This window comes from Bartonella raoultii (genome assembly GCF_019659805.1).
Lineage (GTDB): Bacteria > Pseudomonadota > Alphaproteobacteria > Rhizobiales > Rhizobiaceae > Bartonella > Bartonella raoultii.
Genome location: NZ_JAIFRO010000005.1, coordinates 127,885 through 179,926 on the forward strand (window position 1 = coordinate 127,885; position 52,042 = coordinate 179,926).

At 36.1% G+C, this 52,042-nt stretch carries 45 protein-coding genes (1 of these 45 cut by a window edge); 13 read left to right on the top strand and 32 right to left on the bottom strand.

Features of this window, described 5'->3' with window-relative positions; all coding sequences use genetic code 11:
* Nucleotides 1-854, top strand: the 3' portion of a protein-coding gene (locus tag K3248_RS05945) for a protein-disulfide reductase DsbD domain-containing protein (RefSeq protein WP_220717466.1). Its footprint begins 4 nt before the window's first position; only the last 854 of its 858 coding nucleotides appear in the window; the start codon falls outside the window, past its left edge; its stop codon occupies nucleotides 852-854.
* 50 nt (nucleotides 855-904) lie between these two features.
* On the opposite strand, the gene rnhA is transcribed toward K3248_RS05945, so the two are convergent.
* From rnhA to cyoE, 4 genes are all read right to left on the bottom strand, one after another.
* A complete protein-coding gene (rnhA, locus tag K3248_RS05950) occupies nucleotides 905-1,372 on the bottom strand; it encodes a ribonuclease HI (RefSeq protein WP_220717467.1) in 468 nt (155 codons plus the stop codon).
* A 5-nt stretch (nucleotides 1,373-1,377) separates the two neighbouring features.
* Entirely contained in the window at nucleotides 1,378-2,337 is a 960-nt protein-coding gene (locus K3248_RS05955; protein ID WP_220717468.1) for a homoserine kinase, read from the bottom strand.
* Nucleotides 2,338-2,360: 23 nt separating this feature from the next.
* Complete coding sequence (gene ispH / locus K3248_RS05960) at nucleotides 2,361-3,392, bottom strand: 4-hydroxy-3-methylbut-2-enyl diphosphate reductase (protein WP_220717469.1); 1,032 nt, start codon at nucleotides 3,390-3,392, stop codon at nucleotides 2,361-2,363.
* 170 nt (nucleotides 3,393-3,562) lie between these two features.
* On the bottom strand, nucleotides 3,563-4,498 hold the full coding sequence (gene cyoE, locus K3248_RS05965; RefSeq protein ID WP_220717470.1) for a heme o synthase: 936 nt from the start codon (nucleotides 4,496-4,498) through the stop codon (nucleotides 3,563-3,565).
* Nucleotides 4,499-4,913: 415 nt separating this feature from the next.
* Here cyoE and K3248_RS05970 point away from each other — a divergent pair, with 415 nt between their 5' ends.
* A complete protein-coding gene (locus K3248_RS05970) occupies nucleotides 4,914-5,453 on the top strand; it encodes an invasion associated locus B family protein (protein ID WP_220717471.1) in 540 nt (179 codons plus the stop codon).
* A gap of 110 nt (nucleotides 5,454-5,563) precedes the next feature.
* The gene (gene tldD / locus K3248_RS05975; RefSeq protein ID WP_220717472.1) at nucleotides 5,564-6,985 is read left to right on the top strand and encodes a metalloprotease TldD; all 1,422 of its coding nucleotides are present in this window, start codon (nucleotides 5,564-5,566) and stop codon (nucleotides 6,983-6,985) included.
* A gap of 290 nt (nucleotides 6,986-7,275) precedes the next feature.
* On the opposite strand, the gene K3248_RS05980 is transcribed toward tldD, so the two are convergent.
* The 8 genes from K3248_RS05980 to K3248_RS06015 form a co-directional block, all read right to left on the bottom strand.
* Entirely contained in the window at nucleotides 7,276-8,529 is a 1,254-nt protein-coding gene (locus K3248_RS05980) for a class I SAM-dependent RNA methyltransferase (RefSeq protein WP_220717473.1), read from the bottom strand.
* A complete protein-coding gene (locus K3248_RS05985) occupies nucleotides 8,526-9,272 on the bottom strand; it encodes a TlyA family RNA methyltransferase (protein ID WP_220717474.1) in 747 nt (248 codons plus the stop codon). The genes K3248_RS05980 and K3248_RS05985 overlap by 4 nt, the downstream gene beginning before the upstream one ends.
* Nucleotide 9,273: 1 nt before the next feature.
* Nucleotides 9,274-11,196 carry a 1-deoxy-D-xylulose-5-phosphate synthase gene (gene dxs, locus K3248_RS05990; protein WP_220717475.1) on the bottom strand — a complete coding sequence of 641 codons (1,923 nt, stop codon included), beginning with the start codon at nucleotides 11,194-11,196 and terminating at the stop codon, nucleotides 9,274-9,276.
* Between the two features lie 221 nt (nucleotides 11,197-11,417).
* A complete protein-coding gene (locus K3248_RS05995) occupies nucleotides 11,418-11,672 on the bottom strand; it encodes an exodeoxyribonuclease VII small subunit (RefSeq protein WP_220717476.1) in 255 nt (84 codons plus the stop codon).
* Nucleotides 11,673-11,687: 15 nt separating this feature from the next.
* Nucleotides 11,688-12,800, bottom strand: a complete 1,113-nt coding sequence (ribB, locus tag K3248_RS06000; RefSeq protein ID WP_220717477.1) for a 3,4-dihydroxy-2-butanone-4-phosphate synthase — start codon at nucleotides 12,798-12,800, stop codon at nucleotides 11,688-11,690.
* A gap of 15 nt (nucleotides 12,801-12,815) precedes the next feature.
* The gene (gene aroC, locus K3248_RS06005; RefSeq protein WP_220717478.1) at nucleotides 12,816-13,904 is read right to left on the bottom strand and encodes a chorismate synthase; all 1,089 of its coding nucleotides are present in this window, start codon (nucleotides 13,902-13,904) and stop codon (nucleotides 12,816-12,818) included.
* 131 nt (nucleotides 13,905-14,035) lie between these two features.
* Nucleotides 14,036-14,854 (bottom strand): enoyl-ACP reductase FabI, encoded by an 819-nt coding sequence (fabI, locus tag K3248_RS06010; RefSeq protein ID WP_220717479.1) that lies wholly within the window; start codon nucleotides 14,852-14,854, stop codon nucleotides 14,036-14,038.
* 121 nt (nucleotides 14,855-14,975) lie between these two features.
* A complete protein-coding gene (locus K3248_RS06015; RefSeq protein ID WP_220717480.1) occupies nucleotides 14,976-15,878 on the bottom strand; it encodes a DnaJ C-terminal domain-containing protein in 903 nt (300 codons plus the stop codon).
* 311 nt (nucleotides 15,879-16,189) lie between these two features.
* Between K3248_RS06015 and pdxH the strand changes: the two genes are divergently transcribed.
* A complete protein-coding gene (gene pdxH / locus K3248_RS06020) occupies nucleotides 16,190-16,813 on the top strand; it encodes a pyridoxamine 5'-phosphate oxidase (RefSeq protein WP_220717481.1) in 624 nt (207 codons plus the stop codon).
* A gap of 94 nt (nucleotides 16,814-16,907) precedes the next feature.
* Here the strand turns inward: pdxH and ubiA are convergent, their stop codons facing one another.
* Entirely contained in the window at nucleotides 16,908-17,912 is a 1,005-nt protein-coding gene (gene ubiA / locus K3248_RS06025; RefSeq protein ID WP_220717482.1) for a 4-hydroxybenzoate octaprenyltransferase, read from the bottom strand.
* Between the two features lie 89 nt (nucleotides 17,913-18,001).
* Here ubiA and purD point away from each other — a divergent pair, with 89 nt between their 5' ends.
* Nucleotides 18,002-19,294, top strand: coding sequence for a phosphoribosylamine--glycine ligase (gene purD, locus K3248_RS06030; protein ID WP_220717483.1), 1,293 nt, complete (start codon nucleotides 18,002-18,004; stop codon nucleotides 19,292-19,294).
* A gap of 473 nt (nucleotides 19,295-19,767) precedes the next feature.
* Here the strand turns inward: purD and K3248_RS06035 are convergent, their stop codons facing one another.
* The 7 genes from K3248_RS06035 to K3248_RS06065 form a co-directional block, all read right to left on the bottom strand.
* Nucleotides 19,768-20,295 carry a DUF6101 family protein gene (locus K3248_RS06035; protein WP_220717484.1) on the bottom strand — a complete coding sequence of 176 codons (528 nt, stop codon included), beginning with the start codon at nucleotides 20,293-20,295 and terminating at the stop codon, nucleotides 19,768-19,770.
* A gap of 149 nt (nucleotides 20,296-20,444) precedes the next feature.
* Nucleotides 20,445-21,854 (bottom strand): FAD-binding oxidoreductase, encoded by a 1,410-nt coding sequence (locus K3248_RS06040; protein ID WP_220717516.1) that lies wholly within the window; start codon nucleotides 21,852-21,854, stop codon nucleotides 20,445-20,447.
* 2 nt (nucleotides 21,855-21,856) lie between these two features.
* Entirely contained in the window at nucleotides 21,857-22,819 is a 963-nt protein-coding gene (locus K3248_RS06045; RefSeq protein WP_220717485.1) for an L-threonylcarbamoyladenylate synthase, read from the bottom strand.
* Nucleotides 22,819-23,457, bottom strand: a complete 639-nt coding sequence (gene rnhB / locus K3248_RS06050; RefSeq protein ID WP_220717486.1) for a ribonuclease HII — start codon at nucleotides 23,455-23,457, stop codon at nucleotides 22,819-22,821. Before rnhB ends, K3248_RS06045 begins: the two co-directional genes overlap by 1 nt.
* Before the next feature lie 158 nt (nucleotides 23,458-23,615).
* Nucleotides 23,616-24,524, bottom strand: coding sequence for a 4-(cytidine 5'-diphospho)-2-C-methyl-D-erythritol kinase (locus K3248_RS06055; protein WP_220717487.1), 909 nt, complete (start codon nucleotides 24,522-24,524; stop codon nucleotides 23,616-23,618).
* Nucleotides 24,525-24,745: 221 nt separating this feature from the next.
* Nucleotides 24,746-25,594 carry a S49 family peptidase gene (locus K3248_RS06060; RefSeq protein WP_220717488.1) on the bottom strand — a complete coding sequence of 283 codons (849 nt, stop codon included), beginning with the start codon at nucleotides 25,592-25,594 and terminating at the stop codon, nucleotides 24,746-24,748.
* Nucleotides 25,595-25,787: 193 nt separating this feature from the next.
* Nucleotides 25,788-26,576, bottom strand: a complete 789-nt coding sequence (locus K3248_RS06065) for a tRNA1(Val) (adenine(37)-N6)-methyltransferase (protein WP_220717489.1) — start codon at nucleotides 26,574-26,576, stop codon at nucleotides 25,788-25,790.
* Between the two features lie 265 nt (nucleotides 26,577-26,841).
* Between K3248_RS06065 and K3248_RS06070 the strand changes: the two genes are divergently transcribed.
* The 4 genes from K3248_RS06070 (at nucleotide 26,842) to glyS (ending at nucleotide 32,882) form a co-directional block, all read left to right on the top strand.
* Complete coding sequence (locus tag K3248_RS06070; protein ID WP_220717490.1) at nucleotides 26,842-27,858, top strand: polyprenyl synthetase family protein; 1,017 nt, start codon at nucleotides 26,842-26,844, stop codon at nucleotides 27,856-27,858.
* 94 nt (nucleotides 27,859-27,952) lie between these two features.
* A complete protein-coding gene (locus tag K3248_RS06075) occupies nucleotides 27,953-29,647 on the top strand; it encodes a tetratricopeptide repeat protein (protein WP_220717491.1) in 1,695 nt (564 codons plus the stop codon).
* A 107-nt stretch (nucleotides 29,648-29,754) separates the two neighbouring features.
* Nucleotides 29,755-30,699 (top strand): glycine--tRNA ligase subunit alpha, encoded by a 945-nt coding sequence (locus K3248_RS06080; protein ID WP_220717492.1) that lies wholly within the window; start codon nucleotides 29,755-29,757, stop codon nucleotides 30,697-30,699.
* On the top strand, nucleotides 30,699-32,882 hold the full coding sequence (gene glyS, locus K3248_RS06085; RefSeq protein WP_220717493.1) for a glycine--tRNA ligase subunit beta: 2,184 nt from the start codon (nucleotides 30,699-30,701) through the stop codon (nucleotides 32,880-32,882). The genes K3248_RS06080 and glyS overlap by 1 nt, the downstream gene beginning before the upstream one ends.
* Nucleotides 32,883-33,180: 298 nt before the next feature.
* On the opposite strand, the gene K3248_RS06090 is transcribed toward glyS, so the two are convergent.
* From K3248_RS06090 to K3248_RS06125, 8 genes are all read right to left on the bottom strand, one after another.
* Nucleotides 33,181-33,675, bottom strand: a complete 495-nt coding sequence (locus tag K3248_RS06090) for a F0F1 ATP synthase subunit B (protein ID WP_220717494.1) — start codon at nucleotides 33,673-33,675, stop codon at nucleotides 33,181-33,183.
* 11 nt (nucleotides 33,676-33,686) lie between these two features.
* Nucleotides 33,687-34,253 carry a F0F1 ATP synthase subunit B gene (locus tag K3248_RS06095; RefSeq protein WP_220717495.1) on the bottom strand — a complete coding sequence of 189 codons (567 nt, stop codon included), beginning with the start codon at nucleotides 34,251-34,253 and terminating at the stop codon, nucleotides 33,687-33,689.
* A 137-nt stretch (nucleotides 34,254-34,390) separates the two neighbouring features.
* Nucleotides 34,391-34,621 carry a F0F1 ATP synthase subunit C gene (locus K3248_RS06100; RefSeq protein WP_004855165.1) on the bottom strand — a complete coding sequence of 77 codons (231 nt, stop codon included), beginning with the start codon at nucleotides 34,619-34,621 and terminating at the stop codon, nucleotides 34,391-34,393.
* A gap of 54 nt (nucleotides 34,622-34,675) precedes the next feature.
* Nucleotides 34,676-35,434, bottom strand: coding sequence for a F0F1 ATP synthase subunit A (locus K3248_RS06105; protein ID WP_220717496.1), 759 nt, complete (start codon nucleotides 35,432-35,434; stop codon nucleotides 34,676-34,678).
* Nucleotides 35,435-35,441: 7 nt separating this feature from the next.
* Nucleotides 35,442-35,867, bottom strand: coding sequence for an AtpZ/AtpI family protein (locus K3248_RS06110; RefSeq protein ID WP_220717497.1), 426 nt, complete (start codon nucleotides 35,865-35,867; stop codon nucleotides 35,442-35,444).
* A gap of 630 nt (nucleotides 35,868-36,497) precedes the next feature.
* Nucleotides 36,498-37,925: a ribosome biogenesis GTPase Der gene (gene der, locus K3248_RS06115; protein WP_220717498.1), complete on the bottom strand. Its 1,428-nt coding sequence runs from the start codon at nucleotides 37,923-37,925 to the stop codon at nucleotides 36,498-36,500.
* Between the two features lie 4 nt (nucleotides 37,926-37,929).
* Entirely contained in the window at nucleotides 37,930-38,601 is a 672-nt protein-coding gene (locus K3248_RS06120; RefSeq protein WP_220717499.1) for a tetratricopeptide repeat protein, read from the bottom strand.
* A 591-nt stretch (nucleotides 38,602-39,192) separates the two neighbouring features.
* A complete protein-coding gene (locus K3248_RS06125; protein ID WP_220717500.1) occupies nucleotides 39,193-40,965 on the bottom strand; it encodes an SLC13 family permease in 1,773 nt (590 codons plus the stop codon).
* Between the two features lie 363 nt (nucleotides 40,966-41,328).
* Here K3248_RS06125 and K3248_RS06130 point away from each other — a divergent pair, with 363 nt between their 5' ends.
* Together K3248_RS06130 and nhaA are read left to right on the top strand one after the other, a co-directional pair.
* Entirely contained in the window at nucleotides 41,329-43,035 is a 1,707-nt protein-coding gene (locus K3248_RS06130; RefSeq protein ID WP_220717501.1) for an aq_1923 C-terminal domain, read from the top strand.
* A 147-nt stretch (nucleotides 43,036-43,182) separates the two neighbouring features.
* A complete protein-coding gene (gene nhaA / locus K3248_RS06135) occupies nucleotides 43,183-44,544 on the top strand; it encodes a Na+/H+ antiporter NhaA (RefSeq protein WP_220717502.1) in 1,362 nt (453 codons plus the stop codon).
* Nucleotides 44,545-45,713: 1,169 nt separating this feature from the next.
* Here nhaA and K3248_RS06140 read toward each other — a convergent pair.
* A complete protein-coding gene (locus K3248_RS06140; protein WP_220717503.1) occupies nucleotides 45,714-46,970 on the bottom strand; it encodes an aspartate kinase in 1,257 nt (418 codons plus the stop codon).
* Between the two features lie 186 nt (nucleotides 46,971-47,156).
* On the opposite strand from K3248_RS06140, the gene ubiG reads away from it, so the two are divergent.
* Complete coding sequence (gene ubiG, locus K3248_RS06145) at nucleotides 47,157-47,900, top strand: bifunctional 2-polyprenyl-6-hydroxyphenol methylase/3-demethylubiquinol 3-O-methyltransferase UbiG (RefSeq protein WP_220717504.1); 744 nt, start codon at nucleotides 47,157-47,159, stop codon at nucleotides 47,898-47,900.
* A 21-nt stretch (nucleotides 47,901-47,921) separates the two neighbouring features.
* On the opposite strand, the gene grxC is transcribed toward ubiG, so the two are convergent.
* Complete coding sequence (grxC, locus tag K3248_RS06150) at nucleotides 47,922-48,176, bottom strand: glutaredoxin 3 (RefSeq protein WP_220717505.1); 255 nt, start codon at nucleotides 48,174-48,176, stop codon at nucleotides 47,922-47,924.
* A gap of 45 nt (nucleotides 48,177-48,221) precedes the next feature.
* Nucleotides 48,222-49,007 (bottom strand): ComF family protein, encoded by a 786-nt coding sequence (locus K3248_RS06155; protein ID WP_220717506.1) that lies wholly within the window; start codon nucleotides 49,005-49,007, stop codon nucleotides 48,222-48,224.
* Nucleotides 49,008-49,202: 195 nt separating this feature from the next.
* Between K3248_RS06155 and K3248_RS06160 the strand changes: the two genes are divergently transcribed.
* Nucleotides 49,203-50,084, top strand: coding sequence for a methyltransferase domain-containing protein (locus K3248_RS06160; RefSeq protein ID WP_220717507.1), 882 nt, complete (start codon nucleotides 49,203-49,205; stop codon nucleotides 50,082-50,084).
* Nucleotides 50,085-50,098: 14 nt separating this feature from the next.
* On the opposite strand, the gene K3248_RS06165 is transcribed toward K3248_RS06160, so the two are convergent.
* Nucleotides 50,099-51,454: an L-cystine transporter gene (locus tag K3248_RS06165; RefSeq protein ID WP_220717508.1), complete on the bottom strand. Its 1,356-nt coding sequence runs from the start codon at nucleotides 51,452-51,454 to the stop codon at nucleotides 50,099-50,101.
* Nucleotides 51,455-52,042: the final 588 nt, after the last annotated feature.

A 52,042-nucleotide genomic window follows, 5' to 3' on the forward strand; every position in this document is an offset into this window, starting at 1 on the left:
AAAAAATTCAAATATTGATAAGTTTACAAAATATTGTAACTTTCTTTAAGAAAAAACTTTTTGTCGCTTTAAATTTAGCATGTATCTTTTTAGAATTACTTAACATCCCTGTAAATGCTCAAACAACACAAGAACCCTCTCTTTTTGCAACATCTTGGTATGAAGCAGAAGGTGGGCGTATTAGATTAGCTATTACTGCGCCCTCTCCTTCCCAAATCAGGAATGGCCTCATTGAAATTGTACTCAAACCAGGGTGGAAAACCTACTGGCGTAACCCAGGAAATTCAGGTATGGCACCTTTTTTTCGCTTCAATCAGCAAGTGTCTTATGAACTCTTTTATCCCATACCACAGCTTTATGAAACAGAAAATGACTGGTCACTTGGCTATAAAGATAAAGTGATATTACCTTTCAGTATTTTGGGTTCAAGCAAAAATTTAAATGGCACTTTGACTCTTGGATTGTGTAATAAAATCTGTCTTCCGTTTATTATTAACTTTGATTTTTCACCGTCTATCCTCAAAAACAAACGTCTTCCTGCTTCTTTACTAAAAAACGCCCAAGCCTCTCTCCCCCGTAAAGCACATCATTCCTTTAAAATCAGTGCTGAAAAAGAAAGCAATACCCTTTTTATAAAAATACAAAATAATAACAAAACCATACCTTCCTCTCTCTTTCTAGATGGAGGAGAATTGCAAATTGGACCAGCAAAAAAAGTAAGTGATAACACAGAATATACACTCTTTAGTGCCCCGCTCTATTTCACGCCAGATGAAATAAACCAAACAATTTTTTATACAATTTCTTTTCCAGATCATGCCTTGAGTGGAACATTCATGCTCTATACGAAATAACCCCCCTTTCACTATCCAATAATAAAAGAAAAAACTTCCCAAAATAAAAATTATGCCGGAAAACTACCATTTTCGCGATATTCAGTAATTGCTTTGCGAGCCAAAGCATCAGCGCGCTCATTATCAGGATGCCCCGCATGCCCTTTTACCCAATGCCATCTAATCGTGTGAAAAGAACAGGCTTCCTCAAGGGCTTGCCATAGCTCCATATTTTTCACAGTTTTTTTTGATGCCGTACGCCAATTATTCTTCTTCCAGCCTTCAAGCCATATAGATATACCATTACGCACATAAATTGAATCTGTATAAAGATCAATCGAACATGATTCTTTCAGCGCCTTTAATGCGCGAATTGCTGCTATCAATTCCATTTGATTGTTGGTTGTGTGTACTTGCCCACCATAAAGTTCACGTTCATGACCATTCCAGCGTAAAATGACTCCCCATCCTCCAATCCCAGGATTACCTGAGCAAGCACCATCCGTATAAATCTGAACAACTTTTTTTTGGCTTACCATATAATTTAAAAACCCAATTCATCTTGTGAAGATACATCACTAAAAAAACAAAGCTTATGCCAATATTCCCATGGATCTTTTTTAACGACAAGACTGTCTTCTGGTGTATTGAACCAATCATAAAGACGTGTCAGTAGAAAACGTAAAGATGCACCACGTGCTAATAAAACAAAGGCTTTCACTTCTAAAGATATCAATGGTCTTACTTTTTGATAGCTTTCTAATAGCGCGCGTGCTTTCATAAGATTATAAGAATAATCCGGTTCAAAACACCAAGCATTCAAGCATATGGCTAAATCATATGCAAAAAAATCATTACAAGAAAAATAAAAATCTATAATACCAGAAAGCTGTTGATTCAGAAAAAAGACATTATCATTAAATAGATCAGCATGAATAATGCCTGTTGGCAAATTAGATGGCCAATTCTTTTCTAAAAAAAACAATTCTGTATTAATTTTTTTTTCAAATTTTTGAAATAATGGCTCTTTTTTTGTTTGGCAACGTTCCCATAATAATTTCCAATCCGCAATAGAAAGAGTATTTTTACGGCTGAGTGTAAAATCCTGCCCTGCTAAATGCAATTGCGCTAAATTCGTTCCGACTTCACCACAATGATATCTATTGGGATGGCGAATCCAAACGCCTTCTAAAAAAGTAATAATAGCTGCAGGACGCCCTGCTAATTCACCGATCATCATCCCATTATTTTGAATAACTGGTTGTGGACAAGGAATTCCACGCTGTTTTAAATGCTGCATAAGACTACAAAAAAAAGGGAGATCATCTTTTGCAATACGTTTTTCATAAAGTGTTAGAATAAATTTTCCTTCTGTTGTATAAAGTATAAAATTAGAATTTTCGATACCTTCTTCTATACCTTGATAAGACAAAAGCGAGCCTATTGAGTAACGTGTCAAAAAGGCTTTTAAATCATTTGGATGAATATTTGTATAGACTGCCATTACTTTTCTTTCATGATAGGCATTTATGTATCCCCATTTTCTCTTTTTAACATTTCAGCTCGACCATTCACAAAAGCTAGATCTTGAGGTGTCAAAGTAACATCGCGTAATTCACGACTCACCAAAAATGTTTCTGTTTCCACTACTGTTTCAGCCAACTCTATTGTGACATCATAACGTTCACGAAATGCCGAAATAATTTCATCAATAATAATTTCAGGAGCAGAGGCTCCTGCTGAAAGACTTACAACTGAAAGTGCTTTAAAATGATCAAATTTAATTTCATCAGCGCGCTGCACTAAAATAGCCTGCTGCGCACCAAACCGCTCAGCAACTTCTACCAAACGTCTCGAATTAGAGGAGTTTGGTGCTCCAACAATTAAAAATAAATCGCTCCCAATTGCCGCTGCCTTAACAGCATCTTGTCGATTCGTTGTAGCATAGCAAATAGATTCAGCAGCAGGAGCTGCTAATGTTGGAAAACGTCGTTGTAAAATCTCAAGAATCCCTGCGGTATCTTCAACAGAAAGTGTTGTTTGTGTCACAAATCCTAATTTTTCTGGATCATTTGGTTGATACTCTAAAGCATCTTTTATCGTTTCAATTAATGTGACAGCCCCTTCTGCAAGCTGCCCCATTGTTCCTATTACCTCTGGATGACCAGAATGGCCAATCAAGATAACATGACGGCCATGACGTTGATGTCGTATTGCTTGTTTATGGACCTTAGAAACCAAAGGACATGTTGCATCAAGATAAAATAGATTATAACGACGAGCCTCTTCAGGTACAGATTTTGGTACACCATGAGCAGAAAATACAATGGGTTGACTGCGATGTTCTTTTGGAATCTCATCAAGTTCTTCAACAAAAATAGCCCCGCGTTGTTGCAATCCTTCAACCACATAGCGATTATGTACAATTTCATGACGAACATACACTGGAGCACCATATTTTTTCAATGCAAGAAGGACAATCTGAATAGCACGATCAACTCCTGCACAAAAACCACGCGGGCCACAAAGACGTATTGTTAAAGGAGGACGTAAAGACATAAAACATCCTTAATATCTATATTTTGACTCTATGTTTAAAAAGACTATTTTTATTGCACACAATAAATGGTGTAAAGAAACGATTGGCAATACCATCCGCTCCTCATCATATATGCTTATAGCATTTTTTCAGGGAAAGCGCTTTAAGTTTTCTCTCTTATCTTGCTATACTAAACAGTGATAAAAGACCAAACTAGAGATTCAATCAAAAGAATTCCAAAGAGAGCAGCCAAATAAAATAACGAAAAGAAAAATACTTTTTTTGCCATAAAAATAGTTTCATCATGCGTATTAGCTGTCCACAACCGATAGGTAAAATAGATAAAAATAATGCTTAAAATTGTTGAAAAAATGCTGTAAAAAATCCCTGCGAAGCCGATAATATAAGGTCCAGCAGCACATATTGCCATAAGAATAGTATAAAAAAAGATCTGTTTTTTTGTTGAAGATTCTCCTCGTACATTGGGCATCATAGGAATTCCAGCGGCATCATAATCAAGAGATGAAAAGAGAGAAAGAGACCAAAAATGTGGTGGGGTCCACATAAAAATAATTAAAAATAATAAAAAACTCTCAACACTCACTGTCCCTGTTGTGACAGCCCATCCAATCATTGGTGGAAAAGCTCCAGATGCACCGCCAATAACAATATTTTGTGGCGTTATACGCTTTAGCCAAATGGTATAGATAACGACATAAAAGAAAATTGTGAATGCAAGAAAAATTGCTGCAAACCAATTAATGAAAAACCCCATAATCAATACGGAAAGCATAGCAAGAATCATACCAAAAATAAAAGCCTTCTTGGAACTAATTCTCCCCATAGGAATGGGACGATTTTTAGTACGTTCCATCACGGCATCAATGTCAGCATCATACCACATATTCAATGCCCCTGCAGCCCCTCCCCCTACGGCAATACATAAAATTGCTAGAAAACCGTAAAATGGATTGATCGAAACAGGTGATACAACTAATCCAACAAAAGCTGTAAATACAACAAGGGACATAACCCGTGGTTTTAATAAAATAATATAATCACCAATACTGGATTTTGGTGGAATTGATTTACCGTTTACAGCTGATAATTCTCCTGAAACAGACATTCCGTTCAAAGACCTTTTCCATTTTTGTCATCCACAAACAAATACTGTCTAGCATATGGGCATGACCAATTAATATTATAGCGTTTCTGAGAACATTGAGGATACCTTTCTTATACATATCCCCTCAAAATAGATAGAAATATTTCTAATAAAAATATCTTTTTCTAGTATACATCATTTTTCACATTATAGGTGTATCATAAAAAGTACATTCTACCAAATATCATAAAGTCATGTTCCAAGCCTTATTTACACTGCATATAATATCTTGTTTTTCTCATTTTTTTTATTTTTAATATATAAATTAATATATTTGGGGAGATACTGATTTTGTGTTATAGTTCTCATTTTAAGAATTCATTTTTACGCAAATCTATGTATGATAGTGTGCATATCGATTTGGATAGGATTGTCTGTGATATTTTATAAATTGCTAAAAAAAATTTTCTTTATTGCTACTATTTTTAACATATTTTATGCTCTTTTTGCCAATTATGCTTTTGCACAAACATCTCATACGCAAAATGTCCCTGCCCCCCAAACCTATGGAGCATGGACAAAAGTTTGTTCTCTGCCACTGGGAACACCTAATATACAATGTGAAATTGTACAAAATGTACAAACAAAAAATCGCCATGATATTACCCTTCGTATTATGTTTTATAAACTTCCTAACAATCAAGGCGCTTTAATGCGTGTTTTTGTTCCAATTCGTGTTGAATTACGTCCTGGTGTCGGAATTAAAATTGATGATAAAAATATGGGAAAAATGGAATATCGTCGTTGTCTGGGGGATAATTGTGTTGCTGAAGCTTTTCTCAAAGAAGATATTTTACAACTCTTTTTAAAAGGTAAAATGGCAACTTATTTTATCTTTACAACTCCTGAACAAGCCATTGGAAGCCTCGTTGATCTCCATGGTCTGAGTGATGCCTATGCAGCTTTACCAACATAAATAGAATTTAAATACATTACACAATGAAAAACGCATAATCTATTCTTACATCGGCTCCAACAAAACAAATGAAAATCTTTTCATCCCTCCATAAAATAGGATAAAATTTTATGAAATCGCTGATTGATCATTTTGATATTGCTTCCTCTAAAGTGCAATCACTTGTACAAGATACACTTCATCATGCCGATGATGGGGAACTCTATCTCGAATATACAGAAAGTGAAACTCTCTTATTTGATAATGGGCAGCTGAAGAATGGATCATTCCACCAAGATATGGGCTTTGGTCTGCGTGCTGTTTCTGGAGAAGCGACTGGATATGCACACTCTAGCGAACTATCAGCTGCTGCACTCCAACGGGCCAGTGAAGCCGCTAAAACTGTTATCTCTCAAAATCATGCTGGACTTTATAGTACCCCTCCCCAAAAAACAAATAAAAGACTTTATCATCCACATAATCCCCTTGATACTCCATCCTTTGAAGAAAAAAGTACAATTTTGCAAAAAATTGATGCCTATCTACGTGCAAAAAATGATAAATTGCACCAAGTAACTGTCTCTCTTTCCGGCTCATTACAACATATTGAAATTTTACGCGCAGATGGATATTTGGTGCGTGATATTCGTCCTCTTGTACGGCTTTCTATATCTGTCGTTGTTGCTGAAGGAAATCGTCGTGAAAGTGGTTTTTATGGATGTGGTGGACGGAAAGCATTTAGCCAATTTATTCACGAAGAAAATTGGAAAAAGGCTGCTGATGAAGCTTTACGTATGGCTTTAACAAACTTAGAAGCAGAAGAAGCACCTGCTGGAACATTTGATGTCGTTTTAGCAAATGGATGGCCTGGCGTTATGCTTCATGAAGCCGTAGGACATGGATTAGAAGGCGACTTTAATCGCAAAAAGACATCTGCATTTTCTGGACTTTTAGGTCAACAAATTGCTGCAAAAGGTGTTACCGTCGTTGATGATGGAACAATTCCTCACTGCCGTGGTTCCCTCACTGTTGATGATGAAGGGACACCATCAGGATACAACATTCTTATTGAAGATGGAAAACTTGTTGGTTTTATGCAAGATAGGCTAAACGCTAGACTTATGGGAGTTCATCCAACTGGAAATGGACGACGTGAATCCTATGCATATGCGCCAATGCCACGGATGACAAATACAGTTATGCTTGGAGGTGATAAAACACCTGAGGAAATTCTTTCTTCACTCAAAAGTGGTATTTATGCCGTCTCATTTGGTGGAGGACAAGTGGATATTACTTCTGGAAAATTTGTTTTTGAATGTACAGAAGCATATCGAATAGAAAATGGTAAAATCGTAGCACCAATCAAAGGTGCAACTCTTATTGGAAATGGACCAGATGCTATGAAACGTATCACTATGGTTGGTAATGATAGCAAACTTGACAATGGTATCGGTATGTGCGGAAAAGCGGGCCAAAATGTTCCTGTCGGTGTTGGACAACCTCATTTGCGAATCAATAATATGACAATCGGTGGAACAGCATTGATGAAATAATGCCTGTCCCAACATTTTTAGCTCTTCTCCATGACAATACCCCCTCATGCCTGAAGAGAGCACATCAATGATATATTACATCTCCAAAATACAGCTTTCTACACGCCAACCTTTTTGTGCATTATAAAATACTCTATTCATAGCTCATAATAACAAATACTAAAATAAAAAATTCTTTGTATTGAATGCTTTTATTCATTATTTTTATAAATCAAATATTTGTAAACTTTATAATAAAAAATAAATTTTGTAAAAGTTTAACAGAATTTACAAAGTGTTTTCAGCTAAGATTAAAGCTTCCAGCCTATTTTTGTTTTGCGCTTGCTTAAAAGCGCAACAATCTCAACGTGTGGTGACCATAAAAATTGATCAATAGGTATAACTTGTTCTATTCTATACCCTCCTGCTATAAGCATTGATACATCACGAGCAAATGTAATAGGATTGCATGAAAGTGCTACGATCCTTGGTATTGTCGTTTTCGCTAATTCACGCACTTGATTTTCCGCACCAGCACGTGGAGGATCAAAAACAACACACTCAAAACACTCAAGCTCCTTAACAGAAAGTGGATGACGAAAAAGGTCACGCTTTTCACAAGTTACTGTTTTTAAACCGGATGTGAAACGAGCTGCTAAATCTAAATTTCTTAAAGCTCTCTCATTATTTTCAACCGCATGAACATTCATCTTCTTTGCCATGCGTAATGTAAAAGTACCCACCCCTGAAAATAAATCAAGGGCGTTCTTTGCTTTTTTTAAATGCGTTAAAATAATATTGCTCATGATATTTTCTGCTTCATAAGTTGCTTGCAGAAAACCACCAGAAGGAAACTCAACACAGATATCTTCAAAGTAAATTACTGGTTTTTCACGTTCAACTAAAACTTCTCCTTCAACCGATAAACGTGTAATCCCACATGAAAGAGCTTTACGCACCATTTTTTGACGAAGCAATTCATGCTGTACAACGCAGCCTTTTAACGCAACATCCAAACCATTTGCAACATAAGTGATTGTAATATGAAATCGTTTTGCATCACTGCTTAGAAAAGCACAAAGTTCTCTAATATCATCTAGTTTAGATATAATCTCTAGACAGCTTACTGGACATTCCTCAAGGGCTACAATCTTATGAGAAAAATGACGATTAAAACCGACTCTTTGACCATACGGTGTCATAGATGCTGTTAGAGTAATTCTCCGTCGGCTATAAGGCTTACACGTAATTAAAGGCGAAACAAAAACATCGATCCCATATTTTTTCAGTGTATCAACAACCAATTGTCTTTTCCATATGTGATAAGCATCAGCATGCCAATGTTGAAGCGTACATCCTCCACATTCTCCAAAATGTTGACAAAGAGAATCAATACGTTCTGGTGACTTTTCTTTTAATGCTAAAAGCGTAGCATGTTTGCCATGAACAACAATTTCAGCACATTCTCCTGGTAACGTAAAGGGAACCTCAACTAAGCCATACAGTGTTTTGATGACACCATTGCCATTTGCGCTCATATGATCAATTATAACATGATTGTTCAATCTTGTTTTTCTCCGAATAATAAATATTCCAAATTACCATCACCACCTGTAATAGGCGAGGGAAGCAAACCTTTTGCATTCCATCCTTTTTGTCTATCTAACCAAATAAATAACGCTTCAGCCATTTCTTTTGCCATTAATGGATTTTTTAAAACCCCACCCTTACCAATATACTTACGCCCAACCTCAAATTGAGGCTTTACTAGTAAAACGGCTTGGGCTCCCTTTTTGACTAAAGATAAAACAGGAGGTAATGCAAGTTTGAGTGAAATAAAACTGACATCTGAAACGATGAGATCTATTTCCCGTCCACCTAAATGTTCTTCTTTTAAATCTCTAACATTTAATCCTTCTAATAAAGTTATTGCATGATTTTTCAATAAGCGTTCATGAAACTGATGATGACCAACATCTATAGCAATAACATGAGATGCCCCACGCTCTAAAAGAACCTGCGTAAAACCACCTGTTGATGCACCAATATCAATAGCTGTTACTTTTTCTGTTATAATTGGAAATGTATCAAGTGCGCTAACTAGTTTTAACGCTGCACGTGAAACATAATTTTGAGCAGGATCGCTCACTGTAATTTCTGCATCATCAGCAACAATCTGTCCCGCTTTTAAAATACTTTTACCATTAACCTTAACGGTTTGGCGTGTAACAGCATCACGCGCACGCGAACGTGTCGTAAAAAAGTTTCTTTCAACTAAAAGAATATCGAGCCTTTTTCTAACGCCCATTTCATACTCGAATTTTCTGTATTGTCCGAATCTTGCGTCCCAAAACAGTCAAAACTGTATTAACAATACCAACAGAATCCAATCCAACACGTGAAAGCGTTTTTTCTTGTGAACCGTGGCTTAAATATTCATCCGGAAGTTTTAATGTGCGAACTTTTAAACCACGTTCTAAGAGCCCTTCTTGCGCCAAAAATTGTAGTAAATGGGCCCCAAATCCACCGACTGCGCCTTCTTCAATTGTTACCAATACTTCATGCTCACGTGCTAAACGACACATCAAATCACTATCTAAAGGCTTTGCAAACCTTGCATCTGCTACAGTTGTAGATAACCCTTCTCCAGCCAACACATCAGCGGCCATCAATACTTCTGACATACGTGCACCAAAACAAACTAAAGCTATTTTAGTTCCTTCACGCAGAACATGTCCTTTTCCAATTTCCAATAATGCACCGCGCTGCGGTATTTCCAAACCAACCCCTTCACCGCGTGGATAACGAAAAGAAATTGGTCCCTGATCATAAGCTGCAGCAGTGCGTACCATATGCATCAACTCTACTTCATCAGAAGGTGCCATGACAACAAACTCAGGAAGCGTTGTCAAAAAAACAATATCAAAACTACCAGCATGCGTCGCACCATCTGCACCAACAAAACCTGCTCGATCAATAGCAAAACGTACCGGTAATTTCTGTATCGATACATCATGAATAATCTGATCATAAGCACGCTGTAAAAAAGTAGAATAAATAGCAACAAAAGGCTTATAACCCTCACAAGCCATACCGGCAGCAAAAGTTACGGCATGCTGCTCAGCAATACCAACATCAAACATCCTTTCAGGAAATCTTTCAGCAAAAGAATCAAGTCCCGTTCCCGTTGGCATTGCCGCTGTTATGCTAACAATCTTATCATCATGACAAGCTTCTTCTATTAACGCCTTAGAAAATACTTTCGTATAAGAAAGAGCATTGCTTTTTTTCTTGACCTGTTTACCTGTTATAATATCAAAACGATTAACACCATGATATTTATCAGATGATGCTTCCGCAGGTGCATACCCCTTGCCCTTATGGGTTACGACATGCACTAATACAGGACCATAAGGATATTGGCGAACATTTTTTAAAACAGGCAATAAATGCTCTAAATTGTGGCCATCTATTGGCCCAACATAGTAAAAACCAAGCTCATCAAATAAAGTTCCTCCAACCAAAAGTCCGCGTGCAAACTCTTCTGAACGACGTGCTTTATCTAAAAAAAACTTTGGTAATTTTTCGCTAAATACCTTTATCCGTTTACGTAAATTACGGTAAGCAGGACGAGAAACCAATCGTGCAAGATGAGCACTCATAGCACCAGTAGGAGGTGCTATAGACATATCATTATCATTAAGAACAACAATCAAACGTGCATCTAAAGTACCGGCATTATTCATCGCTTCATAAGCCATGCCAGCAGACATAGCACCATCACCAATCACAGAAATGATATTGCGTCTTGTCTCAGCTTTTAAAGCACTCGCCATTGCCATACCAAGACCTGCCGAAATAGACGTAGAAGAATGTCCCGCACCAAATGGATCATACTCACTTTCTGATCGCTTTGTAAAACCTGACAATCCCCCTTCTTGACGCAATGTGCGGATTCTATCTCTACGTCCCGTCAAAATTTTATGAGGATAGGCTTGATGGCCAACATCCCAAATAATTCTATCCTCAGGTGTATTAAAAACATAATGCAATGCAATCGTAAGTTCAACAACCCCAAGCCCTGCCCCAAGATGACCACCGGTTACGGAAACTACATCTATTGTTTCTGCTCGTAACTCATTTGCTAATTGTACTAAACGAGACTCAGGCAATGCCCGCAAATCTTGTGGTAAAGAAATACTATCAAGCAATGGTGTTAAGACCTGAGACAAAAAAAGCTCCTTCACATTATTTTATCAAAAGTGTGAAATAGTAAGAATACACTTTTTTATTTATTATGTTGCATATTTTCTACTGGAATTTTTCTTTGAGATGCTTTGTAACTTTCTCATTTTAGCTTACTATATAAAAGAGATGCTAACAAAACTTGTTTTCTTTCAACAAGATTATTGCATCTCCTCTTTTGCCATTAATATCTTGAGACAACTTCATATTATTCAGAATCAAGAGGTTCAACACCTTCTGGATGACCTTCATTTGAAAGCTGAATTTTTTCAACCTTCGCTTCGGCTACTTTCAAAAGTTTTTCACAATGTTTTTTAAGAGCTTCCCCACGCTCATAAATATCAATGGATTGTTCTAAAGGAACATCCCCACGTTCCAAGTTTTCGACAATCACTTCAAGTTGCTTAAGCGCTTCTTCAAAACTTAACGCTGCAATATCTCCCTTTTTTATCTCTTGTTTCATGTAATCCTCTAATCTTTATAAAGTATTTGTTCTGGATATACGAATTCCAAAATCTTCTAAACCTACATAATGATGCTCTTCAGAAGCATGTACAAGTATAGAACGAATTCCTAAATGTCTTAAAATTTGTGATCCTAAACCAATTTTACGCCATTTCTCTTCACGATTAATAGCCTGTAAATGCTTTTCTAAACCATCCTTCTCCATTTTTTGGACACCAACAGCAGATGGGAGACCAATACCTACAGATCCTTCACGCAAATAAATAAACACACCCCGTTTTTCTTTTTCCATCATACACCGCATAATATCTGAAATCTCTGTAGATTGACCAAAAACATCATTCAAAATATTTTCACGATGCAAACACACGGGAATATCTTCACAGTTACGGATATTTCCAAAAATGATTGCAATATGTTGAACCGTTTCCCAAGGAAGTTGATAACTATGGGCAACAGCTGGTCCTACTGTTGTTTCAATAGAAATTTCTCCAATATGCCTGATTAACATTTCCTTACGCTGACGATAAGCAATCAAATCTGCAACAGTTATGGTATGCAACTGATTATCTTTTGCAAATTTTGTTATCTCATCTCCATGTTTAACACTTCCATCATCATTAACTAATTCACCTATCACACCAACCGGCGGTAAACCGGTTAATTTACACAAATCAACCGCTGCCTCGGTGTGTCCTGAACGCATAAGTACTCCGCCTTCATGTGCAATCAAAGGAAAAATATGTCCTGGGCGAACAAAATCATTTGCATCAGTATTGGAATTAGCAAGATTACGAACTGCCAATGTACGATCGTGCGCTGAAATCCCTGTCGTTATCCCATGTTTAAAATCAACAGTAATAGTAAATTGTGTTCCATGTGCAGAATTGTTATCTGGAACCATAGGAGAAAGATTAAATCGTTGCGCTTCTTCCTTTGGCATAGGTGTACAAATAATACCTGTTGTATAACGCATGATAAATGCCATCTTTTCTTCTGTACAATGAGCAGCAGAAACTGTTAAATCGCCTTCATTTTCGCGATCATTATCATCAGTAACCACAATAATTTCACCGCGTTCAAAAGCTTGAAGTGCAGAAATAATTTTTTTTTCATCATACGCCATTATTCACCTTTTAAATCACCCAACCTGACCGCGATGCCTTAGATAATGATCAGCGATAGCACAAGCAACCATCGCTTCACCAACAGGAACCGCACGAATCCCAACACAGGGGTCATGACGTCCCTTTGTGACAACGTCTACATTATTACCATCAACATCAATTGAACGACGAGGGGTTAAAATTGATGAAGTCGGTTTCACAGCAAAACGTGCAATTATTGGCTGCCCACTCGATATTCCACCTAAGATACCACCTGCATGATTGGATAAAAAAAGTGGCGTTCCATCACTTCCCATACGCATTTCATCTGCATTTTCTTCTCCCCTCAGCTGAGCTGCTGCAAAACCATCACCAATTTCAACACCTTTCACCGCATTAATCGACATCAATAATGATGCAATATCCTGATCAAGTTTTGCGTAAACAGGTGCTCCTAATCCCGCTGGAACATTTTCTGCAACAATCTCAACAACGGCGCCAACAGACGAACCATCTTTGCGTATTTTATTAATATAATCACTAAAAACTTTTACCATTTCACCATCAGGCGTAAAAAAAGGATTGTTATCAACCTCTGACCAGTCCCAACGATTGCGATTAATCTTATAAGGACCAATCGCTATTACCGCTCCCCGTACATTTAAGCCTGGAACAACTTTACGCGCAAAAACACCTGCTGCAACACGTGCCGCGGTCTCTCGTGCAGAAGCACGTCCTCCTCCACGGGGATCGCGAATGCCATATTTGACGGCATAAGTATAATCTGCATGACTAGGACGATACTGGTGAGCAATCGAACCATAATCCTTAGAACGTTGATCTGTATTGCGAATCAATAAAGAAATTGGTGTACCCGTTGTTACTAAAATCGTCCCATCTCCTTGGGAAATAAACCCCGAAAGAACCTCTACTTGATCCAATTCTCGGCGTTGCGTCGTATATTGCGATTGTCCTGGTCTACGCTTATCAACAAACGCTTGAATTTCTGCAAGTGTAAAATGAATTCCTGGTGGACAACCATCAATGACACAACCAAGAGCGGCGCCATGGCTTTCCCCCCATGTTGTTACACGAAACAGATGACCAAATGTATTATGTGACATAAAAAATGAACCGTTTCTTCGTCAAATATACACACCTATAAACCTATGTTATGCCGTACACAAAAAGTTTCTCTTTTAAAATGTTATTAGCTATTTCAAATTTGATCAAATCGCTATTATCGGATAAAAGTTTACTCTTTAACGACAGAAATATCTGGCGCATCAACGGCTTTCATACCAATAATATTATAACCTGAATCCACATGGTGTACTTCACCTGTAACAGAACGAGACAAATCCGAAAGAAGATAAAGAGCAGAATCACCTACCTCTTCAATGGTCACTGTACGACGCAAAGGAGCATTATATTCATTCCATTTTAAAATATAACGAAAATCACCAATACCAGAAGCTGCTAATGTTTTAATTGGCCCTGCAGATATAGCATTAACACGAATATGTTGGGGACCTAAATCAACCGCTAAATATTTCACACTTGCCTCAAGAGCCGCTTTTGCAATCCCCATAACATTATAATTGGGGACAACTTTTTCTGCACCATAATAGCTCAATGTTAAAATTGAACCGCCATCTTGCATTAATTTTTCTGCACGCTTAGCTAAAGCTGTTAAGGAATAAACCGAAATATTCATGGTCATCATAAAATTCGATTCGCTAATATCAATATAGCGACCACTTAATTCATCTTTATCAGAAAAACCAATAGCATGGACTAAAAAATCGAGTTTACCCCATTTTTTTTCTATCTCTTTAAAAACCGCATCAATAGATGCACTATCAGAAACATCACAATGACCGCAAACAAATCCTTTCACTTCCTCGGCCAAAGGAGCAACACGCTTTTTCATTGCCTCACCCTGATAAGTAAAAGCAAGCTCTGCACCTGCATTACTTACCGCTTTAGCTATCCCCCAAGCGATAGAGCGATTATTGGCTAATCCCAAAATTAAACCACGCTTACCATACAATAAACCATTACCCTTAGCCATCAGCACTGCCCCATTGTTACTTGAAATTAATATTACTTATCTGCCTATGACATAGGTAAACTTTTTCTTCAAGTAATTGATTTAAAATAAAATAAAAACTATGCTGTCTATAATTTAAAAATTAACCTTTTTGCATTTGTAAAAACTGTTCTAATGCACTATCGCCACCTTCTGGTAACATAATACGCACATGCACATAAAAATCGTCTCTTACACCATTTTTTAAACGAAGACCTTTCCCTTTCAATCGCAAAATACGATCAGAACTTGACCAAGCAGGAATAGTTAAAACCACACGTCCTTCTAAAGTTTCAACTTCTTCTTTAGCCCCTAAAACAGCATGCTTAAGAGGAACTGGTAAATCAAGATGAAGTGCCCTACCTTCGACCCGCAAACGAGGATGTTTTTTTATCTGAATAGTTACTAATGCATCTCCTGCTTGCCCATAAGCGACCTCTTCTCCTTGACCTTTTAAACGGATAGTTTGTCCATCTTCAACATAATCTGGAAGCTTAATCTTTAGCTTTTTTCCATTAGGAAAAACAACTTCTACCTTTTCAGCACCGACCATCTGCTCCAACGTTATTGTAAGATTGACACGAACATGGGCTCCTTGTTGAGGTCGACTATATTGTGCAGAACTCGAAAACCTTCCACCTCCCCCAAATAAATCACGAAAGATATCATTTGCATCAAAACCTCCACTACCGGAAGAACTAAAATCAAATCCTTTTGCTCCTCCTGAAAAAGGATTATGTTTATTGCTAAAGTTTTCACCAGTACCATAGGTTTGATAAAATGGTTTTCCTTCCATATCAATTTCACCGCGATCAAATTGTGCCTTTTTATTTTTATCCCCTATAATTTCATAAGCTTGATTAATTTCAGAAAACTTTTCTTTAGCCTTTGCATCATCTTTATTGTGATCTGGATGATACTTCTTTGCTAATTTTCTAAATGCTGATTTAATCTCTTGCGGTTTTGCGGTACGTGCCACACCCAAAATTGTGTAAGGATCACGCATATTGTCCTCTTTTCATTTTTAAAATATTAACTGATCTGTTGTTTAACATCCCTCACAGTCTTATTCATTTACTCTAGAGAGTAACTAGCTCTCTCTTTATATGTTTATAAAGAGCAGAAAATACCAGAGAAACATAGATATTTTATTGAATATAATGCATTGCACTTTTTGCTAAAGACAAAAATGATTAAAACACCATAAAAATACATGACGATGTTGATTTTTTGAAATAAGAATAACATAGCACTTTAACTTCTCAACGACCTTATTAAAAAAGGACTCACTCATGCTCACTAATATGTGGAGATACTATGAGTAATAAAATACCAACAGATAATGCGTTTATACAAATAGAAAAGCCTTTTGTACTTTTCGAGGAGTGGCTTAAAGAAGCAACAATAAGCGAGATAAATGATCCCAATGCTATGGCCTTAGCAACAGTTGATGAAACAGGATGTCCTAATGTTCGTATGGTTCTTCTCAAAGACTATAGCCCCCAAGGATTTGTTTTTTACACTAACTATGAGAGTTGCAAAGGACGAGAAATTTTAAAATCAATGAAAGCATCCTTAGGTTTTCATTGGAAATCACTCCGCCGTCAAATTAGAATTAGAGGACTTGTCGAACAAGTCAGTGCTCAGGAAGCGGATGCATATTTCCAATCACGACCACGTGGGAGTCGAATTGGTGCATGGGCATCCAAACAATCTCAACCATTAGAAAGTCGTTTTGTTCTTGAAAAAGCAATTGCTCATTATACTACACGCTATGCAGTAGGTAATATTCCCCGTCCACCTTATTGGTCAGGATTTCGTGTGAAACCTCTTTCCATTGAATTTTGGCGTGATCGCCCGTTCCGTTTACATGATCGCCTGCTCTTTACACGTGATTCTATTGAACATGATGATTGGCAAAGTCAAAAGCTTTATCCCTAATTCCTCAAACCTTAAAGTATGAATATTTTTTATACAATGATAAAAAAACGCCTTATTAAATAAAGATAATATATGATGTTTAATCTTTTTATTCCTAAATTATAGGGTAAACTATCCTCCATATACCACCGCATACCAAACCAGCAAAAGTCACAAAGCCAATAAATGAATTAGATTTGAAAAGCTTAAGACATTGTGTGCTATCATCTATATCAATAATTTTAATTTGAATGAACATATGAATACTTGCGACAAAAAGTCCTAAAAAGCTAAGGATAGGAACTTGTGCCAAATAAAATGCAAAACTTACGAAGATTATAAAACCACCATATAAAAATACCAAAGCACGTTTAGTCTCTTTACCAAAGAGGAGCGCCGTAGAGCGTACACCAACTGTAGCATCATCCTCCTTATCCTGATGCGCATAAATTGTATCATATCCTATTGTCCACAAAATTGATCCTACATAAAGTAAGATTGGTGCCCAACTTAAATTTCCATATACAGCAGCCCACCCCATTAATGCTCCCCAATTAAATGCAATTCCTAAAAAAAATTGCGGCCAATATGTTATACGTTTCATAAAAGGGTATATTGCAACTGCTACTAATGAAGAGATACCTAGAAAAAAACTAAACCTATTAAATTGTGTTAACACCCCTAAACCTACCAAACATTGCGCCAATATAAAGACTTTTGCTTGAAATCGACTCACATGGCCTGTTGGAAGTGGACGAGAACGTGTTCTTTCTACCTGAGAATCAATTTTATGATCAATAATATCGTTCCACGTACACCCTGCACCTCGCATTGCTATAGAACCTATAAAGAAAAGAAAGAGATACCAAAACCAATGCAGCAACATCGATAAAAGTGAAAATTGATGCATCTCAAAAGAGATAAAAGCCATTGTTGTTGACCAGAAGCAAGGCCACATTAATAACTGCCATCCAATAGGACGATCCCAACGTGCTAATTGAGCGTAAAACCACAAAGAACAAGGAAGAAAATTATAGACCCATTGTTTGGAAGATGCATCCATAACCCGTCCCTGACTCTCACAGGATTGAATATAGGCAGTATCTTTACTTTTTTTCATAAAATAATTTCACCTTTAGTCTTGCGATAGAGACATTTCATTCTTATGAGAATGACTAAATTAATCATCTTCTACAATAGGAGCAAGCAATGAAAATTCTTCTTATTGGTTCAGGCGGACGAGAACATGCTTTAGCGTGGAAAATAGCAGCATCGCCACTACTCACAAAATTATATTGTGCTCCAGGAAATCCTGCAACAACAGAATTTGGTAAAAATATTAATTTAGATATTAATGATCATTCTCTCGTCATTGACTTTTGTAAAACACATGCCATTGATCTTGTCATTGTTGGCCCTGAAGCCCCACTTGTTGCGGGGATAACAGATTCCCTCAATAGCGCTAATATCTGTGTATTTGGACCAACTCAAAAAGCTGCTCAGTTAGAAGGTTCAAAAGCCTTTACAAAGGATTTATGCCGTAAAAATAACATTCCTACAGGAGCTTACCAATGCTTTAATGATTCCGCAGAAGCTAAAGCATACATTCGTCAACAAGGTGTACCCATTGTTATTAAAGTTGATGGCTTGGCTGCCGGTAAAGGTGTTGTTGTTGCAAAAACCCTAGAAGAAGCGTTTAACGCAGTTGATAACTGTTTCAAAAATACATGTAGTAATACAGACAAAAAAATCGTTGTAGAATCTTTTCTTGAAGGTGAAGAAGCAAGCTTCTTTTGTCTTTGTGACGGTAAAATCGCTCTTCCCTTTGGATCTGCTCAAGATCATAAACGTGTAGGGGATGGTGATACTGGAGCAAACACTGGTGGTATGGGAGCTTATTCGCCAGCTCCAATCATGACCCAAGAAATGATTCATCGTACTCTTAAAGAAATTGTTGAACCAACTTTACATAGCATGAACGCAATGGGAGCTCCTTTTAAAGGTATTCTCTTTGTCGGACTGATGATAACCCAAAAAGGACCTGAGCTCATTGAATTTAATGTACGATTCGGTGATCCTGAATGTCAGGTTTTAATGATGCGTCTTAAAGATGATATTCTTCCAATACTTCTTGCAGCAGCCCAAGGAAATCTTGAACAAAAAAATCTTCAATGGTCTAAAAAAACTGCTTTGACTGTTGTTATGGCTGCCAAAGGTTACCCCGATGCTCCTCAAAAAGGGACTCTCATCCGTAATCTTGATGCGATAAAGACTCTTCCTCATGTAAAAGTTTTTCAAGCGGGTACTCTATTACGCAATGGAAAGCTCATTGCAAATGGTGGACGCGTTTTAAATATTACCGCAATAGGAGAAACCATTACACAGGCACAAAAACGCGCCTATGAAGCTGTCGATTGTATTGATTGGCCAGAAGGTTTTGTTCGCCGTGATATTGGATGGCGAGCAATTGCACGAGAAAATAAAATTTTAAAACCTTATTGAATCATTTTATCTATAAATAGGATACACAATGATGCTTAAATTTTCTCATTATTTTTTATTAGCTACAATTTTAGAAAGATTCTTGTATTTTCATTAAAATGAAAACATTCTAAATTTAAATAAGGTATTGATGCCGATTATATAAAAATTTTCTTGCATATAAACTATATTTACAAATGATTTTATTGTTTTTTGTGTTTTTTAAAACTTATTCGCTTTGCGTATTTTTTTAAATTACTTTCGCTTCTTAAATTTGAAAAAAGTGCTCTGTACTGTCATTACTTTTACGTAACAACCTTATTTCCAGTCTTCCAACAATAGTTTTATAATATTGTAAAATCTAAATCTCCATTCATCAGTAAAATATCTCTATTGTCATGAAAACTGAGAACTGACTTTTTAGAAAAATCACTTTGTAGAATGCAAAAAAATGCACACATATAAAAATACAATGGAAAAATAAATGACATCAATTACTGTAATGCAATCTCATTTGCTATCATTAAACGTAACCCCAACGGATTTCTATAACGAAGTAAAAAACGCTTTTGTTTAGAATGCAACGTCTTACAAAAAAGGCGACGTAAATTAGCACGATCTTTGACCACTACGATACGATTATCTTCATTGATCATAAGCATAGGAAGCCCATAAATATCCGCCCATAACCGCCAATCTAAAAGAACATTATTCAAATCTCTAGAAACTAAAAGTGGAATGCATGCTTCTTTATCTGCGTGAAATAACTCTAATGCAACCGCTCTTTCTCCCGAACATGTTTTTACAGCACGTGCTGCAATTCCTTTAAAATGATAAGATGGCATTAAATGTGATATACTCGCAGGAAACTCTGTTTTAAAAAAAACACCGCGTTCATTTAACGAACAAATTATTTTATTTCCCGTTTTTGATGAATAATATGTTATTGTTTGTGGCAAATGGTACGGATCTAACCGAAATTCAAGCACCGCTTTTGCCTGATTAAAGCACTGATTAGCCATATATAATGTCCCAATTTATCTTAATAACATATACCATCTAGCAGCTTTTCCCCACTGGATTATTAAAACATTCAATAAAAAACAACTGGTTTCTTTTTTGGTTATTAAAATCTAAACAAAAATACGTAACAAAATTTGACGTGTCTAAATTATAGTACTTTTCCAGGATTCATAATCCCTAAAGGATCAAGCAGTTTCTTCATTCCTTGCATAATATCTAATGCAACAGATGACTTGAAAGTGTAAAGTTCTTCACGCTTGAGTTGACCAATTCCATGTTCAGCAGAAAACGCCCCTTGGTAATGTATTGCTAAACTATGAATGCTATGATTCATTTGTGACCATAGCTGCAAAAATGTGTTAGTATCAGCTCCTACAGGCTGTGTAACATTATAATGTAAATTTCCATCCCCCATATGGCCAAAACAAACAACCCGTGCACCTGGAGAAATTTCTTCAACAATATGGGCGGCCTCAGAGATAAAGTCAGGAATAGACGCTATAGGCACCGCAATATCATGCTTAATGGACCCTCCCGCTAATCTCTGCGCAGGTGATATACTTTCACGCAATTTCCAAAAAAAGTCTTGCTGTTTTAACGACTGTGCAACAACTGCATCTTCTATCACTGAATCCTTTAAAGATTCTTCTAAAATAATACTGAGTACTGATAGTGCTTCATCCTGCCCCTGTAATGATGAAATATCAATCAATACATACCATTCATGCTCATGTTCAAGGGGAGATCTCTCATAGACTTGATAATCTAAAGCTATTTTCAAACTGAGTTTTCCCATAAGCTCAAAACCAGTCAACATCCCTCCCCCATAACATTGAGCAAGAGACAAAAATTCAAGAGCCTTAGCTGGGCTATATAAACCAACCAAAGCAACTGCTTTGCCTTTAGGTTTTGGAAAAAGCTTCAAAACTGCTGCTGTTATAACACCTAAAGTGCCTTCAGCACCAATAAACAAGTTTTTCAAATCATAACCGCTATTGTCTTTCTTTACAAAACGCAAATCATCCAAAATACGACCATCAGGCAAAACAACTTCCAAACCAAGACAAAGCTCACGCATATTGCCATAAGCTAAAACAGCCGTTCCTCCAGCATTTGATGACAGATTTCCTCCTATCTGACAAGAACCTTCCGAAGCCAAAGAAAGAGGAAAAAAACGATCTAATTTATCTGCTTTTTTATGCAAATCTTGTAAGATAACACCAGCTTCTACCACAGCAAAATTACCCTCAAGATTCATACATCTTATCTTGTTCAATCGCTCCATGGATAAAAGAACGCTTCTCCCACTCTCATCGGGTTGTTGACCACCCACCAGACCTGTATTTCCCCCCTGTGGTACAATTGGTGTACGTGTTTGGCTAGCAAGTTGCATAATTGATGATACTTCTTCTGTAGAAGATGGTCGTAAAAGTAATGCTGCTTTTCCATGGAAAAGCCCGCGCTCTTCAAGCAAATAGGGTGCAATCAATGCCTGATCTGTTATAGCATGCGCAACGCCAACAATCTTTGTAAATTTTTGAATTAACTTCTGCTCAATCATCATGTCTCCTTTGGAGCCGCAGCACGTGTGAGACGATCATTAATAGCCTCTCCTAATCCGTATGATGGTATAGGTTCTACAGCTATAGATTTCACTTTAAATGAATCCAATTCCCTCATATATTGAAATAGATGAAAAGCTGCCTCTTCCAACTGTCCACTTTCACTGAGATTTAAAACAGAAACAGCATTTTCAACACCTATAATGCGTTTTTGACCAAATGCTAAAAGAGCTTCTCCACTTTCCACTTTTTGCACATTCAAACGAAGTCTAGCATTGGGAGCATAATGCGATTTTAACATACCAGGTGCCTCAATAGCAGAACATTGATCTATACGTTTTAGTAATTTCCCTGTAAATTTTTCAATTTCTTCAGCTGCAATTCCTCCAGGACGCAAAAGATAAACACTTTCACCACAAACTTTAATAATTGTTGATTCAATCCCTATTTTAGAATTTCCACCATCAAGAATCAAAGGAACACCATCCCCTAAAGATGCAAAAACAGCTTCAGCTGAAGTAGGACTAAGACGTCCAGATTGATTCGCACTAGGAGCAACTAAAGGACGACCAAAATCATGTACAACCTCTGCAAAACAACTATCTGGAAAACGAACAGCCAATGTATTTAAACCAGAAGTGGCTAAAGGATGAATACTATGCTGCGCTTTTAAAGGTAAAATTAATGTCAAAGGACCAGGCCAAAATGCTTCCATTAATTGGCGTGAAAGAAAATCAATTTCCACATAGCGTTCCGCCATAACTATGCTGCTTACATGAGCAATCAGAGGATTAAATTTAGGACGCTTCTTTGTTAAAAAAATAGAAGATATTGCTCTTCCATTTGTTGCATCACCCGCTAACCCATAAACAGTTTCTGTTGGTAAAGCCACTAATTTTCCCTGTTTAAGCAATCCAATTGCTTTTTTTATCGAAGTGCTATTGAGTGGCAAAATCGTCATCACATATCATTCCTATAACGCTCTTTAAGTGGTGCAAAACTATAACGATGTAATCCCATAACAGGTCCATATTGATCAAGAGCTGCACGATGTGCTCGCGTTGCATAGCCTACATGCTTCTCTAAACCATAGCCTTTATAAACTTGTCCTGCATATTCCATCATACGATCACGCGTTACTTTGGCAATAATAGATGCTGCTGCGATTGAAACTGAACGTTGATCCCCCTTAATCAAAGCCATTGCTGGACATGGTAACTGGAAAGGAAGATCACGCCCATCAACCAGTGCATAATGCGCTGGAACTGCTAACCCTGTAATACAGCGATACATTGCTTCTAAAGTCGCTTTTCTAATATTAGACTCATCGATAGTACGGGCGCAAAGACTTGCAACCGAAATTGCTAATGCACTTTGCAAAATTTCATCATAAAGTTTACGACGTTGTAGAGAAGACAGTTTTTTTGAATCATTTAGCCCATCAGGAATATGATTTTTATCTAAAATAACTGCCGCTGTTACAACAGGTCCTGCAAGAGGACCACGTCCCACTTCATCGATACCTGCGATATGAAGAAATCCTTGATTTTGTAAATCCGTTTCACATAAAAAATTTGGTTGAAGTGGTAAATGAAACATTTTTTATAAATCATCAATACAATAAAATATATCCATTTTTACTATCTGCTTTTTCAGCAAGCTCTACAATAAAAATAGCTCCCAAAGAACCCTCTTTAATTTTTGTATAGATATAAAATCCCTGCAAAACAAAATCTTTTTACCTTTATATTAATTTATCAAATCTTTCCTAAAGTCATGATGGGTTTCACAAACCAATGTGGGTGCATCGATTTGATCAAAAGAGCTGCCTTTTGTGCCGCTTGTTGATCCTTAAAAATACCAAAACAAGTTCCTCCCGTTCCAGACATACGAGAAAAAAGAGAACCACACCTATTTAACGTAGATAATACTTCAGCTAATTGAGGTGCAATTTTTAATGCAGGAGGAAAAAGATCATTACGTGTTTCTTGTAATGCTTCAACTAACGAATCCACAGTTTTTAGGGCTGTTGGTTTAATTTGTAAAGGAGCATGATTGTGCGTCTCCAAAGCCTTAAACACAGCTTTCGTTGCAATTGGTTGACCATGATTTACTAATACCATTGCAAGAGGACACGCTTCTTTGAGCCGTACAATATCTTGGCCAATTCCCTTCACAAAAAGCGGCTGCTGATATTCCAATGCAAAAAGACACATTGGTACATCAGCACCAAGAACTAAGCTCATTTCTGCTAATTTCTCACAAGAATAATTTAGATTCCATCGCTGGCGTAATATACTAATAACACCAGCAGCATTTCCTGATCCACCTCCCATGCCTGAAGCAACAGGTAATGTTTTAATAAGTTTTAAAAAAGCAGGTTTAGCATTTTCAGAAAATGCCTTACGCATAAAATCACGCGCGCGAATAACCAAATTCTCTGAACCAGAAACAAGCCCTTTTGCAAATGGACCCGTTAAAACAAAGCGGTCATGTTCACAAGACGCATAGCTTAAACAATCACCATTAAGACTAAAATAGACTAAACTCTCAATTAAATGATAACCATCAGACCTCCGCCCCACAACATGCAAAGCTAAATTCAACTTAATAGGTGTAAATACATAAGAATGCCTTTTGAATAAATTATACCCATTCGGTATCATTTTACGTAATATTCATCTCTATAAAAATCTTTTACTAACATTTTTCTTTTCACCGTCTTTAGCTTAGCTTTTACACGATAAACATCCTATAACATCTTCTAGAGCCGTTTCTTAAATAACAAGAATAAAGCACTATCAATACAAAATAAACAGGATGCTCTCACCCGTATCATTTTAAGCCTTCTTTTTCTCTATAACCATTTCCTAAATAAGACTTTTAATCATAAACCATAACGCTGCCAAAGCATTCGTTCTTGTGCTATCATAAAAGCACTATCTACTGCCGTATAAGCTGCATGAGCACTAATTCCTGATGGCGTTTTAGTACCCAAAAGACCTTTTGGCGGGGTTATGAGTCGAAGTTTTGCATCATCACCAAACCGTTCTTTAATAACAGAACGTACATCATTCAATCCATCAATTAAACCAAGCTCAACACCTTTCTTTCCACTCCAAAACATTCCTGTAAAAATATCTGAATCATCTGATAACTTTGTCGTACGTCGCTCTTTAACCAAATCGATAAAAGTTTGATGAACCTCAAGTTGTAGAGATTTTAAATGATCGATATCAGCCTTTTTTTCTGGTTGAAAAGGATCTAATACAGCCTTGTTTTTTCCTGCTGTATACACACGTCGTTCGATACCAACTTTCTTTAAAAGCTCTGGAAAACCAAAGGAGGCTGAAACAACCCCGATAGAACCAACAATCGAAGAAGGATCAGCAAAAATTTCATCTCCCGCACAAGCAATCATATAACCACCAGATGCAGCAATATCTTCTATAAATACAAGAACCTGTTTCTTTTTTTCCTCTGCTAAATCACGAATACGTTTAAAAATAAAACGCGATTGTACGGGCGATCCACCAGGAGAATTAATAAGAAGCGCAACAACTGGTGCTTTTTTGTGAGAAAATGCCTTCTCTAAAGAACTTGCACATCGGCTTAACGAAAGCGTACGTGCTATTGGCGTTGTAGAATCCATAATCGCTCCATGGAGACGAACAACTGGAATTTCCAGTTTATTGGAATAAAAACGAGGGGGAATAAGATTTTTGATAACGTCCATCAAAATAAAACTTCCTTATATGCTAGGGGAAAAGGCAAGTGAATAAAAAAGGAGAGCATAGCTGCACACAAAAGTGCTAAAACAACTTCAAAATATAAATGCAAACTCAAAGTCATCTAAATCAAAACCTCCTTTAAAAAAATTAAAGGTAAAGCTTAAATTTAAATGATAAATTAGAAAACACAAGAGATCATTAAAAAAGTTCCCAAAAACTTATATGTCCATTATTAATTGCATCAATCCGCGTTGAAAAAGCGTGTCCCTCCCCCTCATGCATAACCAATGCCGGTGATAGAGATAGAGCTGCTCTACTTCCCCGTTTGGCATAAAGTAAAATACGAATTGCTGTTGTCTTTGCACGTGCATGAACAGGAATTATACAGATCCCACCAAAACGCCCTTCTAAAGCACGTAAAATATCATTTAATGATTGTGGACGCGCAATTAATCCTAAATATCCTCCTGGCCTAACAATTGCTGCTGCACTGCGCAACCAATTATCAAACATTTCTTCAGGCATAACATGTGCTTTAGACTTTTGTTTATCTGGTGTTTTGCGATCTTCAGGACTATTAAAAGGCGGATTCATAATCGCAAAATCAAAACTATTATCCCTCAAACCTGCTTTTACACGGGCATTACCTTTTAGTGTCACATCTGCTTCTAATAGGCAAATGCGATCAACAAGTTTCTCATTTTGTTTTAGCAAAAGCGTTTTTTGTGCATAAGATACCATAAAAGATGATTGTTCAACCAATGTTACATGCGTTTCCAAACAACGCGAAGCAACTGCTAACCCTGCAGCACCAGCGCCTGCACCTAAATCAACGACCTTGCCCTTAAAATTTTTAGGAATTAAACTGGCTAATAACATAGCGTCCATACCAGAACGGTGACCATATTTACGTGGTTGAACTAAATAAAACTTCCCGCGATGAAATTGATCAATTGTTTCATCACTCTGATTCGTCATTCTCTCCACTTAAAAGCCTCACGTTTATTATTTTCAAATATACCCTTTTCTTATTGATTTCTTACCGAACAAAGCTTTTGCAAATCTTCAGCGCGTTTCATAACAGCAATATATAGCTCAAGATTTAAAAGCATGCCCTGTAAATATTATGTAAATTTTACACTTTACACCTTAAAATAATACCAAAAGCTTGAGTCAGAGCAAAACTCTCTTTATGCTACCAAGCCAAATAAAATGTATAGATATCTATTAAAATACTCTAGGAGTAAACACATTGAGTGCAACCACACAATCTCATCAGATACGGAATAATCAAGCTTCTCTCCAATCTCTCATCAACCTTACTCAAAATGATATGAAGCGCGTCAATCAATTTATCCTCTCTATGGCAAACTCAGAGGTTGAAATGATTCCTGAAATTTCTAACCATCTTATTTCATCAGGTGGGAAGCGGTTACGCCCAATGATCACTCTTGCTTCTGCTCATATGTTTGATTATCAAAATGATGGACATGTAAAACTTGCAACAGCTGTTGAATTTATGCATACAGCAACTTTGTTACATGATGATGTGATTGATGAAAGTGAGTTACGACGTGGAAAATCTACTGCACGAGTAATCTGGGGAAATCAAGCAAGTGTACTTGTTGGTGATTTTTTGTTGGGACAAGCTTTTAAAATGATGGTCGAGGTTGGTTCGATAGAAGCGCTCTCTGTCCTAGCAAACGCTGCTGCAATTATTGCTGAAGGAGAAGTTATGCAACTTTCAGCTGCAAAAAATATAGAAACGAGCACTTCAGACTACCTTAAAATCATCAATGCAAAAACAGCTGCTCTTTTTTCAGCAGCTGCTGAGGTCGGACCAATTATTGCTGGTTATAAAGATAAAGAGCGTTCTGCATTACGTGAATATGGCACATTGTTAGGATTAGCTTTCCAATTAATTGATGACGCACTTGATTATGGTGGTACTGCTAAAAATTTGGGAAAAAATATAGGAGATGATTTCAGAGAAGGAAAAATCACCATGCCTGTTATTCTCGCATATACACGTGGTAATATGGTAGAAAAAGCATTCTGGAAACAAGCTCTTGAAAATGGCGATAACAACGATGAAGCTTTCACATATGCACAACACTTAATAGAAAAATATGGGGGCCTTGTAGACACAATAGAACAAGCACGCATCTATGGAAAACGTGCTATCGATGCTCTTTCTTCCATAAATAAAAATCTCGCTCATAATGCTCTTGTTGAAACTGTCGATTTTTGTATTGAGCGTGTAAACTAATTCTTTGCAAAAAGCATAGTATTATTTCACAAAGTCATCAGATATGATCTATAAATTATACAATCGATTAATTATCTTGAAGAGGATTAACTCTATGTGCAGTGCAACAGTATCCCGCTTTTTTATTTTCTGTTTCGCGGGTATCATGCTGATGCCATCATCTACCTATAGCAAAACAAATGCTACTCTTAAGAGCAACTCATTTACAGGTGCCTATTTAGCGGGAAGAGTTGCAAATCATGAAAATAAAACAGATCTTGCCATTAAATATTTTCAACAAGCACTCATTTATCAACCTGGTAACATTGAAACACAAAAAGAGCTTTTAGAAGCCTTTCTTTCCGTTGGTGCCTTTAAAGAAGCTGTTGAGCAAGCTAAAAAACTTAAAGAGAAAAATATTATCACTCCCTTTGTTTCCTTAACATTGTCAATAGAAAGTCTCATTAAAAAAGATTATCAAAATGCTAAACTGCTTTTACAATTACAAAAAGCGTCTATATCTAATAACCCAATATCTGAGCTCATTAGTGCTTGGGCTACATTTGGATCTGGACAAAAATCTGAAGCAATCGCTGAGCTTCAAAAAATTAAAGGACCTAATTGGTATAAGCTTTTTATAGATTATCATCTTGCTCTTATGTGCGACTTAGCAGAACAAACACAGGACGCAAAAAAATATTTTATTCAAGCACTCAATAACAAACAAGGAACTCTTATAGCTCCTAATACCTATGAACGTATTATCATAGCCTATGCTTCCTTCCAATTGCGTCATAATATGCGTGTACAAGCTCTTCAAACTCTTAAACATGGCGAGCAAATGCTGTCAGGACGAGAAGTTCTCAACAACATTCGCAAAAAAATTGAAAAAAACGCTTCTTTAGAAAAACTGATTAAAACACCTCAACAAGGAGCAGGAGAGGTATTGTATAACTTTGGCACAGCCCTTAACTACAAAAATTCAGGGCGAATTGCACGTATTTTTAAACAGTTATCGTTTTCCTTATACCCTCAAAATGATGCAACACTGTTTCAACTTGCACATATTTCTGCTGAATTAGGTGATCTTCATAAAGCAATAAAACTTTACCATGCTTTACCGCCTCAATCTCCTTATTATAAAGACGGACAACTTCACCTTGCATTCCTTCTTGCAAATAATAAGAATTACAATGAAGCCATTAAACTCCTTACCTCATTACAGAAAAGATTTCCTCATGATCGCCACATTTTGATAACACTCGTTGCTTTCTATATACAAAACAATAAATTTGTCGAAGCCACGCGGAGTTTGAACTATGCTATTGCACAAATAAAAAACTTTCAACGAAATGATTGGAAACTCTTTTATCAGCGGGGTGTCGCTTTTGAACGTTTACAACAATGGCCAAAAGCTGAAGCTGATTTACGAAAAGCGCTTGAATTTTTTCCTAATCAACCACAAGTTCTTAACTATCTTGCTTATTCTCTTATCGATCGCGATCAAAAACTTGAAGAATCTCTCCATATGCTACAAAAAGCCTCAGCGTTACAATCGCGCAATAGTTATATCTTGGATTCTCTAGGGTGGGCTTATTATAAACTTAAACAATATAACAAAGCTGTTCAGATATTAGAAAATGCTGTCATATTGCAACCTGAAGATCCAACATTAAATGATCATTTAGGTGATGCCTATTGGCAAATTGGACGAAAACGTGAAGCAATATTTCAGTGGAATCATGCAATTGATGGAAATGCAAAAAACTCTGAGGAAATCCAAAAAAAATTAAAATTTGGCTTGCAATAAATAACAATACTTGACCACCTTCTTATGAAACAATAGACAGGTACAGGTATGGAAGATGGCATTTCTTTAATTGCTATTTGTTGATCAAACATGAAAGAGTATAAAGTGTGAAACTGCCTGAATATCTCAACCCTACACGTTCTTTTCAGGGACTAATTTTAACTTTGCAAAATTATTGGGCCAATTATGGATGTGCAATTTTGCAACCTTATGATATGGAAGTCGGCGCTGGAACTTTTCATCCTGCAACAACGCTACGTTCACTAGGACCGCGTCCTTGGAAAGTAGCTTATGTCCAGCCTTCTCGACGTCCAACAGATGGCCGATATGGTAAAAATCCAAATCGTTTACAGCATTATTATCAATTTCAAGTCCTTCTCAAACCTTCTCCTCCTAATTTACAAGAGCTTTATATTCAATCGCTACAAGCCATTGGTCTTAATACAAAACTGCACGATGTTCGCTTTGTTGAAGATGATTGGGAAAGTCCAACACTTGGTGCTTGGGGACTTGGATGGGAATGCTGGTGCGATGGAATGGAAATCTCTCAATTTACTTATTTCCAACAAGTGTGTGGCCTTGAATGTGCTCCAGTTTCAGGAGAACTCACATATGGTCTTGAGCGTCTTGCAATGTATATTCAAGGTGTTGATAATGTTTATGATCTGAATTTTAATGGTTTAGATGGAGAAAATAAAATAAGTTATAGAGATATTTTCTTACAAGCAGAACAAGAGTACTCATATTATAATTTCGAGTTTGCTAATACCAAATTATTGCACCAACATTTTATTGATGCAGAGCAAGAATGTATCGCACTTCTTGAAGCTGGAAAACCAAATCAAGAAAATGGCTTACATTTATGTGTTTTTCCTGCTTATGATCAATGTATTAAAGCCAGTCATATCTTTAATCTTTTACAAGCACGTGGCGTTATTTCTGTAACTGAAAGACAAAGTTATATTCTTCGCGTTCGTGATCTTGCACGCCGCTGTGGAGAAGCCTTTCTCCTTACAGAAGCTGGTCAAATACACAAGAATGGAGAAACCTAATGTCTCATCTTCTTCTTGAGCTTTTTAGTGAAGAAATCCCAGCACGTATGCAACGAAAAGCTGCGGCTGATCTCAAAAACTGTATTACAAATCAACTTATAAAAACAGGCTTGACCTATAAAGCGGCTCGTGAATATTGGACACCCCGTCGTTTAACATTAGATATACGCGGCCTTTCTCTGCGTTCAAAAGATTTTCATGAAGAACGTAAAGGTCCCAGTATAAAATCACCACAACATGTAATTGACGGTTTTTTGCGTTCAACTGGATTAAGTGATATTTCCGAAGCACAGGTTGTGCATGATAGTAAAAAAGGTGATTTTTATATCGCTAAGATCATTAAAAAAGGCCGAGATGCAGAAGAAATTCTCGCCGATATTTTACCAGATGTTATTCGTAATTTCCCATGGCCTAAATCTATGCGTTGGGGCAAAGATTCAGAAAAAAGTGGCGCACTAAAGTGGATTAGATCTTTACAAAATATTCTCTGCGTTTTTGGCCCAGAAATTGGTGAAACGCGTGTTATTCCCTTTACCATTGGTTCTCTCAAAAGCAATAACCTTACATATGGTCATCGTTTTTTAAGTAATGGAAAACCATTCCAAGTTCGCCGTTTTGATGACTATATTACACAACTTGAAGAGCACAAAGTTATTTTAGATGCAGAAAGACGAAAAAATATTATTTTGGCTGATGCCCAAAATCTTTGCTTCGCAAATGGTCTAGAACTGGTTGAGGATAGTGCTCTCTTAGAAGAAGTTGCAGGACTTGTTGAGTGGCCTGTCGTGCTTATGGGCAATTTTGATAAATCTTTCCTTGATATTCCTCCAGAAATTATTCGCCTAACTATTCGTGTGAATCAAAAATGTTTTGTCACTCGAAAACAGGGGGAAAAAGTCAAATTATCTCATCACTTTATCCTCGTTTCTAATATTCTCGCAAGCGATAAAGGCAAAGAAATTTCTAAAGGAAATAGTAAAGTTGTCTGTGCACGTCTTTCTGATGCACTTTATTTTTGGCAAACAGATCAGCATAATTTGCCTGACCTTAAACACTTGGAATTTTCTATAAAAAAATTTGGACTTGATTTAAACAAGCCCCTTGATCAAAGAATGGCACGACTAGACCATTTAAATGTAACTTTCCATGCCAAGTTAGGTACGCAAGGTGCAAGAGTAGAACGTATTACGGCACTTGTACAAGCAATTGCTCTTTTGGTGCAAACTGATCCTCTTTTAGCAAAACGTGCTGCACTTCTTGCAAAAGCTGATTTACAAACAGAAATTGTTGGAGAATTTCCTGAGCTACAGGGGCTAATGGGACGAAAATATGCTCTTCTTCAAGGAGAAGATCCTCGCGTCGCTGAAGCCATCGAAGATCATTATAAACCTCAAGGCCCAAAAGATCGCATTCCGCAAGAGCCTCTTGCTATAGCACTTGCATTGGCTGATAAAATTGATACACTCGTTGGCTTCTGGCTTATTCATGAAAAACCAACTGGTTCAAAAGATCCCTATGCATTAAGAAGAGCAGCATTAGGAATTATTAGGCTTGTGCTCTCGCGTGATTGGAAAATTAATCTTATGCCACTGTTTCATTTGGCAGCAAATCTTTTTTTACAACAAAAAAACGAATATGAGACATTTCAAATAGAAGATATCTTATCGGATCTGTTATTCTTTTTTCATGATCGTTTAAAAATTTACCTCAAAGAAGAAGGTGCTCGTTTTGATGCTATTGAAGCTGTTTTAGATAAAAATGCTGATGATTTTTTATTGGTTGCGCGTCATGTTGAATCACTTATTACCTTTATCAATACAAATGATGGAAGCTGCTTTTTAGCTGCTATAAAGCGAATTACAAACATTCTTGAAAATGAATTCTCAAAAAATACAATAATAACGAATGAAATTAATCCTGAATTTTTGATTGAAATAGAAGAAAAGCAGCTCTATCAAAAAACCATTGAGATAGAAGAAAAAGTTCGTGATCATATTCATACAGCCAACTATTCATTTACACTTAATATGCTAGCCCCTCTTGGACACTTTATTAATATATTTTTCGAAAACGTATTAGTGAATCACGAAAATCCTCATGTGCGTATGAATCGCTTCATTCTTCTTCAGCATATAAACACCATGGTCCAAACAGTTACAGACTTCTCAAAAATTATTATCTAGCCTTTAAACATATTCTACCAATTAATAAAAACTATAAGGAGGAAGTTTTCGTTTTCTAGTTTTTACATCGTAGAATATAAAATATAATGGATAACCCGCTCTCAAACTTAAAACAGTTTTAAAAAATTATAAAACTTACAGAAAAAGCAGCACTCTATAATTATGAAGAGAAAATATTGTACTCTTGAATCTAAAGGTATAGAAACAAAAAAATTGCTTTTTAGCGCAGAAGTGCCCCTTCTTTCAAAGAAAATCTCTCTTTAAATTATCTAACACCCCCATTAAGGTACATAAATATTTAATGGAAATATGTTTTCATTTTGGTAAGAGATTCTTCCACAAGAGCCTCTTTAATGAGTTCGTTGGCTTTTTGAGAATCCATTTCTTTTGCAATGAGCGTACGTGCTGTAGAAATTGCTAAATCAATAGCTGAAGAAGAAACCATACGTATCGCATCAGCCTCCGCTTGAGCAATTTTTTGCTCTGCTAGTTTATTGCGATTTTTTACGTATTCTTCTGCTTTCATACGTGCCTCAGCTATAACGGCTGCAACCTCATGCTTTGCCGCTGCAATAATTTCTTGTGCATCTTTTTCTGCTTCAACATGTTTTCGCTGATATTCAGCCAGAAGTTCCTGTGCTTCTTCACGAAGGCGAAGAGCTTCATCAAGTTCATCCTTGATACGCTGTGCACGTGCATCAAGATGACGTATAGCCATCTGTGGAATTTTGAAATAAACTAAAAGGGCTAGAAAAAATATAAGCCCAACAAAAGCCCAAAAAGTATCCGTCATCCTTATATCCTTTAGTAATCCGTAGCTTTAACAACTGAACGAACTGCTTCTGTGCTGATATTGACACCAATCAATTTTTTAACGATTTCAAAAGCAACTTCTTCTGCGATAGCATCAACATTTTGCATAGCTTTATCCCGAATTCCTGCTATCTTCTTTTCTGCATCTTTTAGCTTTTTTTCTAAAGATTCTTCAACTTCCTTTCGTTCAAGCTCAACCTTTTCTTTTAACTCTTCACCCGCTTCCTGTGCTATAATATGAGCCTTTAAATGCGCTTCTGCTAATTTCCGCTCATAGGTTTCAACCACACTATCTGCTTCTTGCTTCATACGCATTGCTTGATCTAAATCAGATGCAATTCTATCTCGGCGCGTTTCGATAACACCACCAATACGCGGTACAATTATACGAGAGATAAAAAGGTAAAAAAGTCCGAAAGAGATTGCTAACCAAAAAAAGTGCGAACCGAAATGTACAAAATCAAAAGGTGGAAACACACGATCCGCATGCTCTGCCGCATTTTTGACATTTTCTACCAGTTTTTCCGCGGTCTGTGCATAAGCGTTTGAAACAAACATCTTTTTTATCCTTCAAACAATTTATTAAGGCCCACTACTCAAAATCGTTGACAGTTGATACACATTTTTTCGTTAACAGATAAAAGGGTAAGTCTTTCTCTTTTTATCAAAGAACAAACATACCCTTTTGAAAGTGATTAAACCGCAAAAAGAAGCAACAAAGCAACGAGCAATGAAAAAATACCCAATGCTTCCGTCACAGCAAAACCAAAAACGAGACGGCCAAATTGGCTATCTGCCGCTGATGGATTGCGCAACGCACCAGAAAGATAGCTGCCAAAAATATTTCCAAGGCCCAAAGCTGTTCCAGCCATACCAAAGCACGCGAGACCAGCACCAATGTATTTTGCTGCAAGCACTAATTCCATATTATTCTCCTTTGAAGCGAAATTGCATTATTTGACGGAAACCCGCCCGTTTTATTAATGGCTCGGATGAACCGCATCATTAAGATACATACAAGTTAAAACCGTAAAGACATATGCTTGAAGAAATGCAACCAAAAATTCAAGAGCAGTAATCGCTACGGTCATGATCAGCGGTAGAATTGAACCGCCAATGCCCATGACTCCTAATCCAGTCATTGAGACAATAAAACCAGAAAATACTTTAAGAGTAATATGACCAGCCAGCATATTAGCAAAAAGACGAAGAGAAAGACTAATAGGGCGGGAAAGAAAAGAAATAACCTCAATCATTGTCACTAAGGGTAAAATAACAACCGGGACCCCACTGGGAACAAACAATTTTAAAAAACCAACCCCATGCTTATAAAAACCGTAGCAGATTACCGTTAAAATTACTAGCATTGCAAGCGAAAAAGTAATCATAATTTGAGAGGTAATTGTATAGAAATAAGGAAAAAGACCTATAAAATTCGCAACTAAAATAAAAGTAAAGAGAGAAAAAACTAAAGGAAAAAACTGTATTCCTTGTACACCCGAAGATTCGCGTAAAGTTGATGCAACAAATTCATACGCCATCTCTGAAATGGACTGCATACGTGTTGGAATCAAACCACGACTTGATGATGAAAGAAAAAGAAAAACTGAAGTTATAACAACAGTAGCGACTATAAAAAATGATACATTTGTAAACGATAAATCCATATTTCCTATAGAAATATTAATCAACCGCGAAATCTCAAATTGATGGACAGGATCTGGAGCGTGTGATGTCACTTCAACCTCATTTATTGGACCTTTTCTTGGCCTCTTTATCTTGACGCGATGTGCGCCCTTTCCCTAATTTACTTGGGGCAACATACCCCACAGACCGTAGAATACTTAATATACCAGCAGCAAATCCAAGAAAAAGAAAAAATACCAATCCCCATGGTAATGAACCTGCTAATTTATCAAATCCTAAACCTAATACGGCACCAACAATAACACTCGCCAAAAACTCACTGGAAAGCTTCACTGCGCCCGCAACTTCCCCTTGTTTTCCTTTTCCCTCGTTCTTATCCCCCCATTTCTTTAATGCTTTTTTATGCATTAAAGCTAGACTTAACCTCTGACTACGACATTCTAAATCCTCTGAATCAAAACACTCTCTTTGCTTTTTTTCTCCAGATTCCGTAGGTGGCATAACGGGTTTCTCGCCCTTTGCCATAATTGGCTCCTTAGTCAAAAAGCAGAATAAAAACCTATCTCAAAAAACGTGGGCATCATATTGTTCCCAAATTTATTCGTCAAGCTGTTAAAAGAGATCTATCACAATTTATCGTATAAATAACGCGTTTTTTTATTTTAGAAAAGACACCCCATTAACTATCTTCCAATCATCATTCTAATCTATATAATAATATATAGACTTGTGAGAAAACCATAACTGTCCTTGCGTTATAATTCTAGTAATATAATATTGTAAAAGATTATCCTCTAAAGAAATCAGCTATTATACATTTTATCCCTATCCTAATTCAAAAAAATTAGCATCAATAAAGCTTATAAGCTTGATATGTATTACGCAAATAGAATCATATAACGAGAATTTCAAATACAACTTTGAACCATCTTACTTATATTTAAATATTGGCAAATTCAGCCAATATTTCCATTCTTATGAGAATAGAGAAAGAGAAATGTTGGCATATCATTTTACCAATGTCTCTTAATATCTTAAAAGAAAAGCATAACAAGCTTCCTTTATATAAGCCAACAGCATTACGATACTCTTCTCTTTCCAATATTATCCTGCTTTTATATTATGAATAATTTATTTCAGTTGCTAAAAAAGAAGTTATTTTCTTTGAGAGTGTGCAACAAAAGGATTATCAGATGCCCGTAATGATATGCGAATTGGTACACCAAGCATATCAAATGTATCGCGTAATCCATTAGAAAGATAGCGCAAATACGATTGGGGCATTACTTTGGGTCGTGAACAAGAAATCATAAACCCTGGAGGACGTATCTTAATCTGTGTGATATATTTTACCTTAAGGCGACGCCCCGAAACAGCAGGTGGTGGATGATGTGCAACAACAGCTTCAAGCCATTGGTTTAATTTCGCCGTAGAGATACGGCGATTCCACACACGATGCATTATCGTAGCGTTCTCTATAAGTTTATCAATCCCTTGCCCATATTGACCAGATACAGGAACAGCTCTTAAACCACGCACTTGAGGAAGAAGACGGTTACATTTTTCATGTAAATTAATCAATGTTTCTTGGCTATTTTCAACAAGATCCCACTTATTAAAAGCAATAATTGGAACACGCCCTTCACGAATCACAAGATCAGAAATTTGTAGGTCCTGCTTTTCAAAAGGTATTGTTGCATCAAAAACAATCACCACCACCTCTGCAAAACGAATGGCACGTAACGTATCAGCAACAGAAAGTTTTTCTAATTTTTCTTGAACTTTTGATTTTCGACGTAATCCTGCAGTATCAAAAAGTTTAATATGTCGATTGCGCCATTGCCAATCCACAGAAATAGAATCACGCGTAAGCCCCGCTTCAGGCCCTGTTAATAGACGATCTTGTTTCAACATACTATTGATAAGAGTTGATTTTCCTGTATTGGGACGACCAACAATTGCAATCCGAATAGGTTTATTTTCATCATAAACAAACCCCTCCTCCTGCAAATCTCCTACATCATCACCAACAGATGCTGGTTCTACAACAATAGATTCTTCATCATTGTTTTTTTTAAACGCGCGCTCTGTACCAACAGCATCTATAATTGCATCATGAAGATCTGTAAATCCCAAACCATGTTCTGCAGATATTGAACAAGGCTCCCCTAAACCTAATGACCATGCTTCGTACTCTCTCTCTTTGGCCGCTTTTGATTCAGACTTATTAGCAACAAGTATCATTGGTTTCCCAGACTTGCGTACCAGTGAAGCAAAATGTAAATCACTCGGTATTATTCCGCTTTTCGCATCAAACATAAATAAAATAAGATCAGCTTCATCAATAGCTGCTTTTGTTTGAGAACGCATACGACCTGCAAGTGTATGCTCATCCGCTTCTTCCAACCCAGCCGTATCAACAACATCAAAACATAGATTTTGAAGCTTTGCTGCATGAATACGCCTATCACGCGTCACGCCTGGTTTATCATCAACTAAAGCCAATTTTTGCCCAACCAAACGATTAAAAAGTGTTGACTTACCAACATTAGGGCGACCAACTATAGCAATGGTAAGGCTCATAAATTTATTCCTTATTTGCCTTGCCCTCAGCTTGTATAAGCTCAAGCATTATTTGAGCACGATCTGTTATTTTTATCCCTAAAGCCCCTTCCTCAGAGATTTTTTTAAAATAATCAACCGCTTCATCCATTTTATTTGCTTTATACGCCGCCAACCCCAAAGCTTCTCTTGCTGACATGCGCATAGGATCTATATCATTGTCCATATCTTTAACGCGTTTTTTTACGTCATCCAAAGTCCCTGTATCAATCAAAATATAAGCAGCCCGAATTTTTGCAACTTTTCGCAAAATTTGCGGTGCTTTTTCATCCATTGCGACAGAATCAAAAGCTTCCACCGATTTAACAGTATCACCCTCCTCCATGCGTAAAGAAGCTTCACGCAAACGAGCAAGAAAAGGATATCCCCCAAAATGAGAAGCTTTTACATTTTCTAACTGCTTTATCGCTTCATCAAAATGATGTGTATCTGCCAAATCAAGGCTTTTTAAAAATGCATCACCAATATCACCAGCTTTCTTCATTTGCTCATGATGGTAAATTTGATAAATAACGATCATCAGTAAAAAAACAATAACTGCAGCAATAATTGAAAACCCATAACGTTTCCAAAAAGCACGAGCCTTTTCTTGACGAACTTCTGCATTAACTTCAGCAATAAAACTATCATACGACATATATCAGACCTTGAAAAAAATTACTTTCTACACTTTTACGCATAAATAAAAAAAGATGGTAGCCCTTAGTAACTAAAAATCTTCAAATTGTTAATCTTTTTGCTTTCAATCAATGTATATCTGAATAATTAAAACTTTTGCAATTCCATCCCTTTAAAACGATGCTACTGTCTTTTTGTTCACAGTATATACTTATTTATAAAAAAATGATCACTTCTTCATGTCTAGTCGACATATACATCTCTCGTTAAATTTTCTTCATATCCCTTTTCAATTAAACAACCTATGAAAATTTGAAAAGCAACTGTTGCATTATACTTTTCAAATATCTTCAATCGTAGAATTATAAGGGAAATTAATTCATTAAAAATCCTCAGACAAAAAGATATAATGCATCTTTATGAGCGAAAATACCTGTAATACAATAAAAATATAGCACTATAGAATAAGACAAATATTAAAACTTCATAAGATAGCATAATAAAAACATAACAACCAAGTGAACACCTTTTTACCAATTTGATATCTTAACTTTCTTTCATCTTATTGATGCTTTTTGCAATCAATACCTATAACAACCTTGAAAATATTCTATTGTAATGGCCAAACCCACATGAGCATTGGAACAGCAACAATAACTATCAAAATCGCCAATGGAGCACCAAAACGTGGATAATCACTAAAACGATATCCCCCTGGAGCCATCACAAGCATATTACTTTGATGTCCAATAGGTGTAAGAAATTCACACCCTGCACCAATTGCAACAGCCATCAAAAAAGCTTCAGGCTTATAATGAAGCGAGTGAGCAAAGCTAGAGGCAATTGGTGCTACCATCATAACTGTTGCTGCATTATTTAAAAATGGTGTTACCAACATAGCTGTTACGAGCATCAGTGCTAATGCACCAGATGGCGGAAGAAATACTGCTAATTGGCTAAGCCACTGACCTATAAGATTTGTGCACCCTGTCTTCTCTAGCGCCGCACTAACAGGAATAAGAGCGGCTAACAATACTAAGATTTGGCCATCTAATGCCTGATACAAATCACGTGCAGGCAAAATCCTAAAGATAACCATTGCAGCTGCTGCAGAAAAAAAAGCAAATGCAACTGGAACAATGTGAAAAGCCGTACAAATGATTGCTATAAATAAAATAACTAAAGAGGCAAAGCCATGTCGTAAATTACCAAATACAATATTACGTTTAGCTAAAGGAAAACATTTTAGTTCTCTTAACAAATTTGGAATAACCGTCTCTTGCCCCTGTAATACAATTACATCTCCAAGATGAAAAATAATATCGCCAAGTCTTCCCCGTACCCTTTCATATTGACGACTTAAAGCAAGTAAATTCACATCATCTCCATCAAAGAGAGAAAACTTTTTTGCACTGATGCCAATAAGAGGCGAATTATGGGTAATAACCGCCTCAATAATATCAATATCTTTGTCTTTATCACCTTTAGAAGTCTTTTGGCCTGTAAAAAACTCTAAACGAGCAGAGTTCATCACACTATCTAATCCCGTATGCGAACCTTCTAAAACAATAATATCATTTTCAGACAAAATAAAATCTGGCAAGGGTGAAATAGATACTTTATTTCTAATAACTTGAAGTACCATAACATCACCACCTGATGGCTTAACAAGATCAACAATGGTTTTCCCCACAATCGGTGAATATGTCGGGATATGCACTTCTGAAACATAATTACGAATATCAATAGCATCATCAAACGATACACCTGAACGTACGCGTACAGGTAAACGCCAAGAGAAAAAGACTAGATATAATGCTCCCACAGTCGCAACAGCCGCACCAACTGGAGTAAAATCAAACATAGTGAAAGGCACCCCTGCTAAACGTTCTTGCATAGCTGAAATAACAACGTTAGGAGAAGTTCCTATCTGTGTCATAAGACCACCCAATAAAGAACTAAATGCCATTGGCATTAAAAAGACAGAAGGTGAAACTTGAGAACGACGAGCAAATTGAAAAGCAATCGGTAACATGATAGCCAAAGCGCCAATATTTTTAACAAACATTGATAGAAACATCACTGAAAAAACTAAAAAAGCCAATTGAAGACGCACAGATTTCACATCAGGCCATATTCTTTGGATAATAAACTCCATGATACCAGAGCGCGATACTGCCGTACTGACGACAAATACACTCCCTACAATAATAACAATATCATTACTAAACCCACTAAATGCCTCTTTGGGATTGACAAGGCCAACAATGCAAGAAATCAATAATGTACAAATAGCTACAAGATCATAACGAAACTTATCCCAAATAAAAACAATCATCATGAGACCAATGATAGAAAAAGCCATTATTTGATTTTCTGTCATGATACTCATTCTCCCCATGAAATTACAATGAACAACAATATATTCTTTGTGTTTTAACTTTTCCTATAAACAGCAGCAAGATAAAAGCAACTATGAATACAAGTTTGAGAATAATTTAAAGTGATAAAACTATAATTAGCATATAGTTTCCCTTATCTGTTATGATATAATAACAGTTTATTTTATTAAAATGTTGAAACCAAAGAAAATTGGTGACAGATCTTAAAAGCATATTGTAAAAAAAATGAGAATGACTCTACATGTAAAAGAGAATAAAAATACTATTCAACTACTATGTACTACATCTGAGCCTTTGTAATTGCTTAAAGAAATTCATCTATACTCTCTCATAGAGTGATAAACATGAAAGAAAAAATAATGGTCAATTTTAATGGTCGGTACCAAGATTATTTAAAGTACTGGCTAACATATATTCTTGGATTTATTGCTATTCTCGTTATTATAGTCGTAGGGGGGTTTTATATGGCAAAACCCTATTTGGATAGTTTTGTAAAGCGAGAAATAGCTCGACGTTCCATAAAAGCAGAGACATCCGAAGTTAGCATCATAGGCAAAGTTAACTTAACAAATGTTACGCTTCCAACTCCTGCAGGTATATCACTGAAAATTGGCGCTATTTCGGCTCGTCCTCCTATTTCCTTTATTCCGGGAACTTTTACATTGTATAACGTTGATTTAAAGCGTAACAATATTCATGTACAAATTCCCCAAATTTCTCTTAACAGTGTATCCTTAAAAGCAAAAGATAGAACAATCACACCGCATCTTTTACAATCAATCATGCGTTTTGAACTTGCCTCAATTGTTGCTCCCAATATACAACTTTCTATAAAACATGAAAATGAACACACTGAAAAAGTTGAAATAAAAGGTTTTAAACTTTCTGACTTTAAAAATGGTCACATTCATTTTATTGGCATCAAAAATATGAATCTTACAAAGATAACAGAAAATAGTGCCAAACAAAGCTATCTTACCGCTAACAGTGGTATAATAAAAGCGCATAATATTGATGTTAATTACGCCTATTCTCTTATTTTTGGAAAAAAACACCTTCTTAATCAAGGAAAAACCGTAATTGGCCCTCTTTCTCTGAATAATATAACCATCGATATTTTTGAAAAAACGAAAAAATATGCCTCTTTTTCTCTTGGCCAATTTAAAACATCTGGTCTTAAGATGAAGCCTCTTGAACAAACACCTGAAAAATTGATTAATGCTTATCTTAACGCAAGGAAAAAAAATAATCAGGAAGCTGAAAAAATAGCACGAAACGATCTTCTCGTTAATACTCTGCTTGCTATTACCTCAACTGATGCAAAAGTTAATAATGTGAACATTGATATCCCACAACTTAAAGCAACACTTGAATCATTTGATTTTGAACCAAGCCGATGGGAACAACCTATACCCAAAAGGCTTCTTCTTTCTCTTAATAATGTTGCAATCTTACCTCATAAAATGGAACAAAAAGATTTAGATTTCCTCAAAAAAATGAACTTAGAGCGTCTTGATCTTTCAGGAAAGTTGGATATTTTTTATGATGAGCAGAAGCACGCAATTTTTCTTAATACAATGTCTTTCAATATAAAAGATATAGGTTCTGGGAAAATATCTGCCAAAGTTATTGATGTTGATGAAAAACTCTTCTCTGGTCATAAAAATGTAATGATGGATGCTTCTCAAGATCTTGGCATCAATGAAATTGATATACGTTATACAGATGCTGGTTTTATTGATAAGCTTTTTTCTTATCTTGCACAAAATCTTGGTGATAGAAAACATGATCTTAAAAAAGAACTCTATGACGACTTCTATCTAATAATGACACAAAGCCCAAAAATATTTCTCAAAAATCACTATGAAGCTGAAAATATTTCCAAGGCTTTTGGTGACTTTGCTCAAAATCCGCAAACGTTAATCATTCAAATTAAAGCAAAGGATGGTAAGGGACTTACACTCTTTGACCTTGAATCCGCCTTAAAAAATGATTTGTCGACTGCTCTTAGTAAAGTGCATCTTTCTATCAAAAATAAAGTATCATCCTAAAAACATTTTTGGTTTTAAACATAACGATCTTGTTAATAAGATTTAAGAACTTTATTCTTCTTTTGTTTCTTGTATGGTAAAAGGGAAAAGCATACATGATAATCTAAAAAGATATATTCGTAAAATTGTCGATATTTGGAGTTGTTGATGTCTGATTTATCTTCAAATCGCCCGCCTAATCGTGCTGCTCGTGTCACAAATCAGGCTCTTTCCACTCTCGAGCGTTTTCTTCATATCGAAGCCCTTAGCGGTATTGTTCTTTTATTAGCCGCTGCCAGTGCACTTATTTTTGCTAATTCTGAATATGCCTTGCTTTACGAATCTTTCTGGCATACACCCCTTGGTTTTAACTTTGGTCATTTTACCCTTTCATGGGATTTACATTTCTGGGTTAATGATGCTCTCATGACTGTTTTCTTTCTTGTAGCTGGAATGGAAATTCGTCGTGAAATTCATGAAGGTGCTCTTGCTGATTTTAAACAAGCAATTTTACCAATTATTGCAGCAATAGGTGGCGTTTGTCTTCCGGCAATTATTTATTTTATCTTCAATTTAAATAATGGCCATATTCATGGTTGGGCCGTACCAACCGCAACAGATATTGCTTTTGCACTGGGCATTCTTGCTCTTCTCGGAAAAAGAATTCCTTCTAACCTTCATATCATTCTCTTATCATTAGCCATTATTGATGACATCATTGCTGTTCTTATCATTGCCTTTTTTTACTCAACAAACATTGATCCAAACGGTTTTATGATTGCAGCAGCGGGTATTGCTTTAGTACTCTTTTTTCAATGGATTGGACTTGCATCGGCATGGCTCTACATTCTACCAGGTGCAATCATCTGGTGGGGCTTAATGGTAGCAGGTGTTCACCCCTCGCTTGCGGGTGTTATTTTAGGTATGATGACCCCAGTGTATCCTACGCGTACTCTTGTAGCGCCCCTCACTATTCTAAGCAATGCTATGCAAATTCTTCAAGAAAAAGATACTAAAAAAGATCTCCATCATATCTCTGCTGCATTAAAAAAAATGCGCAAAGGACAACGTGATATGATTGCTCCAGTAACACGGATTCAAAAAACACTGCATCCATGGGTTGCATATGGTATTATGCCAATTTTTGCTTTTGCAAATGCTGGAGTTAGTTTTGCAAATTTTGACCTTTCTTCTAATCAATCATTCTTAATTGTTCTTGGCGTTATCATTGGTCTCTTTATTGGTAAGCCTCTTGGGATTATTACTGCTAGTTATTTAGCCGTAAAATCAGGGATATGCCGCTTACCTCCTCATATGACATGGACAGGTATGTTACTAATTGGTTTTTTAGCAGGTATTGGCTTTACAATGTCTATCTTTGTTGCGATGCTTGCCTTTAAGGATATTGTCCTGCTTGATTCTGCAAAAATTGGTGTCCTTTGTGGATCTGGTTTATCTGCTCTCATAGGTCTTGGATATGGAATTATTTATATAAAATGCAATAAAAAATCTTTTGATAATTCTCAATAAACCAAACTATTATTTTCTTTATTATACTGGTTTTCTAATATAATTAAGACTGTCCTTATGCTTGATTTACTTGTTAAGATATTTTTATCTTATATTCTCTCTGATTAAATGAGCAATTTAAAGTTTCTTGTAAAAAATATTAAACACCATTTTGGCTGTTTCATTTATCAAAAGCAAGAGAATGCCAAATTTTAAAAGCAGCTGCCTTTATTGCATTTACTCTGTGCTTACTCTTTATAGTTCTACATACTATCATGCTGATATAGTCTGCTTAGTATGTACAATATAACACTTATATTTTTAAAATTCTAAATCTATATCTAAACTAGCCTATAAAAACAAATATACTGCAGATAATTATAAATAAATTTGTACATTTATTCATAATTAAAATAAACTTTATCTATATAAAATCGTATCTGATTATGAACTAAAGAAATAGTATTAGTTCCATAAATTGCAATAAATCTCTTGTCTATTTCTAATAAATAGTTGATATACTTCCTAAACTTTTTTAATAAGTGAGAGTTTTTTCCCCTATTTTAAGGCTAAACTATCCTTTTTTTCAACTGTTCGAGAATAATAACAGGCGAAAATAAAAAAATGTGATATGAGATCTTGAAAAAAATTGATTTAACTTCATCACACTTTTAAAAGAGTGCCCTCGAGTATGAACATAAGCAAAACTAGAATAAATATATTGATCACTGATTAATATACTTTACGATGAAGTTTAAAAAGGGGTGATCATTCCAATGATATTACTGCTAAAAGCAACGAATCAATTGCTTTTCCATTCTCTAAATAATCTCTAAATTCTTGATTATTTCTATACCAATTATTAGGTTGAAAATTTCATATTATATGTTTTTCTTGTAAGCAAGAGCGATTTTTTTTTGTTTGAGTTGTCTTTTCACGCATCTTAAACCCACATAAAATAATAAAAGAGCTAGAATATTGCTTCAAAGACCGCATAGAATTACAAACATCTTTATTAAGATCTATTTTATCTATTACACCATTCATAATTTAAGTTGTTTTATGTCGAGAATCTCTCTGTTTCAGCATAAGATCTTTTTGAGAGAGTTCCTCTAAACACCATAGATGCGACACTAAGCACATTAAAGTTCCTTAGTGTAAAATCTTAAACTTTTCGCGCTAAAAAGAACTTACCCTTTATCAAGTCCATAAACAGCATGTAACGTTCTGACTGCAAGTTCAGTGTAAGCGCTATCAATCAAAACGGAAATCTTAATTTCAGAAGTTGTGATTGCTTTAATATTAATACCTTTTTCAGCTAGAGCTTTAAAAGCTGTAGCCGCAACACCTGCATGACTACGCATTCCAATACCAATAACAGATATCTTAGCAAGATCACTCTCAAATTGAATAACATCAAACCCAATCTCTTCACTATTTTTCTCAAGAAGTAAAACAGCTTTATGAACATCTGCTGATGGAACAGTAAAAGTCATATCAGTCTTTGACCCATCTTCAGAAATATTTTGTACAATCATATCAACATTAATTCGTTCTTCAGCTAAAGGACCAAAGATTGCTGCAGAGATCCCAGGGCGATCTGCAAGCCGACGAAGCGAAATTTGTGCCTCATCCTTAGCAAAAGCAATACCAGTAACATTCTGTTGTTCCACGATTTCATCCTCATCGCAAATAAGTGTTCCAGAAGAGTTCATTGGATCATCCATGCCTAACGCATCGGGATCTTCAAAACTTGAACGTACAAAGGTACGAACTTTATGAACCATCGCCAATTCAACAGAACGAACCTGTAAAACTTTTGCCCCAAGAGAAGCCATTTCCAGCATTTCTTCAAAAGCTACTTTTGGTAAACGACGGGCCTTAGGTTCTATACGTGGATCTGTTGTATAGACACCATCCACATCTGTGTAAATATCACAGCGATCAGCTTGCACAGCTGCCGCTATTGCAACAGCAGTTGTATCTGATCCACCACGTCCTAAAGTAGAAATCCGATTATCTGGTGTTACCCCTTGAAAGCCAGCAATAACTGCAACCTGGCCTTCCTGAAAACGCTGTATTAAAAGAGATCCATCAATATCTGTAATACGTGCACGGCTATGTCCACTATCCGTATGAATGGGGATCTGCCAACCTAACCATGAACGTGCATTTACGCCCATTGCCTGAAGTGTAAGAGACAACAACCCTGCTGTAACTTGCTCACCAGAGGCAAGAATCACATCATATTCGTAAGCATCTTTATGTACTGGTGAAGCATCATATGTCCATTGGACAAGCTCATTGGTTTTACCGGCCATCGCAGATACTACAACAGCAACCTCATGGCCTGCTGCCACCTCTCTTTTTACATGCTGCGCAACATTATGAATACATTCAATATTTGCTACAGATGTTCCGCCAAATTTCATGACAATCCGTGCCATCAACAATACTCTTAACTTTTATGTTTCTTATCGTATATAAGATCTTACTATCATATCAACTAATTATCTTTTCGACATACAGAATATCTATCTTTTGTGCAAGTTTAGTTATGCTTCTATATTAATTTATTTTAACTTTGATAAAATATACCTGACTTGCTGATTTAAAATAAAAAGGAAACTCATATGGTCAATGAAACACGCACCACTATTGATCAAAGTGAAATTGATCATTTTTCACGCATTGCTACAGAATGGTGGAATCCACAAGGAAAATTTCGGCCACTTCATCAATTTAACCCAACACGCCTTGCCTACATTAGAGAAAAAGTCTGCTTAGAGTTTAATCGTGATCCTATTTCACTTATGCCTTTTAAAAATTTAAAAATTCTTGATATTGGCTGTGGTGGTGGACTGTTATGCGAACCAATGGCTCGTCTTGGTGCTACGGTCGTAGGTGTTGATGCTGCACAAACAAATATTGAAGTTGCAAAAATTCACGCAATCCAAAATGGACTTTCTATTGATTATCATGCCACTACTGCAGAAAAGCTTGCCGATGAAGGAGAACAATTTGATATTATCCTTAATATGGAAGTCGTTGAACACGTAGCCGATGTTAATCTCTTCATAGAAGCCACCACAAAAATGCTTAAACCACAAGGGTTGATGTTTGTTTCAACAATCAATCGTACGTGGAAAGCTTGGGGCCTTGCTATTGTAGGTGCCGAATATATCCTGCGTTGGCTTCCTAAAGGAACCCATGACTACAAAAAGTTCTTGAAACCTCAAGAGCTTAAAAGCCTCTTATCAAAAAACGCTCTGACTATTATCGATGAAATAGGTATTACTTATAACCCATTAAACGATAGTTGGAATCGCTCAAAGGATACAGATGTTAATTATCTGCTCCTTGCAAAACGATCTTAAACCACACATAGTCCACAAATATCACGCGTCTTGTAACAAAGAATTAAGTTTTCCCTCCGTTTCTAAAGCATAAAGGTCATCACAACCACCTACATGATAATCACCTATAAAAATTTGTGGAAATGTATTGCGTCCGTTCGCTCGTTGTACCATTTCTTGGCGAAGAGACGTTGAAGCATCAATATCTGTATATTTTACACCTTTTTTATCAAGTAGATCACGCGCTTTAATACAGTAAGGACAGTTAGGACGTGTATAAAGTATTATCTCTTTCATAGTATTATTCTCCAATATTTTTTATAATATTAATTTTCATTTCTCTTAAAAAGAAGGAAAAATTGATTCCTCTTTTAATACACGTGAAAATGTTAGTACATCAACCTGTTTCGCTCCTGCATGTTTTAAGGCTGCAGCTGCAGCAGTGACGGTTGCACCTGTTGTAAAAACATCATCAATCAATAAAATAGAACACCCTTTTAAATTTTTTTTAATATTATGAGAAACCTTAAAAGCATTCTTTACATTAAGCTTTCGTTCTTTTGAAGAAAGACTTACTTGCGGACGCGTATGTCGACAACGAACAAGCCAACTCGGTTTTAAAAGCTTTTTTTGTGACGCTGCAATATAACGAGCAAGCTCAGCAGATTGGTTATAACGCCTCTTCCAAAAACGACGAAAATGCAATGGAATAGGAATAATAACATCACATTCATCAATAACCTCTCGCCCAGCAAACATCATCCAATTAGCCATAAAGGATGCCAATTCTACGTGGTCACCATATTTTAATCGTGTTACTAAAGTTTGTGCTACTCCTTTATGAACAATAGCAGAACGAACACGTGAAAAAGGATAGGAATTTTGAAGAGCTTCACCACTGAGAAAGCCATCCCCCATATCACAAACAAAAGGAACTCCCATAATAGGGCAATAGGGTTTTGTGATGAATTGGAGACCTTTCCAACATTCAGAGCAAATTGTGCCATAAGTAGAAACTCTTTGCTTACATCCAGGACAAATCGGTGGATATAAAACTGTTTTTAAGCCTTCAATAAACTTACTTAATATATCACCGCTATTTAAAGCCGCTTCTCGAAAGTATAACATTATAAATTTAGGTTTTTATAATTTTTCTTAAAACAAAGTTGTTTTTGTATTTCCTTAATTTATAAACTTCATTTCTTTAAAAATTCTTACTTCTTATAAATTTATACTTCTTTCACATTATAGACTTGACAGAATGTGTGTAAAAATTAACCTTTTCAAAATATTTTCTCTCATAAATCGAAAGACTTTAACGAAATGTCATATCCCTTTATTTTTGATCATGAGCGTATTGAACAATTCCGAAAACGTGCTTTCCAAAAAGCAAAAGAGGGATGTGATTTTTTATTGTCTCTCATGGCTGAAGATCTCTATAAACGTCTCACTACTGTTGACCGTCTTTTTACGTTAGCCCTAGATTTACACAGTCATACAGATCTTGCAGCACAAGCTTTAATGAAATCTGGGAAAGTCCATTCCGTAGAACGCGTAGAAACTGATATGCTTTATCAAAGTCACGATAAAAAATTTCATTTACGTCGTCGAGAATTGCTTAACTTTCCCCAACATTATTGTGATCTTATCGTTTCGCTTCTTTCATTACAATTAACCAATGATACCCCAGGTGTTCTAAGTCAGATAAAAAATATCCTTAAACCAGATGGTTTATTTCTTGCTGTGATGGCTGGAGTTGGTACGCTAGCAGAATTACAAGAATGCTTGCTCCAAGCTGAAAGTGAAATTTATGGAGGAGCAAGCCCAAGGATTTATCCCTTTGCTGATATCCGTGACGTAGGTGCTCTTTTACAGCGTGCTGGTTTTGCTTTACCCGTAGTAGATGTTGAAGAAATTACGATACGCTATAATACAATGTTCGATCTTCTACATGACCTTAAAGCTATGGGAATGCAAAATGCACTTATTAATCGCTCACGACGTCCCGTATCTAAACGCTTTTTTCTTCGCGCGGCTGAAATTTATGCCCAACGCTTTAGCGATCCCGATGGTCGTATTCGTGCGCATTTTTCTTTCATTTGGCTTTCTGGTTGGGCTCCCCATCCAAATCAACAAAAACCTATACGACCTGGCTCTGCACAAATATCTCTTGCAGATATTTTATCTTCCCCCTCAAAACTATAACCTCAACATAAAAGCTATTTTTCAAGAATATTTTTATCCGTTGTTCGTAACATCTGGCTGGTTATTGTGCCTGCTAACATTGAATCGCTTACATTAAGAGCTGTACGCCCCATATCAATTAAAGGTTCAATAGAAATGAGTACAGCAACTAAAGAAACAGGAAGCCCCATAATTGGTAATACAATTAATGCAGCAAAAATTGCACCGCCCCCAACACCGGCAACACCGATAGAACTTAATGTTACAACCCCAATAAGAGTAGCAATCCAAGTAGGATCTAGAGGATTAATCCCCACAGATGGCGCTATCATGGTTGCAAGCATCGCTGGATAAAGACCAGCACAACCATTTTGTCCAATCGTTGCTCCAAAAGAGGCCGCAAAACTTGCAATAGATTGTGGAACACCAATCCACTCTGTTTGTGCTTCAATATTTAAAGGAATACTTGCAGCACTTGAACGACTGCTGAAAGCAAATGTCAAAACCGGTAATACTTTTTTAAAAAAGCGAAATGGATTAATTCCTGATATACCAAGCAATATACCATGAATTCCAAAAATAAGGATAATACCAACATAGGAGGCAATAACAAAAATCAATAAATCTAAAATATCTGCAATACGTGAAGTCGCTCCTACCTTAGCCATAAGTGCAAAAATACCATAAGGCGTTAAAGCAATCACAATACGAACCAATCGTGTAATCCAAGATTGGGCAATTTGAATAAATAAAAGGGCCTTTTCTCCTTTATCTGGATCATCCTTTCTTAAAAGAAGAACCGCGGCTCCTAAAAATGCTGCAAAAATAACAACACTTATAATTGAGGTACGCTTGGCCCCACTTAATTCAGCAAATGGATTTTTAGGAATGAAGGATAAAATCATCTTTGGCACACTCATATCTCCAAGTTGAGAAATATGATCTCCAAGAATAGCTGAAACATTTTGACCTTCATGTACCAAGCCATTGGCAGTTAACCCAAAGATATTAACCACCAAAACGCCAACCAATGCAGAAAGTGCCGTTGTAAAGAGCAATATCGAAATTGTTATTACGCTCATTTTACCAACAGCATAAACAGAATGCAAATGTGCAACAGCTGAAACAATAGAGATAGAAACCAATGGCATAACAATCATTTGTAATAGTAAAATATACCCATTTCCAACGACGTTAAACCACTCAACTGATTTTAATAAAGAGGTTTCTTCTGCCCCATAAATAACCTGCAAAACACTTCCAAAAAGTAAGCCCAATATAAGCCCCAACATAACACGTAAGGAGAGACTCCATTCCATCTTCTTACTTTGAGCAAGCCATAATAAAAAAAGAATAAACAGAACTAAATTAATAAAAAAATGAAATGCCATTGTCTATGCCCACTATTGTTGTACTTGATATTGAAAAATAATACATAGCTTCAAATCATGCATAATCTTTAAAAGTCAAATATAAAGTTTATCTCAATTTTTAAAAATCATTATTTTTTTAATTTATAAGTTAGAAGAGAACTTTTTATCTCTTAAATGCTCTTTAAAGAAGATAAAAAATCAAAAGAAATCACTTTTTGACTATCCATAATAATTCATTTAAAATAGATATGCCCTCCTTCTGGAAGAGCCATATAAAAGAATAATTGTAATATCCTTCTTTATGTAAATAGTATTATTATTTTTTTCTATTATTTTACGTAGCAAGCCCCTTTATAACGGCAATAAATGAACTTTCTAAAATTATATCACTTTTTTTAAATTGATCTCAAAATACTTTTATTATTTCATTGTGTATATCCTTTCTTGAAGCTTTATGAAACCTATGTTTCTATCTTTAAAATATCTGTTATGAATTTTTAAGTATCAAAAAGCATTTTATAGAAATAAATAAATAAAAAATCTTTTCATATTTATAATATAAATTTTAAGTATAACATTTATATAATTAATTTATACTTATATAAC

Excerpts from the sequence above, each read along its gene's own strand:
- nhaA (WP_220717502.1), top strand. The coding sequence starts at position 43,183 with ATGTCTGATTTATCTTCAAATCGCCCGCCTAATCGTGCTGCTCGTGTC.
- K3248_RS06060 (WP_220717488.1), bottom strand. The coding sequence starts at position 25,594 with ATGGACGTTATCAAAAATCTTATTCCCCCTCGTTTTTATTCCAATAAA.
- K3248_RS06055 (WP_220717487.1), bottom strand. The coding sequence starts at position 24,524 with ATGATACCGAATGGGTATAATTTATTCAAAAGGCATTCTTATGTATTT.
- ubiG (WP_220717504.1), top strand. The coding sequence starts at position 47,157 with ATGGTCAATGAAACACGCACCACTATTGATCAAAGTGAAATTGATCAT.
- grxC (WP_220717505.1), bottom strand. The coding sequence starts at position 48,176 with ATGAAAGAGATAATACTTTATACACGTCCTAACTGTCCTTACTGTATT.
- K3248_RS05955 (WP_220717468.1), bottom strand. The coding sequence starts at position 2,337 with ATGGCAGTCTATACAAATATTCATCCAAATGATTTAAAAGCCTTTTTG.
- K3248_RS06075 (WP_220717491.1), top strand. The coding sequence starts at position 27,953 with ATGTGCAGTGCAACAGTATCCCGCTTTTTTATTTTCTGTTTCGCGGGT.
- rnhB (WP_220717486.1), bottom strand. The coding sequence starts at position 23,457 with ATGTTTCATTTACCACTTCAACCAAATTTTTTATGTGAAACGGATTTA.
- K3248_RS06140 (WP_220717503.1), bottom strand. The coding sequence starts at position 46,970 with ATGGCACGGATTGTCATGAAATTTGGCGGAACATCTGTAGCAAATATT.
- cyoE (WP_220717470.1), bottom strand. The coding sequence starts at position 4,498 with ATGTCTGTTTCAGGAGAATTATCAGCTGTAAACGGTAAATCAATTCCA.
- K3248_RS06125 (WP_220717500.1), bottom strand. The coding sequence starts at position 40,965 with ATGACAGAAAATCAAATAATGGCTTTTTCTATCATTGGTCTCATGATG.
- K3248_RS06015 (WP_220717480.1), bottom strand. The coding sequence starts at position 15,878 with ATGCGTGATCCTTACACAATTTTGGGTGTGGCACGTACCGCAAAACCG.
- K3248_RS06165 (WP_220717508.1), bottom strand. The coding sequence starts at position 51,454 with ATGGCATTTCATTTTTTTATTAATTTAGTTCTGTTTATTCTTTTTTTA.
- tldD (WP_220717472.1), top strand. The coding sequence starts at position 5,564 with ATGAAATCGCTGATTGATCATTTTGATATTGCTTCCTCTAAAGTGCAA.
- K3248_RS06100 (WP_004855165.1), bottom strand. The coding sequence starts at position 34,621 with ATGGAATTAGTGCTTGCAGCAAAATACATTGGTGCTGGTCTCGCGTGC.
- K3248_RS05995 (WP_220717476.1), bottom strand. The coding sequence starts at position 11,672 with ATGAAACAAGAGATAAAAAAGGGAGATATTGCAGCGTTAAGTTTTGAA.
- K3248_RS06090 (WP_220717494.1), bottom strand. The coding sequence starts at position 33,675 with ATGACGGATACTTTTTGGGCTTTTGTTGGGCTTATATTTTTTCTAGCC.
- K3248_RS05985 (WP_220717474.1), bottom strand. The coding sequence starts at position 9,272 with ATGGGCGTTAGAAAAAGGCTCGATATTCTTTTAGTTGAAAGAAACTTT.
- K3248_RS06160 (WP_220717507.1), top strand. The coding sequence starts at position 49,203 with ATGTCATATCCCTTTATTTTTGATCATGAGCGTATTGAACAATTCCGA.
- K3248_RS06155 (WP_220717506.1), bottom strand. The coding sequence starts at position 49,007 with ATGTTATACTTTCGAGAAGCGGCTTTAAATAGCGGTGATATATTAAGT.
- glyS (WP_220717493.1), top strand. The coding sequence starts at position 30,699 with ATGTCTCATCTTCTTCTTGAGCTTTTTAGTGAAGAAATCCCAGCACGT.
- K3248_RS06095 (WP_220717495.1), bottom strand. The coding sequence starts at position 34,253 with ATGTTTGTTTCAAACGCTTATGCACAGACCGCGGAAAAACTGGTAGAA.
- fabI (WP_220717479.1), bottom strand. The coding sequence starts at position 14,854 with ATGGCTAAGGGTAATGGTTTATTGTATGGTAAGCGTGGTTTAATTTTG.
- ribB (WP_220717477.1), bottom strand. The coding sequence starts at position 12,800 with ATGGCGTATGATGAAAAAAAAATTATTTCTGCACTTCAAGCTTTTGAA.
- pdxH (WP_220717481.1), top strand. The coding sequence starts at position 16,190 with ATGAGTAATAAAATACCAACAGATAATGCGTTTATACAAATAGAAAAG.
- rnhA (WP_220717467.1), bottom strand. The coding sequence starts at position 1,372 with ATGGTAAGCCAAAAAAAAGTTGTTCAGATTTATACGGATGGTGCTTGC.
- K3248_RS06035 (WP_220717484.1), bottom strand. The coding sequence starts at position 20,295 with ATGGCTAATCAGTGCTTTAATCAGGCAAAAGCGGTGCTTGAATTTCGG.
- K3248_RS06120 (WP_220717499.1), bottom strand. The coding sequence starts at position 38,601 with ATGTCGTATGATAGTTTTATTGCTGAAGTTAATGCAGAAGTTCGTCAA.
- aroC (WP_220717478.1), bottom strand. The coding sequence starts at position 13,904 with ATGTCACATAATACATTTGGTCATCTGTTTCGTGTAACAACATGGGGG.
- K3248_RS06110 (WP_220717497.1), bottom strand. The coding sequence starts at position 35,867 with ATGGCAAAGGGCGAGAAACCCGTTATGCCACCTACGGAATCTGGAGAA.
- der (WP_220717498.1), bottom strand. The coding sequence starts at position 37,925 with ATGAGCCTTACCATTGCTATAGTTGGTCGCCCTAATGTTGGTAAGTCA.
- ispH (WP_220717469.1), bottom strand. The coding sequence starts at position 3,392 with ATGTCTTTACGTCCTCCTTTAACAATACGTCTTTGTGGCCCGCGTGGT.
- K3248_RS06130 (WP_220717501.1), top strand. The coding sequence starts at position 41,329 with ATGAAAGAAAAAATAATGGTCAATTTTAATGGTCGGTACCAAGATTAT.
- K3248_RS06045 (WP_220717485.1), bottom strand. The coding sequence starts at position 22,819 with ATGACGATTTTGCCACTCAATAGCACTTCGATAAAAAAAGCAATTGGA.
- purD (WP_220717483.1), top strand. The coding sequence starts at position 18,002 with ATGAAAATTCTTCTTATTGGTTCAGGCGGACGAGAACATGCTTTAGCG.
- ubiA (WP_220717482.1), bottom strand. The coding sequence starts at position 17,912 with ATGAAAAAAAGTAAAGATACTGCCTATATTCAATCCTGTGAGAGTCAG.